Here is a 57,671-nt window from a genome sequence, read left to right on the forward strand (position 1 = left end):
CGGCATCGCGGCCGTCGGGCAGGTACCAGTAGCCGTAATCCTCAAGCAGTCGGCGCCGGGCGCCGGCGATGCACCAGTGGCTGACCTCGTGCAGGACACTTGCGAAGAAGCCCCGGGCGAAGATCACCCGATGGTAGGAGCAGTCGGCATCCGCGGGCAGGTAGAGCGGCTCGTCCCCGCCGCGTACCAGACGCGTCTGATAGCTGGAGTAAAAGAGGCCATCGAACAGGGCGATGACGTCCTCGAGGCGATGGGTCACAGCATCTCCGGGTGGCGAAACATCGGGGCGCAGTATAAGGGCCTCGCGGCCAAGCGAAAACCATCCCCGATTGCTAGACTACGGCTCCCCGCTCGGCCGCCCCAGGAAGGGTGAGGCTCGCCGTATTCGAAAGGAGTGTTCGTTGTTGTCGTCTTCCCCGACCCCGCTATCCCGCTGGTATACGCAGACCCGCCTGCTGATGGGCCTGGCCTTGCCGATCTGTGGTGCCCAGCTCGCCCAGGCCGGCATGAGCACCGTCGATGTGATCATGACCGGCCGGCTCAGTGCCACCGACCTGGCCGCGGTCTCGGTGGGCTCGAGCCTGTGGCTGCCGCTGATGCTGTTCATGGCCGGCACCCTTATGGGGCTGACACCGATCGTCGCTCAGCTGCTCGGCGCCGAACGCACCGAAACGGTTCGCTCCCGAGTCCATCAGGCGCTGTGGGTCGCTCTCGCGATGGGACTGATCGCCGCCGTGTTGCTGCATCAGGCGGTGATGCCGATCTTCACCTGGATGAGCGTGCCCCCAGCCGTCGCCGAGCGCTCGGCAGCCTACCTCGCCGCCGTGGCCTTCGGGCTACCCGGTTCGGCGCTATTCATGGCGCTGCGGGCCTTCTCCGATGGCATGAACCACACCCGCCCCGCCCTCTGGATCAGCCTCCTGGGGCTCGCCGTGAACATTCCCTTCAACTACCTGCTGATCCATGGCGGCCCCGGCCTCGTCGAACTGTTCGGCGAGCACCTACCGGCGACACTCAAGGCCCTGCCAGCGCTGGGCGCGCTGGGCTGCGGCATCGCCACGGCGATCTCGATGTGGGCGATGGCTCTGGCCATGCTGCTCTACACCCGCCAGAGCCGTGCCTATGGGTCGGTCGCGCTATGGCAGTCACTGGCACGGCCACACCTCGCGCAGATCCGTGAACTGCTGTTCGTCGGCGTGCCGATCGGGGTGTCGATCTTCGTCGAGGTGACCCTCTTCACCCTGATCGCGCTGTTCATCGCCAGTCTCGGCGAGGTCGTCGTCTCGGCTCACCAGGTGGCCCTCAACGTCACCTCGCTGCTGTTCATGCTGCCCTTGTCGCTGGGCATGGCCCTGACGGTGCGGGTCGGCAACACCCTGGGGGCCGGCCACCTGGCCACCGCCCGATTCGTTGCCTGGCACGGCATCGCCCTGAGCCTTGTGATCGCCCTGTTCAATGACCTGATCCTGTGGCTCGCCGCGGAACCCGTGCTGGCCCTGTACACTCACAACACCGAGGTGCAGCGCGTCGCCCTGTCACTGATCGGGCTGGCGATGATCTATCAGGTGTCTGATTCCCTGCAGGTGAACATGGCCGGCGCCCTGCGCGGCTACAAGGACACCCGCATCATCATGATCATCACCCTGGTCGCCTACTGGCTCGTTGGGCTCGGCGGTGGTCATGTGCTGGGCATCGGTGCCCTGCCAGGCCTGCCAGGGCCACTCGGCGTCCATGGCTACTGGATTGGCCTGGTCGCGGGCCTGACGGTCGCGGCGGCGCTGCTGGGCATGCGGCTCCAGACCATCAGCAAGGCGGTGAGCAATGGAGAACGTAAGATTCAGGCCGGCTGACCATCGTCGGGTCGGACCAGGGGCATGGCAAAGGGTGGGGGAAGTGCTTCGGCTAGGCCTGATCGTCGGGGTAGCCCTGTCGCTTGCCGGCTGCGAACGAGGCGCCGAGGCCGAGGCGCTGCTGCAGGGCTATCAGCAGCGACTCGCCGCCGCACTCGATGTCACCCCCCCTTCTCCGACCTCCCCCGCCAATATTGCCGCCTTTCCCGATGAGGATGCCCGGCTCTTCGACATCCCCGAGACCCGCGAGGGCATACTCGATATCTATGCGCTGCGCGAGTGCCAGATCGCCGCGCTGGTCGCCAATCGCAATAACCAGCTCGGGCGAGTGGCGGCTCCCAGCCAGCGCTGGCTCTATGAACTCAGGCTCTGGCGTCGCCTGCATGCCTGCCACCAGTCAGAGGTGGCCGAGCGGCTCGACGAGGACGATCGCCAACGCCTGGAGCGCCTGACCCGCATCAAGACCGAGCAGATGCCGATGGCCAGCTGGAACGCCCTGTTCGCCTCGGAGGAATGGACCGGCACCTTCTCCCGCGCCAGTGGCCCCCTGGCGCCCGATGCGCTTGGTCGTCCCGAAGAAGCATTGGCAGCGCTTGCGTACCTGCGCACCATGACCGCACACCAGCTCGATCCTGACTGGCAACCGGATTCCGCCACCCTTGAGCACAACCTCAAGGCCCTGCGGGAGGCACCGTTCAGTGCCCAGGTGGTGCGCAGCCTTCAGCTGGTGGACCTGCGACTTCGGGAGACCAATCGGATGATGAGCCGGGCGATGGCCGAGGCTTCCTGCCCGATGACGGACGACGCCCAGGCGATGGAGCTAAGCCGCTACACCGACGACGAACTCCGTCCCTATCTCAAGAATCTCACTCGCGTGGCCGACGCTTGGCTTAGCGCCGTTGACGCCTTGCTCGATGCTCAGCGCGTCTCGCGCGAGGCCATCGAAGCCTATCGCCGAGACTGGCTGTCACTGGACCACCCGCGGGCTCCCTGGCAGCGCTTTCTGGACGCTCGTCACACCCACCGCCAGCACTGGGCTCAGCTGATGCGGCACTGCAACAACGACGAGGAGACATGAGGAAGACTTAACTTCCACGCACCGTCTGTGCTAATAGTGAAGCGAGGCCAGTCAAATGCCGTGATGACGCGCTTAAGGAGGGTTGCGATGGGAATTCCGATGTCCCGCCCCGCTCAGGTCATCGACCTAGATGCCATGCGAAAGCGGCAACGCGCCAAGAAACGGCTAGTCCGGTTAGCCCCTGAACTGGATGGGCTGGAAATGCTCTACCACTTGGCCTCCGACCCGGAGACCCTGTACAGCATGCCCTTGCTCGCCTGGGGCATGCGCGAGGACGGGCAAGTCGTCGGCCTGGTACCCTGGATGGAGGCCCTGACACCGTGTCATCACCTGGATGACCCGGAATATGGTCACTTCATAGGCTACCGGGACCCGGAGACCGAAGAGGTCTTCCAAGGCGCTCCTGACCACAAGGTCTTCGAACTGGAACATGCGGCCGCCTATTTCGATTACGAGGAAACCTCGGAGCCCACCCTGATTCAGCAATTGCCGGATACTCAGGGCACCCATGCCCTGTGCATGGACGGTGAGGATGAGCCCTGGCAGCTCAAGCAGGTCTTCGGTTGGCGTCTCTACAGCAATGGCGACATCGAAGCGCTGCTGGTCGATGAGCACCGCGTGGAATCGACTCCGGTAGTTCCCGGGGATGCCTGCCTGTATGCCGGGCATAGCCGCCATCAGGTGGTGTACTTCTTCCAACGGGTGATCGCCAATCGTATCAAGCAAGAGGATCCGGCGACTCTGGAGGCCCTGGCCCTGATGGTCAATCATTGACCACCAGGGCCAGGGGACGCGTCGCGGTCAGCCGAGACGAATCAGGTACAGATAGGTCTCTTCGTCCTCGCGCTGATGCACAAGCTCGTGACCGAGGAAACTGCAGAACTTCGGGATGTCACGGGTCGTCGCCGGATCGGTGGCGATTACCTTGAGAATCTCGCCCCGCGTCATGTCACGCACCTTGTTGTGCATCAACATGATCGGCTCGGGACAGTAAAGGCCACTCGTGTCCAACTCGGCATCGTGGTCTGGCAGGTCGTCAGGGTAATCGGCCATCGGCTTCTCGATCGGTTTGCTAGTGAAAGACTACGTTCTAGGAGATGGTTGTGGGAGATGGAGCAGCACCATGATTAAAGTACTCATCAGGCGACGCATCATGCCCGGGCTCGAGCAAGAATACGACCAGGCGGCGCGGAGCGCCATGCGAGCCTCGATCAACGCCAGCGGATTCATTGCCGGTGAAAGTCTGTGCGAGCGCAACCACGCGGATCGACGCCTGCTCATTACCCAGTGGCGCGATCTTGCCGCCTGGAAGGCCTGGTATCAGGGGCCGGAACGCGAGCGCGTCATGCAACATGTCATGCCTCTCCTCGTCGAGGACGAGGAAATCAACCTCTACGAACACTGCTGACAGCCGCCACGCCTGAGCGCCCTTCGGCCTGGTGGACAGGGTGACGGAAGCCTGGCTCCATTGCCCCGACTAGTGCTTCAGGCGCACATGGACCGTGACTTCTTCCCGATCATGATACAGGTGGTGGCAGCGAATCTCGGCCGCGACGCCGGCGTGCTTGAGCTTCTCGTCCAGTCGCGACAGACACCGCGACACCTCCGCCCAGCGCTGCTTCATCGGCAGTTTGAGATTGAAGACCGCCTCGCGACACCAGCGCTTGACCAGCCAGCGCTCGACCATTTCCACCACACGGATCGGCTTGTCGACGATGTCGCAGACCAGCCAGTCGAGGCGATTGGGCGGCTCCCAGGTAAAACCATCCTCTCTCAGATGATCGACCTGGCCCGTCGCCATCAGGCCCTTGTCCATGGGGCCGTTATCGATGGCATAGACGTACATCCCCTGGTGCACCAGCTGCCAGGTCCAGCCACCCGGTGCGGCCCCGAGATCGGCGGCCTGCATGCCCTCCCCCAGGCGCTCCTGCCACTCGTCTCGCGGCACGAAAACATGCCAGGCCTCCTCGAGCTTGAGGGTCGAGCGGCTGGGTGCATCCTTGGGCGAGCGCAAGCGCAGGATACCCCCCAGCCGCTCGCTGCGATTCCCTGGGAAACTCATGCCCAGCTGCACGCAATCCCCTGCGGTCCAGTACAGATGCAGACGCCGGCCGCCGGCCTTTCGCCGCAAGGCCCCACGCTTCTTCAGGATGGATTCTAGAGGACGCGAGAGCGCCTTGATCAAGGCGCTCAAGGCCTTGCCATCATTGGTGTCCGGGGTCTCCTGCCACAGGCTCTCGAAGCTCCAGCCGCTGGCCACCACCTGCTCGATGATGGGCGTCAGGCGATCATCCCGGGACAGGCCATCAAGAGGCGGCAGAGCCACCAGGCTCTGGCGGGCAAACACCAGGGAGGCCAGCGGCAGATCTCGGTGCAGGGCATTGACCGGCTCGCCACCAGTAAGTATGAAACGCACGAACCCGGCGTTGGGGGTTGCCTGAGGGTAACCCGACCACCCTAGGTGAGCGGCCTTGTCGGCAACTTCGGCGCTGAGATCGTTCTCGAAGCCCGGACGGCAATAGAGCAGCAACTGCTGGGGAATCATGTGACCTCCTGTGAAGGGGCGCTAGTCTAGCCGTCGACTGATGCGCTCACAAGCCGATCACATCACTCTAACAACAACCCATGCCTTGGCTACCCGGCGTTGAGGCCGCCCCTATCCCTTGCCGCGCAGCAGCGACTTGCTGCGCTCGAGGGCCTCGATGTCCTGCAACTGCACGTTGAGGGCATTGGTCGAGATCATCACTTCCCACAGCGAGAAGACCAGCGACACCGACAGACTGATCAGGCTGATGCCGAACAACACCATGCCGAACAGCTCGAGGGACATGAAGAGCGCAAACATCGACAGCGTACACAGCAGGAAGCTGAACACGCCGGCCATCTGCATGCGCTTGGTCAGGGTGATGCGCTTGCGCAGCAACAAGATCTGGCGCGCGGTCATATCATGGTGCGAATCTCGTTCCTGCTCTGCCAGCTTGCGAATCAGCTGAGCCAGGCTCAGGAAGCGGTTGGTATAGGCGAGCAGCAGCAGGGAAATCGCCGGAAACAACAAGGCAGGCGTCGTCAGCGTCACGGTACTCTCCAGATAGGGCCAGACAGGGGCTTGAGCCAAATAGGCGTGAGCCATAGGCAGGCCAAGAATAATTCGACTTTAGTCTTATTATACCCAAAATCGACGCCACTTTTCTGCCGACATGAAAAAACCCCGGCCTCTGGGAGACCGGGGTTTTCTCTGAATAAGTGCCTGACGATGACCTACTCTCGCATGGAGAAGCTCCACACTACCATCGGCGCTAAGCGGTTTCACTTCCGAGTTCGGCATGGGATCGGGTGGTTCACGCTCGCTATGGTCGTCAGGCGAAACGGGTTGATGAGTCGCCGTGGCGGCTCATCGCAATATGAAATCATGCTGACGAGATGCGTCTCGCGTATCCGTCAATTGTGCGCGTCATGCGCAGACCCCTTGGGGTTATATGGTCAAGCCTCACGGGCCATTAGTACACGTTAGCTCAACGCCTTGCAGCGCTTCCACACCGTGCCTATCAACCAGCTCGTCTTGCTGGGCCCTTCAGGAGGCTTACGCCTCGGGGAAGTCTCATCTTGAAGGGGGCTTCCCGCTTAGATGCTTTCAGCGGTTATCCCGTCCGCACTTAGCTACCCGGCAATGCCACTGGCGTGACAACCGGAACACCAGAGGTGCGTCCACTCCGGTCCTCTCGTACTAGGAGCAGCACTTCTCAAACTTCCAACGCCCACGGCAGATAGGGACCGAACTGTCTCACGACGTTCTAAACCCAGCTCGCGTACCACTTTAAATGGCGAACAGCCATACCCTTGGGACCGACTTCAGCCCCAGGATGTGATGAGCCGACATCGAGGTGCCAAACACCGCCGTCGATGTGAACTCTTGGGCGGTATCAGCCTGTTATCCCCGGAGTACCTTTTATCCGTTGAGCGATGGCCCTTCCATACAGAACCACCGGATCACTAGAACCTACTTTCGTACCTGCTCGACGTGTCTGTCTCGCAGTTAAGCACCCTTATGCTCTTGCACTCACTGCACGATTTCCAACCGTGCTGAGGGTACCTTCGTGCTCCTCCGTTACTCTTTGGGAGGAGACCGCCCCAGTCAAACTACCCACCACACACTGTCCTCGATCCGGATAACGGACCGGAGTTAGAACGCCAATGATGCCAGGCTGGTATTTCAAGGTTGGCTCCACTGCAGCTAGCGCCACAGTTTCCAAGCCTCCCAGCTATCCTACACAAGCAACATCAGCGTCCAGTGTGAAGCTATAGTAAAGGTTCACGGGGTCTTTCCGTCTAGCCGCGGGTACACAGCATCTTCACTGCGATTTCAATTTCACTGAGTCTCGGGTGGAGACAGCGTGGCCATCATTACGCCATTCGTGCAGGTCGGAACTTACCCGACAAGGAATTTCGCTACCTTAGGACCGTTATAGTTACGGCCGCCGTTTACCGGGGCTTCGATCAGGAGCTTCGCCGAAGCTAACACCATCAATTAACCTTCCGGCACCGGGCAGGCGTCACACCCTATACGTCCGCTTACGCGTTGGCAGAGTGCTGTGTTTTTAATAAACAGTTGCAGCCACCTGGTATCTTCGACCGCTTCACGCTTAGGGAGCAAGTCCCATCACGTTAATGCGGCGTGCCTTCTCCCGAAGTTACGGCACCATTTTGCCTAGTTCCTTCACCCGAGTTCTCTCAAGCGCCTTGGTATTCTCTACCTGACCACCTGTGTCGGTTTGGGGTACGGTTCCACAGTATCTGAAGCTTAGAGGCTTTTCCTGGAAGCGTGGCATCGATGACTTCCAGACCGTAGTCTGTTCGTCTCGTCTCTCGGCCTTAGGGTACCGGATTTACCTGATCCCCCAGCCTACTGACTTTCACCAGGACAACCAACGCCTGGCTCACCTAGCCTTCTTCGTCCCCCCATCGCAATACTGTGAAGTACGGGAATATTGACCCGTTTCCCATCGACTACGCCTTTCGGCCTCGCCTTAGGGGCCGACTCACTCTGCTCCGATTAGCGTCGAACAGAAACCCTTGGTCTTCCGGCGGGGGAGTTTTTCACTCCCCTTGTCGTTACTCATGTCAGCATTCGCACTCGTGATACCTCCAGCATGCTTCTCAACACACCTTCATTGGCTTACACGACGCTCCTCTACCGCTCGCCATTCGGCGAACCCGTAGCTTCGGTACCTGGTTTAGCCCCGTTACATCTTCCGCGCAGGCCGACTCGACTAGTGAGCTATTACGCTTTCTTTAAAGGATGGCTGCTTCTAAGCCAACCTCCTAGCTGTCTGAGCCTTCCCACATCGTTTCCCACTTAACCAGGATTTGGGGACCTTAGCTGACGGTCTGGGTTGTTTCCCTTTTCACAACGGACGTTAGCACCCGCTGTGTGTCTCCCACGCTGCACTCACCGGTATTCGGAGTTTGCCTCGGGTTGGTAAGTCGGGATGACCCCCTAGCCGAAACAGTGCTCTACCCCCGGCGGTGATACGTGAGGCGCTACCTAAATAGCTTTCGAGGAGAACCAGCTATCTCCGGGCTTGATTAGCCTTTCACTCCGATCCACAGGTCATCTCAGCATTTTTCAACATACTTGAGTTCGGTCCTCCAATTGATGTTACTCAATCTTCAACCTGCCCATGGATAGATCGCCCGGTTTCGGGTCTATTTCCAGCGACTGGTCGCCCAGTTAAGACTCGGTTTCCCTACGCCTCCCCTATACGGTTAAGCTCGCCACTGAAAATAAGTCGCTGACCCATTATACAAAAGGTACGCGGTCACAGAACGAGTCTGCTCCCACTGCTTGTACGCATACGGTTTCAGGATCTATTTCACTCCCCTCTCCGGGGTTCTTTTCGCCTTTCCCTCACGGTACTGGTTCACTATCGGTCAGTCAGGAGTATTTAGCCTTGGAGGATGGTCCCCCCGTCTTCAGTCAAGGTTTCTCGTGCCCCGACCTACTCGATTTCACACCAATCAGATTTCGACTACGGGGCTATCACCCTGTATCGCGTGGTTTCCCAACCACTTCGTCTATCAGTCATGGTGCTTAAGGGCTGGTCCCCGTTCGCTCGCCGCTACTAGGGGAATCTCGGTTGATTTCTTTTCCTCAGGGTACTTAGATGTTTCAGTTCCCCTGGTTCGCCTCCCAACACCTATGTATTCAGTGTGGGATACCCAAGTTACCTTGGGTGGGTTTCCCCATTCAGAAATGTCCGGGTCGCAGGTTGTTTGCCACCTCGCCGAACCTTATCGCAGGCTTCCACGTCTTTCATCGCCTCTGACTGCCTAGGCATCCACCGTATGCGCTTCATCGCTTGACCATATAACCCGAAAGGGTCTGATCCGCGATGACGTCACGACAATTGCCGGATACGCTTGAGACGTATCTCGTGCTTCTTCCTCTCGGAAGAAACGTTTGTCAGCATGATTCATATTGTTAAAGAGCGACTGTCGAACCGACAGTCACAAACCCGACATCATCATTTGTGATGATAGGTTTGTGACTGTGGACTCACAGGTGACTGTGTTGGGATGGTGGAGCCTAGCGGGATCGAACCGCTGACCTCCTGCGTGCAAGGCAGGCGCTCTCCCAGCTGAGCTAAGGCCCCTCTGACAAGTAAACATTGGTGGGTCTGGGCAGACTCGAACTGCCGACCTCACCCTTATCAGGGGTGCGCTCTAACCAACTGAGCTACAGACCCGGCTTACTAACCACTGGGTCCGCGACCCAAACAGTCTTATGCTCTGGCCGATCAGATAATTCATTGTGGACACTTGCCGAGAAGAGGCGAGTCGTCGATTAAGGAGGTGATCCAGCCGCAGGTTCCCCTACGGCTACCTTGTTACGACTTCACCCCAGTCATGAACCACACCGTGGTGATCGCTCCCCCGAAGGTTAAGCTAACCACTTCTGGTGCAGTCCACTCCCATGGTGTGACGGGCGGTGTGTACAAGGCCCGGGAACGTATTCACCGTGACATTCTGATTCACGATTACTAGCGATTCCGACTTCACGGAGTCGAGTTGCAGACTCCGATCCGGACTGAGGCAGGCTTTATGGGATTAGCTCCACGTCGCCGTCTTGCGACCCTTTGTACCTGCCATTGTAGCACGTGTGTAGCCCTACTCGTAAGGGCCATGATGACTTGACGTCATCCCCACCTTCCTCCGGTTTGTCACCGGCAGTCTCCTTAGAGTTCCCGACATTACTCGCTGGCAAATAAGGATAGGGGTTGCGCTCGTTACGGGACTTAACCCAACATTTCACAACACGAGCTGACGACAGCCATGCAGCACCTGTCTGTGCGTTCCCGAAGGCACCAATCCATCTCTGGAAAGTTCGCACGATGTCAAGAGTAGGTAAGGTTCTTCGCGTTGCATCGAATTAAACCACATGCTCCACCGCTTGTGCGGGCCCCCGTCAATTCATTTGAGTTTTAACCTTGCGGCCGTACTCCCCAGGCGGTCGACTTATTGCGTTAACTGCGCCACTAAGAACTCGAGGCTCCCAACGGCTAGTCGACATCGTTTACGGCGTGGACTACCAGGGTATCTAATCCTGTTTGCTACCCACGCTTTCGCACCTCAGTGTCAGTGTCAGTCCAGAAGGCCGCCTTCGCCACTGGTATTCCTCCCGATCTCTACGCATTTCACCGCTACACCGGGAATTCTACCTTCCTCTCCTGCACTCTAGCCTGACAGTTCCGGATGCAGTTCCCAGGTTGAGCCCGGGGCTTTCACAACCGGCTTATCAAGCCACCTACGCGCGCTTTACGCCCAGTAATTCCGATTAACGCTTGCACCCTCCGTATTACCGCGGCTGCTGGCACGGAGTTAGCCGGTGCTTCTTCTGCGAGTGATGTCCTTCCTGACAGGTATTAACCGTCAGGCCTTCTTCCTCGCTGAAAGTGCTTTACAACCCGAAGGCCTTCTTCACACACGCGGCATGGCTGGATCAGGCTTTCGCCCATTGTCCAATATTCCCCACTGCTGCCTCCCGTAGGAGTCTGGGCCGTGTCTCAGTCCCAGTGTGGCTGATCATCCTCTCAGACCAGCTACGGATCGCGGTCTTGGTGAGCCATTACCTCACCAACTAACTAATCCGACATAGGCTCATCCGATAGCGCAAGGTCCGAAGATCCCCTGCTTTCCCCCTTGGGGCGTATGCGGTATTAGCTTGAGTTTCCCCAAGTTATCCCCCACTACCGGGCAGATTCCTATGCATTACTCACCCGTCCGCCGCTCGACGCCTCCTAGCAAGCTAGGATCGTTTCCGCTCGACTTGCATGTGTTAGGCCTGCCGCCAGCGTTCAATCTGAGCCATGATCAAACTCTTCAGTTTAAAATCATACGGTCTTACCTTTCCGAAGAAAGAAGCAGACCAAACTTGGCTCAAGGTTCAAACGTCTCAAAAAGTCAGCCGAATTGGCTTCCTTTGACGAGTCGCTTGCCTTGAAGTATCGGTGACTGATCACCCCTTCATCGACAAGCGCCCACATGAATTATCTGATCGATTGTTAAAGAGCAGCTCCGAGCTCTTGAAGAGTGGAGCATCCCGCATCTGCCTGGCCGTTCGGCCGGCGCCCTGCGAGGAAGGCGTATTCTACTGAATCGGCAGTGAATGTCAACCCTTGCTTTTGTTGCTCACTCTAGATGACCGAGCGAACCAGCGGCGAGTTGAGCGCCGATTGAGTGGAGGAGCATTCTACCGTTTCCGGCGTTTTTGTCAATCCCGATATCGCCGAGCGATTCAAAAAACTTAAACAAAAACAAGTGCTTCCAACACCCTTTACCGCATCCGACGTTTGCTCGTCGGCGGCAGCGGATGCGTACTTTACGGATTATCGCGGACACACGCAAGGGCTTTTCTACGACTATCTTCAAAAACTGTCTGACTGCCGTAAAGCCTCTCCAATCCATAAAGGTAGTTCAAGGCAAGCGGCCCCTCTATATGGATTATCTGGGCAACTAAGGAAGGACCATCCTGCTACCCGATAACCAGACACTGGCGAACCCCACTCATACTAAAGGTGGCCTTCTATCTCCCTAGTAAACATTGCGCACATCAAGGTGCACGTCACTCCCCGCCGCTATATGCCTATATATGCCTTACCTCTTCCCCCATATAGAGCACAGAGGACAGGCGGGCTCAGATCACCAAGAGGTCGACGAAGCGATGGACCGGGGTAGCCTCGAGGCGCGCCTGATCCTCGCACAGACTCATGATGTCGTCGCAGCGACGTGGCGCAAAGCGGGTCGCCAGGTTGGCCCTGAACTTCTCCTCGAGCAGCGGGATGCCCTCTTCGCGGCGTCGGCGGTGGCCGATGGGGTATTCGACGGCGACCTGCTCGGTCTTGCTGCCATCCTTGAAGAACACCTGAATGGCATTGGCGATGGAGCGCTTGTCGGCCTCGAGATACTCGCGGGTATAGCGCTCGTCCTCCTGGATCTCCATCTTGTCGCGCAGCTGGTCGATGATCGGATGGTCCCGATGAAAGGTGTCTTCATAGTGCTCCGCGGTCAGGCTCCCGAAGGCCAGCGGCACGGCCGTCATGTACTGCAGGCAGTGATCTCGGTCGGCCGGATTGGCGAGGGCGCCCACCTTGGAGATGATGCGAATCGCCGACTCATGGGTGGTGATCACGATCTTGTCGACCTCATCGAGGCGATTCTTGACCTGCGGGTGAAGCGACATGGCGGCCTCGCAGGCGGTCTGCGCGTGAAACTCCGCCGGGAAGGCGATCTTGAACAGCACGTTCTCCATCACATAGGTGCCGTAGTCCTGACCGAAGCCGAACTGGCGCTGGGCCTCCGGCTTGATCTGCTGATCCTTGTTGGTCTTCGCGAACAGCACGTCATAGAAGCCCCACTGCGGGGCGCTGAGCACCCCGGGAATACCCATTTCACCTCGCATGGCGATATCGGCCAGACGCACGGCCCGCGAGGTGGCATCACCCGCGGCCCAGGACTTGCGCGAACCTGCATTAGGCGCATGGCGGTAGGTGCGCAGGCTCTGGCCGTCAACGAAGGCATGGGAAAGCGCAGCCAGCAGCTGCTCGCGATCGGCGCCCATCAGTTTGGCGACCAGCGCGGTGGAAGCCACCTTGACCAGCACGACATGATCGAGCCCCACCCGGTTGAAGGAGTTCTCCAGCGCGATCACGCCCTGTATCTCGTGGGCCATGATCATGGCCTCGAGCACCGAGCGCATGGTCAACGGCGAGCGACCATCGGCGACCCGCTGCTGTGACAGATGATCGGCGATGGCGAGAATGCCACCCAGATTGTCAGACGGATGCCCCCACTCGGCGGCCAGCCAGGTGTCGTTGTAGTCGAGCCAACGGATGATGCAGCCGATATCCCAGGCTGCCTTGACCGGGTCGAGCCGGAAAGAGGTGCCAGGCACCCGAGCACCATGGGGCACCATCGTGCCCTCGACCAGCGGCCCCAGGTGCTTGGTGCACTCCGGAAAGCGCAGCGCCAAGAGGCCACAACCCAGGGTATCCATCAGGCAATGGCGCGCAGTCTCCAGGGCCTCGACGCTGTCGATGCGGTAGTCCAGGACATAGTCGGCGATCCGTTGCAGCTCGGCATCATAGTCCGGGCGGACATTGGCTTGTGCGGTGACGTCCATGGCAGTTTCTCCTCTCCGGTGGCTTGGCTCCCCTCATTCCCGACCTCTTCACTATAGGAAGAGGCGTGCCCCCGGGCCCGTTGACTCGAGGCGCGACAACGCCAGACGGCCGATCAGAAGCTGTCGCCGGGCACTCTTACCCATCCTTCCATCAGCACACGGGCACTGCGGCTCATCACCGCCTGCTCGATCACCCAGCGCCCCTCCACCAGACTGGCCTCGGCGCCGACCCGCAGGGTCCCCGACGGGTGGCCGAAGGTCACCGCATTGCGCTTGCCGCCGCCGGCGGCCAGGTTGACCAGGGTGCCCTCGATCGCAGCCGCCGAAGCGATGGCCACCGCCGCGGTCCCCATCATGGCGTGATGCAGTTTGCCCATGGAGAGCGCACGCACCCTCAGGTCGATCTCGTCGGCCTCGACCGGTTTGCCGCTGGACGCCGTGTAGCTCGCCGGCGGTGCCACGAAGGCCACCTTGGGCGTGTGCTGTCGATCGGCCGCCTCACCAAGCGCCTTGATCAGCCCCATGCGCAAGGCCCCGTGGGCGCGGATGCTCTCGAACTTCTCAAGCGCCTCGGGATCGCCATTGATCGCTTCCTGCAGTTCGCTGCCGGAGTAGCCGAGATCGGCGGCATTGATGAACACGGTGGGAATGCCCGCATTGATCATCGTCGCCCGGAGGCGCCCCCCTTTCACGACATCTGCCGGCACCTCCAGGTCATCGACCAGGTTCCCGGTCGGAAAGATAGCGCCCTCGCCGTCCGCGGGATCCTTGAAGGCCACGGGCACCTCGGCAGCCGGGAAGGTCACGCCGTCGAGCTCGAAGTCACCGGTCTCCTGCACCTGGCCGTCGGTGATCGGCACCCGGGAGACGATGGTCTTGCCTATGTTGACCTGCCAGATACGCACCTCGACCACTCCGTTCTCGGGGATACGCGCGGGGTCGATGAGGCCGTTGCTGAGGGCGAAGGGGCCCACGGCGGCAGATAGGTTGCCGCAGTTGCCGCTCCAGTCGACGAACGCCTTGTCGATCGAAACCTGGCCGAACAGGTAATCGACGTCATGATCGGGGCTGTCGCTCTTCTCAAGGATCACCGTCTTGCTGGTGCTGGAGGTCGCCCCGCCCATGCCGTCGATCTGCTTGCCGTAGGGATCGGGGCTGCCGATCACCCGCAACAGCAAGCGGTCACGGGCCTCACCCGGCTGGCGTGCCGCCTCGGGCAGGTCCTGAAGACGAAAGAAGACACCCTTGCTGGTCCCGCCACGCATGTAGGTAGCGGGGATCCTGACCTGTGGAACATGAGTCTGGGGGACATCTGCCATGGAGATCACATCCTTGCATAGAGAAAGATCGACCCGGGGCCCTGAGGCGCCGGGTCGATGGGAGGTTCACCAGGTTCCGCTCGTCACCCGGTTCAACTGGCCGCCCCGACCTCGGACTCGAGGAAATCCTGAGCGAAGCGCTGCAGCACACCACCGGCGGAGTAGATGGAGACCTCCTCGGCGGTATCCAGGCGACAGGTCACCGGCACCCGGTCGACTTCGCCGGTCTGGCGGTGAATCACCAGCTCAAGCGTGGCACGCGGCGCCGGCGTGCCTTCGACGTCGTAGGTCTCGGTGCCATCGAGCTGCAGGGTATGGCGGGTGGTGCCCTCGCCAAACTGCAGGGGCATCACGCCCATGCCGATCAGGTTGGTCCGGTGGATGCGCTCGAAGCCCTCGGCGACGATTGCCTCCACCCCCGCGAGTGCCACGCCCTTGGCCGCCCAGTCACGGGACGAGCCCTGGCCGTAGTCGGCACCGGCCACGATGATCAGCGGCTGCTTGCGCGCCATGTAGGTCTCGATGGCCTCCCACATGCGGGTGACCTTGCCTTCCGGCTCGATGCGCGCCAGCGAGCCCTGCTTCACCTTGCCGGCCTCGTCCCGCACCATCTCGTTGTAAAGCTTGGGATTGGCGAAGGTGGCACGCTGCGCGGTCAGGTGATCGCCGCGGTGGGTCGCGTAGGAATTGAAGTCCTCCTCCGGCAGGCCCATCTTCGCCAGGTACTCCCCTGCCGCGCTGTCCGCCATGATGGCATTGGACGGCGACAGGTGATCGGTAGTGATGTTGTCCGGCAACACCGCCAGTGGGCGCATCCCCTTGAGGGTGCGTTCCTTGGCCATATTGCCTTCCCAGTAGGGCGGGCGGCGGATATAGGTGCTCTGGGGGCGCCACTCGTAGAGCGGGTTGACCAGCGAGTGCGCCCCCTTGTCCACATCGAACATCGGGATATAGGTCTGGCGGAACTGCTCCGGCTTGACGCTCTGCTTGACGATGGCGTCGATCTCCTCGTCCGCGGGCCAGATGTCCTTCAGCGTGATGGGCTTGCCGTCCTGGTCATGGCCCAGCGCATCCTTCTCGATATCGAAGCGGATGGTCCCCGCGATGGCGTAGGCCACCACCAGCGGCGGAGAGGCCAGGAAGGCCTGCTTGGCATAGGGGTGGATGCGACCGTCGAAGTTGCGATTGCCTGACAGCACCGCCGTGGCATAGAGGTCACTCTCGACGATCTCCTGCTGGATCTTCGGGTCCAGGGCGCCGGACATGCCATTGCAGGTGGTGCAGGCGAAGGCCACCACGCCGAAGCCGAGGTCCTCGAGCTCGGGCAGCAGCTCGGCCTCCTCCAGGTACATCTTCACCGTCTTGGAGCCCGGCGCCAGGGAGGACTTGACCCAGGGCTTGCGGGTCAGCCCCAGCCGGTTGGCGTTGCGGGCGATCAGGCCCGCGGCCACCATATTGCGCGGGTTCGAGGTATTGGTGCAGCTGGTGATGGCGGCGATGATCACCGCGCCATCGGGCATCTTGCCCGCCTTCTCATCCGCCTGCGCCTTGTCGCTGTCCTTATATGAGGGTATGGCGATGCCGCGCTTGGCGAGCTCCGAGGTGGGCAGATGGGCATGGGGGTTGGACGGGCCCGCCAGGGTGCGAGCGACCGAGGAGAGATCGAAGGTCAGCACCCGCTCGTACTCGGCGCCCTTGAGGCTGTCGGCCCACAACCCCGTTTGCTTAGCGTAGGTCTCGACCAGGGCCACCTGATCATCGTCGCGGCCGGTAAGCTTGAGGTAATCGATGGTCTGGTCGTCGATGTAGAACATCGCCGCCGTGGCCCCGTATTCCGGGGTCATGTTGGAGATGGTGGCGCGGTCGCCCACCGTCAACGCCTCGGCCCCCTCGCCGAAGAACTCGAGATAGGCGCCGACCACGCGCTCCTGGCGCAGGAACTCGGTCAGCGCCAGCACCATGTCCGTGCTGGTGATGCCCGGCTGGAGCCTGCCGGTCAGCTTCACGCCGACGATGTCCGGCAGACGCATCATGGAGGCACGACCCAGCATCACGCTCTCGGCCTCGAGGCCGCCCACGCCCACCGAGATCACGCCCAGGGCGTCGACCATCGGAGTGTGGCTGTCGGTACCCACACAGGTATCCGGGAAGGCCACACCATCTCGCTTCTGTACCACCGGCGACATCTTCTCCAGGTTGATCTGGTGCATGATGCCATTGCCGGGCGGGATCACATCGACGTTCTCGAAGGCCGTCTTGGTCCAGTCGATGAAGTGGAAGCGGTCATCGTTGCGACGGTCCTCGATGGCACGGTTCTGCGCGAAGGCATCCTTCTCGAAACCGGCATGCTCGACGGCCAGCGAGTGATCGACGATCAGCTGGGTCGGCACCACCGGGTTGACCTTGGCCGGGTCACCCCCCTTCTCGGCGATGGCATCGCGCAGCCCCGCGAGGTCCACGAGGGCCGTCTGACCGAGGATGTCGTGACACACCACGCGGGCCGGGTACCAGGGGAAGTCCAGGTCGCGCCGGCGCTCGATCAGCTGCTTGAGGGCATCGGTCAGCAGGGACGGTTCGCAGCGTCGCACCAGCTGCTCGGCGAGCACGCGAGAGGTGTAGGGAAGCGTGTCGTAGGCACCGGGCTTGATGTCCTCGACGGCCGCACGGGTATCGAAGTACTCAAGCGACGTGCCGGGCAAGGGGTGGCGGTATTCGGTGTTCATGGCGTCGGGCATCTCTTTTCAGGTGAGATCAGGGCAGGCGCGATCAAGGCAGGTGATATCAGGGCGCGTGGGGTGGAAAGAGCGTGGCGACTCAGCTGCCGCCGCCACGCTCATCCGCCAGGGTCGGCATCAATCGCGCTGCTCGACCGGCACCCACGCCTGCGGCTCCGGGCCACTGTAATCGGCACTGGGGCGGATGATGCGATTGTTCTCGCGCTGCTCGAAGACATGGGCGCACCAGCCGGTGACCCGCGAGCAGACGAAGATCGGGGTGAACAGCTTGGTCGGGATGCCCATGAAGTGATAGGCGCTGGCATGGAAGAAGTCGGCGTTGCAGAACAGCTTCTTCTCGCGCCACATCACCGCTTCTACCCGTTCGGAGACCGGATACAGCACGCTGTCGCCGACGTCCTCGGCGAGCTTCTTGGCCCACTGCTTGATGAGGGCGTTGCGCGGATCAGACTCACGATAGATGGCATGACCAAAGCCCATGATCCTCTCCTTGCGCTCGAGCATGCCCATGATCTCCCGCTCGGCCTCTTCCGGGCTCTGCCAATCCTCGATCATCGCCATCGCCGCCTCGTTGGCGCCACCATGCAGCGGGCCTCTCAGGGTGCCGATGGCACCGGTCACGCAGGAGTGCATGTCCGAGAGGGTCGAGGCGCAGACCCGGGCACTGAAGGTCGAGGCATTGAACTCGTGCTCAGCGTAGAGAATCAGCGAGACGTTCATGACCCGGGCGTGCAGCTCGGAGGCCGGCGCATCCCGCAACAGGTGCAGGAAGTGCCCGCCCACCGAGGCGTCGTCCGTGACGGTGTCGATACGCACCCCATCATGCGTGAAGCGATACCAGTAACAAATGATCGACGGCAGTGCCGCCAGCAGCCGATCCGCCACGTCCTGCTGCTGATCGAAGCTCTGCTCGGTTTCCAGGTTGCCGAGCATCGAGGCCCCCGTGCGCATCACGTCCATCGGGTGGGCATCGGCAGGAATCTGCTCGAGCACGGCCTTCAGCGCATCAGGCAGGTCGCGCAGGCCCTTGAGCTTGGTGATGTAGGCATCGAGCTCCGCCTGGTTAGGCAGCTTGCCCTTGAGCAGCAGGTAAGCCACCTCCTCGAAGCGCGCATGCTCGGCCAGGTCGTGGATATCGTAGCCGCGATAGGTCAGCCCGGAGCCGCTCTTGCCCACGGTGCACAGGGCGGTGCTGCCCGCGCTCTGGCCGCGCAGGCCGGCGGCTGCCTTGGGTTGTTCTGCCATGACGTGTCTCCTACTGGCGTGTGATCGATCTTGTCGTTGTTGTCGTGACGCTTGTTTACTGACGGCCGCCGCCGTGGTGGCGCCCGGTCGCTGACTCAGGCCTGCCCCTTGTCGGCGAAGAGTGCGTCGAGCTTCTGCTCGAAGCTGTGATAATCGAGGAAGTCGTAGAGCTCATCGCGGGTCTGCATGATGTCGACCACGTCTCGCTGATGCCCCGTCTCGGCGATGCTCTGATAGACCTTGAGCGCGGCGGCATTCATGGCACGGAAGGCCGACAGCGGATACAGCACCATGCGACAGCCGACCTCGCCGAGCTCCTGCTGACTGAACAGCGGCGTGGCGCCAAACTCGGTGATGTTGGCAAGAATCGGCGCCTTCACCCGGTCGCAGAAGGCCCGATAGTCATCGAGGCTATGCACAGCCTCGGCGAAGATGGCATCGGCGCCGGCCTCGATGCAGGCGTTGGCCCGGTCGATGGCTGCCTCGAGCCCTTCCTTCTGGAAGGCATCGGTGCGAGCGATCAGGTAGAAGTCCGGATCGAGGCGCGCATCGGCGGCGGCCTTGATGCGATCGACCATTTCCTCCTTGGAGACGATGGCCTTGTTGGGACGGTGGCCGCAGCGCTTCTGGGCTACCTGATCCTCGAGATGCACGGCCGCCACACCGGCACGCTGCATCTCCTTGACCGTACGCTCGATGTTGAAGGCCCCGCCCCAGCCGGTGTCGATGTCCACCAGCAACGGCAGATCGCTGGCGGCGGTGATGCGCCGAGCGTCCTCGACCACGTCGTTCATGGTGGTCATGCCAAGGTCCGGCAGGCCGAAGGAGGCATTGGCCACCCCGCCACCGGAAAGGTAGATCGCCTGATGACCGACTCTCTGTGCCATCAGCGCGGTATAGGCATTGATGGTGCCCAGGATCGGCAACGGACGCTGCGACTCGAGGGCGGCACGAAAGCGGGCACCGGGAGTTAGGGTGGTCATGGTGATCTCCTGTCTGGGAAGCGCCCCGGAGCGATGTCCGTCACGGGGTCGGTGAGGATTCCTGATCGAGAATGGCGGCATAGCGCTCGGCGACATTGGCTCTCGATGCGCTAACATGGCGACGCATCAGGAGCTCGGAGAGCTCGGCATCGCCGGCCTCGATGGCATCGACAATACGATGGTGCTCGACGAAGGCCCGCTGCGGCCGGGTGCCACTGGCGCTGAACTGGGTGCGATAGAGCCGCACCAGGTAATAAAGGTCATCACAGAGAATCGTCATCAGCATGCGATTGTGGCTGCCTTGGACGATCCGGTAATGAAAGTCGAGATCCCCTTCCCGCTGGAAGTAGGCTTCGCCACGCCGGAGATCGGCCTGGCGCTCATGCACGGCCAGCACCTCACGCAGGCCCGCGATCTCCTCGGCGGTCATGTGCTCGGCGGCGAGCCTGGCGGCCATGCTCTCCAGCGCCTCGCGCACATCGAACAGCTCGATCAGCTCCTTCATCGACAGCTTGACCACCCGGGCGCCGACATGTGGCACCCGCTCGATCAGGCGATGCGTCTCGAGCCGACGCATGGCTTCACGCAGCGGGCCACGGGAAATGCCATAGGCCTTGGAGAGGCCGGGTTCGGTGATCTTGCTGCCCGGCGCCAGGTCACCGCGCACGATGTCGCTCTGCAGCTGGTTGAAGACTCGCTCTGCCAGGGTGCGCACTTCCGGGGTCGAGAGATCGGGTGAGGACGTTGTCATGGGGATTGTCGACAATTAAATGATAAAATGAACTTTAGCTAGCCACCGTGATGCGGTCAATATGCAGATGACCCGCATGGGCTACACCTTTTGGTGTAAGGCTAAAGGCGAGCTCTCGCTCTGTTGTCGACAATATTACCAGAGATGGCGGAGCGAAGCTGAGTCTTTCCCGATTCGGCGGCAACACTGATGACACGAAAGGGACAAATGGCGTCGCGGCCCCTAGAATGTGGCGCTCGTTGAGGAAAAGCACACCCCATGAGTTCACGACTGGAAATCACGCCACTGCCCTATCGGCCGGACCCGCTCGGCTACTTTGGCCCGTTACGCGAGCGTCGCGGTGCCGTGCTGCTCGATAGCGGACGCCCGCAAGGTCCTGGGGGACGCTATGACATCATCAGCGCCGAGCCACTGGCCCTGATGAGTGTCAGCCCCTCCGGCCAGGTCGACTGCGATATCGACCCGCCGCTGCCTGAAGAGCCGATCGCCGCGCAGAAGGCCCTGCTTTCACGGCTCGCCGTGGAGGCACCGGAGAGCGACCTGCCCTTCCTCGGCGGCCTGATCGGCTATTGGAGCTACGACTTCGGCCGGTGCCTGGAGCCGATTGCCGGCCAGGCCGCGGACCTCGTCGACCTGCCCTGGAGCCGGGTCGGTCTCTATGACTGGGCGATCATCCAGGATCATGCGCTCGGCGAGAGCTTCCTGGTGGCCGATCGGAAGCGCCGCGCCCAGGTGGAAGGCTGGCTGGCGGCCGACGCCCCGATCAGTGCGCCCTTCGCCATCATCTCCCCCTTCGCAGGCGAGCAGGACCGGGCGGGCTATGGCGAGCGCTTTCGCGCCGTACAGCGCTATATTCATGCCGGCGACTGCTACCAGATCAATCTGACCCAGCGCTTCAGCGCCCCCTACCGGGGCGACCTGTGGCAGGCCTACCTGCACCTGCGCGAGGCGACCCCCACGCCCTTCGCCGGCTACATGGCCTGGGATGACAAGGCAGTGCTGTCGCTGTCACCGGAGCGGTTCCTGCAGTGTCATGCAGGCCACGTCGAGGCCCGTCCGATCAAGGGCACGCGCCCGCGAGGCGATACCCCCGAGCAGGATGTGGCCCTGGCCAAGGAGCTCAAGGCCAGCGCCAAGGATCGCGCCGAGAACGTGATGATCGTCGATCTGCTGCGCAACGACCTGAGCCGGGCCTGCGCTCCTGGGAGCGTGCGGGTGCCCCAGCTGTGCGGACTGGAAAGCTACGCCAACGTGCACCATCTGGTCAGCGTGGTCGAGGGACGCCTGGCCGATGATCAGACGCCGCTGGACATCCTGGCGGCGGCCTTCCCGGGTGGCTCGATCACCGGCGCGCCGAAGATTCGCGCCATGCAGATCATCGACGAGCTGGAGCCCAGCCGGCGCAGCGTTTACTGCGGAAGCCTGGGCTATATCGACCAGCGTGGGCACATGGACACTTCGATCGCCATCCGGACCGCAGTGGCCAGTGACGGGCAGCTGCACCTATGGGGCGGTGGCGGCCTGGTCGCCGACTCGGAGGAGGATGCCGAATACGTCGAGACCCTGGACAAGATCCGGCACCTGCTGACGGCGCTGAGCGACGCCGAGCCGCAGTGAGGAAGGCGGGGCCACAGACATGCCGGACACACACGTCAGCCCGATGCGCCATATAGCACCAGGCATTCTAACGACACCCTGACGTGCAATCATTTCGCTATATAAGAACCGAACCAATAGGTATTGGGGCCGGGGACAGGCGATTTGCTAGGGTATCGCCATTATCGGAACGCTCTCAGGTTCCTCATCATTTCAGGAGGCCCCATGGACTTTGACATCGACGCCATCAATCGCGACCTCGGCCACGACCCGGAGGCCATGACCCGCTGGGCGCTGGGCCTCGGTCAGCATGCCATCTGCACCACCAACTTCCGCCCCTTCGAGGCGGTGATCCTGCATATGGTCACCCGGGTCAAGCCGGACATCCCGGTCGTCTGGATGGACTCGGGCTACAACACCGAGGCCACCTACCGCTTCGCCGACGAGGTCATCAAGCGGCTTGACCTGAATCTGGTCAGCTACCTGCCCAAGCGCACCCGTGCCCACCGGGAAGCCCTGGAAGGCGCCATGCCGACCATCGATGACCCGCGCCATGCCGCCTTCACCGAGGAGGTCAAGCTCGAGCCCTTCACTCGCGCCCTGCGCGAAATGGCCCCGCAGGTCTGGCTGACCGCCCTGCGTGCCGAGGACACTCCCGAACGCGCCAAGATGCAGCCGGTGTCGATCAACGACGATGGCCTGATCAAGGTCGCCCCGGTATTGCACTGGAGCGCCAAGGACATGTACGAGTATCTGGTCAAGCACGACCTGCCCAACAACTTCGACTACTTCGACCCCACCAAGGTGGAAGACAAGCGCGAGTGCGGTCTGCACCTTCAGCACTGATCATCGAGTGGCTCGCCAGTCATCGTGTCAGTAGCGACTTTGGTCGTTGAAGACGAGAAGGCCCCGGCAACGCGAGTTGCCGGGGCCTTCTCTTGTCTGGTGTGCGCGGCTGCCTTGCCTTGTGCCGCTGTGCCGCACTGCCTGGCCACAGGCCGTCTTCATGACACCCGACGGGCGCCTGAGCGGCCTTTAGGGCGCGCTCAGCGCACCGGCAGCTCGATATCGGCAAACAGTTCCTGCTCGTGGCGCGGGCCGGCGGCCAGCGCCGCCTCGACCAGGTCGCGGTCGAGATGCGGCGCGAAGCCCTGCACGAAGTCGAACATGAAGCCGCGCATGAAGGTGCCGCGGCGAATGCCGATCTTGGTGGTGGAGCTCTCGAAGAGATGGCTGGCATCCAGCGCCACCAGATCATCGTCGGTCTCGGGGTCCACTGCCATGTGCGCAACGATACCCACACCCAGGCCGAGCCGCACGTAGGTCTTGATGACATCGGCATCCGCGGCCGTCAGCACCACATTGGGCGTGAGGTCCTGATTGCGGAAGGCATCATCGAGTTGCGAGCGGCCGGTGAAACCGAACACATAGGTGACCAGCGGATACTCGGCCAGCCCCTCCAGGGTCAGCTTGCCGGCCTCGGCCAGCGGATGGCCCTTGGGCACCAGCACGCAGCGGTTCCATCGGTAGCAGGGCAACAGCACCAGGTCATTGAAGAGCTCCAGCGACTCGGTACAGATAGCGAAATCGGCCTGCCCCTCACTGACCATCTCGGCAATCTGCTTGGGCGTGCCCTGCTGCATGTGCAGCGCCACCTCGGGGTACTTGCGGGTGAAGTCGCCGATCACCGGCGGCAACGCATAGCGAGCCTGAGTGTGGGTGGTGGCGATAGACAGGCTGCCGCGGCGCTCGTTGCTGTGCTCCTGGGCGACCTGCTTGATGTTGTCGGTGGTACGCAGCACCTGCCCCGCCAGATCGATGATCGCCTGGCCGGCGGGCGTTACCCGGGTCAGGTGCTTGCCGCTGCGGGCAAAGATCTCGACGCCGAGCTCGTCTTCCAACAGCCGAATCTGCTTGGAGATGCCCGGCTGCGACGTAAAGAGGCTCTGCGCCGTAGCCGAGACATTCAGATTATGGCGCGTGACCTCCCAGATATAACGCAGTTGCTGCAGCTTCATCCCCGAAACACTCCTTATGCCCGTGCATTGACCCGGCCGTCGACTCACGGTTTTAATACCGCAATGCAATAACATGATGTAGCATGATTACTTTATGCTATAAGCATAGCATATAACAATGCCCTGTGAGCGCGCAGCCTCGATGTCGAGACCATGGCCTCCGGCTATTGATCTGATTGGGGAACCGGCATTTGCCAGCGGCCTCGGCGGCCGCTAACATCAGCCGACTATGCTGAAACAGCACGCGTTCAACGCGTAATGCAACGGGAGAATTCCATGGCCAACAACGTCGATGTCACCACCGCCAACTTTGAGCAGGAAGTCCTCAAGGCGGACATGCCTGTTCTGCTGAAGTTCTGGGCCCCCTGGTGCGGCCCCTGCAAGATGATGGCGCCGGTGGTGGACGAAGTCGCCGATGAGCGTGCCGACAATGTCAAGGTCGTGAGCGTGAACGTAGATGACGCACCGGACATTGCCGCCGAGCACGGCGTTCGCGGCGTACCGACCGTGATGCTCTTCAAGTCTGGCGCCAAGGTGGCCTCGCTGGTCGGCGCCCAGTCCAAGTCACAGCTCGCGCAGTTCATCGATCAGAACGCCTGATCGCGGGCCTCGCCCCCATCACGTTCGCTCCGACGCCCCGGCCTTGCCGGGGCGTCGGCGTTTCAGGGCCCTGTGTGTCAGGGCTCTGAAGACGGCCCCACGTGATTGGTCTGCGTCACCGGGCGCTCATGGGCCGGCCCCAGCAGGCGGGCCATCCAGCGCGTCTGAGGATGACTGTCGAGGGCAATCTTGAGGGTCATCGTCAACAGCACCGACAGCAACAGCCCCCCCGTCCCCAGGATCCAGCCCCATACCACCAGCGATAGGAACGCCACGAAGGTCGAGAGGCCCAACGCGCGCCCCATCACCCGCGGCTCGACCAGGTTGCCCAACACGAAGTTGATGCCCAGGTAACTCCCCGCCAGCAGCGTCGCCGGGAAGACCCCACCCTGGGGTGAGACCAGCAGCAGCAGCACCGGGGGAATCGCCGCCAGCACCGAGCCGATATTGGGAATGTAGTTGAGCCCGAAGGCCAGCGTCGCCCACAGCAATGGGAAATCAACGCCCAATATCTTGCAGGCCAGCCACACCAGCACCCCGGTCACCAGGCTGATCAGGGTCTTCACCGCCAGGTAACGCTTGAGCGTCTGGCTGAACTCATTGAAGCGCTGAAGGCTCGGCGCCGGATTCAGCAGCGCCTGGGAGACCTTGTCGCGGAAATGGAGCGTCTCGAACAGCAAGAAAATCACCAGCAGCCCCACGATCAGGCTCTGCATCACGACGTTGCCGACTTCACCCAGCAGCGCCGGAATCAGCTGGGTGGCCTGAGTTGGGTCCAGCCATTCGGAGAAACGCTCCGGGCGGATCGACACCCCGATGCCCGCCAGCCAGTTGAGGATGCTCAGGTAATGCTCATAGAGTTGCGACTCAAGGCCTGGCAGTTCTTCGGCAAAGGTATTGACGCTATTGACCAGCAACAAGCCCAGCAGACTCAGCAGCAACCCGATCACCATCAGTGTCAGCCACACCGACAGCCGCAGCGACACGCCATGGCGATGCAACCAGTGCACCGGCGAGGTACAGATCACGGCGATGAACAGCGACAGTAGCAGCGGCACCAGCAGACTGGCCCCGAGCTTCATGCCGCCGATGATGACCACCAGCGCGGCCAGCGCCAGGGTCAGGTTAAGCGGCATGGTGTTCGCCGCCTCGTCGAGATCCTCGTCGTTCATGAGCCCTTCCCGGGAATCGCTTATGCTGGATGATGAATGAAGTTTACCGACTCGCCGCCCCCTTTACACAATCGACGGGCGAGATGTCAGCCACACTGCACGGAGGTTTCATGCTTTCCTTTCCTGCCCCACCTGCTCTGATGGGCCGTCGCCTAATCGGCCGTCTCACCCCTCCATGCCACGGCTCGCGCGCCCGCTCCCTTCTTGGCCTGCTGCTGGCCACCTGGCTGACGACAGGCGCCACGGCCCAGGCTCAGCCGCCGGCTGTCCAGGATCAAACGCCGGGACGACTCGAGGTGGCGGCGCACCACACCCTGGAGGTGGCGCCGGACATGGCCACCCTCAACGCCCGCCTGTGGGAGCGCACTCCAGCGCGGGCGATCGATTCGGCCCGGGAGGCGAGCCCCGAGGCCCTGAGCCAGGCGCGCAGCCGGCTCGAGGCCCGCATGGGCAAGCTGATTCGCACCCTCGAGGCGGACGGCCTGCCCCGGGACGCCATCCAGGCCGGCTCACTATCGGTGCAGCCGAGCTATATCCAAGGCCCTGTCGACACCGAGGGCCAGCCCGAGCGGCGGGTGCGGACTCAGCTGACCCGGCCGGTCACCCTGACCCTTGATGACCTGGAGGCCCTTCCCGGCCTGCTCGATGCCCTGACCACCGCCGGCGTCGATGCCCTGGATGGCGTCAGCTACGATCTCAAGGATCGCAGCGCCGCAAGCGACAAGGCCCTTGAGCTCGCCATCGACCGGGCCAAGGCCAAGGCCACCCTGATGGCCGAGCGCCTGGGCATCACCCTGGGCCGCGTGCTGCAGGTGCAGGAAACGCAGATGCCGAGGTTCCAGCCGCAGATGATGATGCGCGCCGCCGATGCGGCCCCAAAGGAGTCGGCCTCCGAGTATCGCCCTGGCCAGATCGAGATCGAGGCCGAGGTGGCCATTCACTGGGCCATTGCCGACGAGTGACGCGATGATCAAGCACCGGGTCAAGTACAGCGCTTGACGCCAAATGCACAAGGCCCCGACGGCGCTGCCGTCGGGGCCTTGCTATTCCCTGTCACGTCACGCGATCGGTCGCGTCTGACGATGGGGGGAGGCAATCACTGATACGCCTGCATGCCGACAAGGCCTCGGCGCGCTCAGGCGTTGATCACCTCGCGGCCACCCATGTAGGGACGCAGCGCCTCGGGCACCACGATCGAACCGTCAGCCTGCTGGTTATTCTCGAGCACCGCCAGCAGGCAGCGGCCCACGGCGAGCCCCGAGCCGTTGAGGGTGTGCAAGAGCTGCGGCTTCTTGTGATCCGGATGGCGGAAGCGCGCCTGCATGCGCCGCGCCTGGAAGTCCTCGCAGTTGGAGATCGAGGAGATCTCCCGGTAGGTATCCTGGCTCGGCAGCCACACTTCCAGGTCGTAGGTCTTGGTCGCCCCGAAGCCCATGTCCCCGGTGCACAGGGTAACGACACGATACGGCAGCTCCAGCGCCTGCAGCAGCGCCTCGGCGTGGCCCCGCATCTCCTCGAGGGCATCGTAGCTCTTGTCCGGCTCGACCATCTGCACCATCTCGACCTTGTCGAACTGGTGCTGGCGGATCATGCCGCGAGTGTCACGCCCGTGGGAGCCGGCCTCGCTACGAAAGCACGGGGTATGTGCGGTCAGGCGCACCGGCAAGGCCTTGTACTCGAGAATCTCATCCCGGGCGAAGTTGGTCAGCGGCACCTCGGCGGTGGGGATCAGGTAGTAGTCCTGATCCCCCTCGAGGCGAAACAGGTCGTCGCCGAACTTAGGCAACTGACCGGTGCCGGTCAGGGAGTCGGCATTGACCATGTAGGGCACATAGCACTCTTCGTAGCCATGCGCCTCTGTCTGGGTGTCGAGCATGAACTGAGCAAGCGCCCGGTGCAGCTTGGCGATCGGGCCACGCATCACCGCGAAGCGCGAACCGGTCAGCTTGGACGCCATGTCGAAGTCCAGGTAGCCAAGCTTGGCACCGAGATCGACGTGATCCTTGACCTCGAAGTCGAACTGACGCGGCGTGCCCCAGCGGTGCAGCTCGACGTTATCGTCTTCGCTTGCGCCTTGCGGCACGCTGTCGTGAGGCAGGTTGGGCAGGGCCGAGATCAGGGCGTCCCATTCCTCCTGCAGCCCCGTCAGCGCCTTCTTGGCCGCATCCAGGCGATCGCCGAGATCACTCACCTCGGCCAGGAGCGGCTCGATGTCCTGTCCCTCGGCCTTGGCCTTGCCGATCGCCTTGGAGCGTGTATTGCGCTCGCTCTGCAACTGTTCGGTCTGAGTCTGCAGCTCGCGGCGCTTAGACTCCAGCGACTCGAGTTGAGCGGTATCGAGAGTGAAGCCACGCTTGGCCAGTCGTTGGGCAACCTGATCGAGGTCACCACGCAGAAGTTTTGGATCGAGCATGGAATCCTGTCCGTCACAGTCAATAAATGGGCAATGTCGCCAGTAGGCGCTCATTGTAGGGAAAAGCCACTCCTTTCACCACGCCGGGGCCGGGGTGCACCGCCCGGCGTGCTCCGGTAAAGTGGGCGCTATTCCTTTCTTCCTGCCCACGCCAGGACATCGATGGCGATGACCGCCGGCCAGGGCAGCGACCCACGGTCTGATAGCGACTCATGATTGCACAACTGGACACCCTCGCCCGGCTCGACGCCGACTACCTGCGCTTCCTCGAGGCCCTGCGGGCCGAAGGGTTCGACGGCGAGATCGCGCCTGACTATGCCAACCGCACCGTGCTGGCCACCGACAATTCCATCTATCAGCGCCTGCCCCAGGCGGTGCTGTATCCCCGCCACGGCGAGGATCTCGAGCGTATCGCCCGGCTCGCTGGGCAGGACGCCCACCACCGGGTGGTGCTCGCCCCCCGCGGCGGCGGTACCGGCACCAATGGCCAGTCGCTGACCGACGGCCTGGTCGTGGATGTCTCCAAGCACATGAACGCCATCCTCGATATCGACGTCGAGAATCGCCGGGTCCGCGTTCAGGCCGGGGTGGTCAAGGACCAGCTCAATGCCGCCTTGAAGCCCCATGGGCTCTTCTTCGCCCCGGAGCTGTCGACCTCCAACCGCGCGACGATCGGCGGCATGATCTCGACCGATGCCAGCGGCCAGGGCAGCTGCGAATATGGCAAGACCCGCGATCACGTGCTCGAGCTCGACAGCGTGCTGCTGGGCGGTGAACGCCTCACCAGTCGTCCGCTGGATGCCGACGACCTGGACAGCGAATGCGCCCGTCAGGATCGCATCGGCGAGGCTCACCGCACGGCCCGCGATATCATCGACACCCAGGCCGGACTGATCGAGGCCAAGTTCCCCAAGCTCAACCGCTGCCTGACCGGCTATGACCTGGCACACCTCTACACCGACGATCGGGAGTTCGATCTCAACAGCGTGCTGTGCGGCTCGGAGGGCTCGCTTGGACTGCTCAACGAGGCGGTGCTCAACGTCCTGCCGATTCCCAGACACTCCACCCTGGTCAATGTGCGCTATGCAAGCTTCATGGATGCCCTCCGCGATGCCAAGGCGCTGATGGCGAGTGCCGCCGCCCCCACTTCCATCGAGACGGTGGACGACAAGGTCCTCAATCTCGCCATGCAGGACTTCGTCTGGGACAGCGTGGAAGAGTTCTTCCCGGCCTCTCCCGATGCGCCATCGGGAGGCGATGCCGACGGCGACACCGCCGTGGCCGCGCAGGCCGCCACCATCCGCGGCATCAACCTGATCGAATTCAACGCCGATGACCCGGCGACGCTGGAGGCCCGCATCGCCGACTTCACCCGCCACCTGGAAGCGGATGCCAGCGTCGAGCGGTTGGGCTACACCCTGGCCAAGGGCCGTGACCAGATCCAGCGAGTCTATGCCATGCGCAAGCGTGCGGTGGGCCTGCTCGGCAATGCCGAGGGCGAGAAGCGCCCGATTCCCTTCGTCGAGGACACCGCGGTGCCACCGGAGCACCTGGCCGACTACATCGCCGAGTTCCGCGCCGCCCTGGATGCACGCGGCCTCGCCTACGGCATGTTTGGCCACGTCGATGCCGGCGTGCTGCACGTACGCCCGGCCATCGACATGAAGGACCCGGCCCAGGAAGCGCTGATCCGCGAAATCTCGGATGAGGTCGCCGAGCTGACTCACAAGTATCACGGCCTCTTGTGGGGCGAGCACGGCAAGGGCGTGCGTTCGGAGTACGCCCCCAGGTTCTTCGGCGAGCTATACCCGAGCCTGCAGCGGCTGAAGGCGGCCTTCGATCCGCACAATCAGCTCAACCCGGGCAAGATCGCCACCCCGCTCTCTTCCTCCATCCCGCCCGGACCCGCGGGAAGCGCGCCCGACGACGCGGAATCCTCTACCCCACCCGGAACCGCGGAGAGCGCAACCGACGTCGCGGAGTCCTCGACCCCATCCGCAGCCGCTTCCTCAGACGGCCAAGAGGTCACGTCTGACGCCGCCAGCGGCGCGAACGAGACCACCGAACAGACCGTCAAGTGGGTCGACCCGGGCCTGCTGACCATCGATGGCGTGCCGACCCGGGGTCAGCAGGATCGCCAGATCGATGAGCGGGTCTGGCAGACCCACGGCTCAGCGGTCTACTGCAACGGCAATGGCGCCTGCTACAACTACGACCCCAACGACGCCATGTGCCCCTCCTGGAAGGCGACCCGCGAACGGGTCCACTCGCCCAAGGGGCGCGCCAGCCTGATGCGGGAGTGGCTGCGCCTGCAGGGCCAGGCCGGCACCGACGTGATCGAGGAGTCGAGCAGGACGAAGGCCGAGGGCGCCTGGGGCTTTCTGCGAAGCTTCCCCGCCCGCGCCCGCAACACCTGGGCCAAGCGCCGCGGCCAGGAAGACTTTTCCCACGAGGTCTACGACGCCATGGCCGGCTGTCTGGCCTGCAAGTCCTGTGCGGGTCAGTGCCCGATCAAGGTCAACGTGCCGGAATTCCGCTCCCAGTTCCTCGAGGTCTACCACAGCCGCTACCTGCGCGCCCCCCGGGACTATGTGATCGGCGGCCTGGAGTTTCTGGTGCCCTATCTCGCCCCGGTGGCCCCGCTCTACAACGCGACCCTCGACAACCGCCTGGTGGATCGCCTGCTGTCCGGCCCCATCGGCATGGTCGACAGCCCCCGGCTCTCGCGGGCGAGCCTCAAGAAGCAGCTCAAGGCCTGGGGCGTTGCCGAGGCCACTCCGACATCGCTTGGCCTGCTCACCGAGACCCAGAAGGCCAACAGCGTGATCCTGGTGCAGGATGCCTTCACCAGCTACTTCGAATCGAAGCTGGTCATGGACGTGGTCGAGCTGCTCTCTCGCCTGGATGTGAAAGTCTTCGTCGCGCCCTTCTCGCCCAACGGCAAGCCGCTCAACGTCCAGGGTTTCCTCGGCGCCTTCGCGCGTACCGCCGACCGTCAGGCACGGCGGCTGCGCACGCTGGCCAGCTTCGGCGTGCCGCTGGTGGGCATCGACCCGGCCATGACCCTCACCTACCGCCAGGAGTATGTGAAGGCACTGGGCCCAGACGCCGTGCCCGAAGTGCTGATGCTTCAGGAGTGGCTGGTGTCGCTGGGCAAGCGGCTGACGCCTCGCGGGCTCAGCCTGCCCGACCCGGGCTTCAAGCTGCTCGCCCACTGTACCGAGAAGACCAACGCCCCGGGCTCCCCCAAGGCCTGGCAGCAGGTCTTCGGCGCCTTCGGCCTGGAGCTCGAGGTGCTCTCGAGCGGCTGCTGTGGCATGTCCGGCACCTACGGCCACGAGGCGCGCAACCTCGCCACCTCGAAGACCATCTATGCCCAGTCCTGGCAGCCCAAGGTGGAGGATCCCGCCAATACAGGCCGCCTGCTGGCCACCGGCTATTCCTGCCGCAGCCAGGCCAAGCGGCTCTCCGACACCGCACTGGCACACCCCCTGCAGGGCCTGCTGGAGACGCTGCGCCGCGCCTGACCCGGCGGCCTGCCCGGCCGAGACGGCCGGGCAGGCTTCGGCGTCATGCCTCCGGCCGCCATCGACCGGGGGCTGCTGGCCTGACTCTTCTAGCCTGACTCTGCTCCCGACCCTTCTGATCAAGCCCCGCCGGCCTGCCAACACGAGCCACTCACCCTCATTTCCCCGTCACGACATAACGACACGCGAGCCGCGCACGGCCGCGGCAAAGCGCGTGTCGACAGCGCCGATATCATCCGGAACACACGGATACCGAATTGGGTTTGCATGTGGCCTACGGCGAAGATAGGCTTCGCGGCTTTCTGACACTCACCGGAGCATCTCATGGAGCATGCAGCCCTCCACCTGGCGGGAATCGGCCTGCTGGCCCTGATCTGTCAATGGGTCGCCTGGCAGCTGCAGTTACCGGCCATTCTCACGCTGCTGATCGCCGGTATCGCCGCGGGCCCCGTCACCGGCGTACTCGCCCCGGATGCCCTGCTCGGCGACCTGCTGTTCCCGCTGGTCTCGCTGGCCGTGGCGGTGATCCTCTTCGAGGGGGCGCTGACCCTGAGCTTTCGTGAACTGGGGGGCCATGGCCGCACGGTGCGCCGGCTGGTGACCTGGGGTGTGCTGGTGACCGGGCTGATCGGTACCGGGGCCGCCTACCTGCTGCTCGATCTGTCCTGGCAGATGGCCAGCGTGCTCGGCGCGCTGCTGGTGGTCACCGGCCCCACCGTGGTGCTGCCGCTGCTGCAGACCCTGCGCGCCAAGGAGAACCTGACCCAGATCTTGCGCTGGGAGGGCATTCTGATCGACCCGGTGGGGGCCATCGGCGCGGTACTGGTCTACGAGTTCGTGGCGCTGGGCGGCTCGGTGGATGCCGGCAACGCCGCCGCCCATACCCTGCTGCTGTTCGGCAAGACGGCGCTGATCGGCTTCGGGCTGGGCATCGCCGGCGGCTACCTGTGGGGCCTGGTGCTGCGGCATCACTGGCTGCCGCGCAAGCTGCACAGCTTCGGCACCCTGATGATGATGCTGACCCTGTACTCGATCTCCAACACCCTCTTCCACGAGTCGGGACTGCTGACCGTCACCGTGATGGGCGTGTGGCTGGCCAACATGCGCGGCGTGCCGACGCAGCCGATCATCGAGTTCAAGGAGACCCTGTCGGTCCTGCTGATCTCGGGGCTCTTCATCCTGCTGGCCGCCCGCCTGACCGTCGACCAGCTGTCGCTGCTGACCTGGCCGGCCTGGGCCTTCCTGGCGGTGCTGGTGGCAGTGGCGCGGCCGCTCACGGTCTGGCTGTGCACCCTGGGCAGCGGGCTCGACTGGCGCGAGAAGACCCTGCTGGCCTTCATCTCCCCCCGCGGCATCGTCGCCGCAGCCGTCGCCTCGCTATTCTCGCTGCGCCTGGAAAGCCTGAACATGCCCGGCGCCGAGCTGCTGGTACCGGTGACCTTCCTGGTGATCATCAGCACCGTGGTGATGCAGAGTCTGCTGGCCCGCCCGCTGGCCGGCGCCCTGAGCCTGAGCCGCCCCACGCCGCGGGGCTTCCTGATCATCGGCGCCAACCCGGTGGCCCGGGCGATCGCCGGCGCCCTGCAGGACAACGGTTTCAAGGTGCTGCTGACCGACAACAGCTGGGATGCCGTCCAGGAAGCACGTGCGGCGGGGCTACCGGTGTACTATGGCGACCCGCTTTCCGAGCATGCGGCCCAGCACCTGGAGCTGACCGGTATCGGCCACCTGCTGCCGCTGTCGCCCTATCGGGAACTCAACAACCTGGCGGCCCTGCACTTCGAGCCCCAGGTCGGCGAAGGCAAGGTCTACCGTCTGGCGGTCAAGGCCGGCAAGAAGCCACAACCTCGCCATGATCAGGCCCTGGGGCACCTGCCGGTGGCCTTTGGTGACGATGTGACCTTCGCCCGCCTCTCGAGCCTGATCGCCCGCGGCGCCACCCTCGAGTGCATGCCGATCACCCCCACTATGAAGATCGAGGACTACCGCGCCAGGCACCGGGATCGCCTGCTGCCGCTGTTTGCCTTCACACCCGGCGGGCGGATCCGCATCGCCACCGCCCAGGAGAGTTTCGTCCCGCGCAGTGGGGAGATCATGATCGGGCTTCCCTATGCCGAGACCGGCAGCGAGGCCATGGAGGCTCAGCGCACCGAGCGCCGGCGCCCCACCGCCTGACGCGCCGGCTTACAGCACTTGCTATCCCCGCTAAACGCCGAGGGGCTGCCATCTGGCAGCCCCTCGGCGTTGCAGTGAGACGCGTCGTAGTGAGACTACTCGCCGTCAGGCGTTGGCGGGTGCCACCTCGGCATCCTCCAGGCTGCTCTCGGCATCGGCCACCAGCGCAAATTCCTCATCCGCGGTCTTCGCCACCAGCGTATTCTTGCTGTAAAGGAAGTAGTAGGCCGCCCCGATCGCGAACAGCACCAGGGTGTAGTTGAAGGCCCGCGGATCGAAGGCATAGACGCCGGACAGGGCCACCAGCGACAGCACCAGGGCCACGGCCGAGGTGAAGATGCCACCGGGGGTCTTGTAGGGACGCGGCAGCTCCGGACGCTTCAGGCGTAGCAGGATATGGCTCAGCGCCATCAGCGCATAGGACAGCGTCGCGCCTACCACGGCCATGCCCAGGATCAGATCCCCCTCGCCGCTCAGCGACACCAGGAAGCCGAACACACCCGGCACCACCAGCGCCCAGGTTGGCGCCTTGCGGCGACTGGTCAGCGACAGCATCTTGGGCAGGTAGCCGGCCCGGGACAGGGCAAACACCAGACGGCTGTAGCCGTAGATGATCGAGAAGAAGGACGCGATCAGGCCGGCAAGACCCAGCACATTGACCAGCGTGGCCAGGGTCGCATAGTCCGCGGCCTTGAGGGCATCCACCAGCGGCACGCCGCTTTGGCCGATCGCCCCGGCACCGGCGGCGCCGGCCAGCAGCACCACGACCAGCAGCGCCGTCACCACCAGGAAGAGCATCGCGCCGATGATCCCCTTGGGCACATCGCGGGCGGGGTTCTTGGCTTCCTCGGCGGCCAGCGGCACGCCTTCCACGGCCAAGAACAGCCACATGCCGAAGGGAAGCGCGGCCCACACCCCGGCCCAGCCGAAGGGCATGAAGGCATTGGCGCCGGCGGCATCGGTCGGCGCGATATCGAACAGCCGACTGGCATCGAAGACACCGATCAGGGCAAGCGCGGTGGCGATGATGGCGAACACGGCCAGGCCACTGATCACCATCATCACCTTCAGCGCCTCACCGACGCCGGCCAGGTGAATGCCGATGAAGACAGCATAGAAGAGCGCGTACACCACGGGGCCGTTGATGCCCAAGAGCTCCTCCACCGCAGCACCGATGAAGATGACGATCGCCGCGGGCGCCAGCGCATACTCGATCAGCACGGCCAGTCCCGTCAGGTAGCCCCCCGCCGGCCCCATGGCCTGGCGGGCGAAGCTGTAGCCGCCCCCGGCGGCGGGAATCGCCGCCGACATCTCGGCGAGCGACAGCACCAGGGCGAAGTACATCAGCCCCATCAGGGCCGCGGCAATCACGAAGCCGCCCCAGCCGGCCTCGGCGATGCCGAAGTTCCAGCCGGCAAAATCGCCGGAGATCACGTAGGAAACGCCGAGACCGGCCAGCAGGATCCAGCCCGCCGTGCCTTTCTTCAGCTGTCGTTTGGCCAGGTAATCCTGGTCGAGGGTCGGGTCGTTCATGGGAATACCTCTCATCGTTGTTATTGGAGATGACACGGGTGACGCAGGAGACGCCTGACAGCACTGCCAGGTGCCCATCTGATGAAGCCGTCAGGAGATCAGGAAATTACGAATGCCTCCCGAGGACTCGATGACATCATCCTGCGTTCGATCCTTGAGCTTGACGCCGGACAGTCCCTTGGCCCGGGATTCACGCAACAGGTACAGAAGCCGCCGGCTCGCCTCGGCGAAAGCGAGCCCCGCCGGCCGCACGTTGGAGATGCAGTTGCGGTAGGCATCGGTGAGCCCGACCGCTGGCCCCCAGGTCATGTAGAGGCCCAGGCTATCCGGCGAGCTGAGCCCCGGGCGTTCACCGATCAACACCAGCACCACCCGCGCATTGAGCAGCTCGCCGACTTCATCGCCGATCGCCACCCGGCCCTGCTCGACCACCGAGAGCGGTGCCAGCGACCAGGGCTGGTCGTCGTCGGCAAGCGCCTGGGTCAGCGCCTCAAGAAAGGGGACGGCGTTGTGCTGCACGGCAAGCGACGACAGACCGTCGACCACCGTGATGGCCAGATCGAAGGCGGGCTGCGGGGCATGGCCTGCCTGACTCAGCCGCTGCCGGGACGCCTCATCGAGGCGACGGCCCCAGTCCGGGCGCTGCAGATAGGTCAAGCGGTCGGGCACCAGGCTGTGCAGGCGCTGGATCGGCAGACTCGCCTCGAGCCCCTCCAGGGCCTCGAGGTCCCGACACAGGGTCTCGACATCCAGGGGCAGGTGCACGGCATCCTGAGCACGGGCATGGGCCAGTTGAAACTCCAGCGAGCACGCGGTGGGCAGGCTGATGCCGGCGCGGCCGAGGCCGATGCGGGCATCGGTGAACTGGCGAAGATGATGCCAGGGGTTGTCGGTCACGCCGTGCGCGTGGGATATCGCGCCGTGATCGAGGGCTTTCGTGGTCATTGATCGGCTCCGGCGGCAGGCAGGTTGGCAAGCGACCGAGCAAAGGAATCTGGCAAGGCGGCGCTGGGGCGGTGCTTGGCCACGTCATCGAAGATCGCCATCTCGCTAAGCCAGCGCTCGAACTCCGGGGCCGGCGACAGATCCAGCGCCCGGCGCGCATAGAGGGCGTCGTGGAAGGACGTGGTCTGGTAGTTGAGCATGATGTCGTCGGAGCCGGGGATGCCCATGATGAAGGTGCAGCCCGCCACCCCCAGCAGGGTGAGCAGGTTATCCATGTCGTTCTGGTCGGCATCGGCGTGATTGGTGTAGCAGATATCGCAGCCCATCGGCACGCCGAGCAGCTTGGCGCAGAAGTGATCCTCGAGCCCCGCCCGGATGATCTGCTTGCCGTCGAACAGGTACTCGGGGCCGATGAAGCCGACCACGGTGTTGACCAGCAGCGGCTCGAAGTGGCGCGCCACCGCATAGGCACGTACCTCACAGGTCTGCTGATCGAGGCCATGGTGGGCGTTGGCCGACAGGGCGCTGCCCTGGCCGGTCTCGAAGTACATGACGTTGTCACCTACGGTGCCGCGCTTGAGGCTCCTGGCCGCGTCCTGGGCCTCGGCGAGCACGCCGAGATCGAAGCCGAAACTCTCGTTGGTGGCCTGGGTGCCGCCGATCGACTGGAACACCAGGTCCACCGGGGCGCCCTGCTCGATGGCCTCCAGGGTGTTGGTGACGTGGGTCAGCACACAAGACTGGGTGGGAATCTGATACTTCTGAATCACCTCATCCATCAGGTTCATCAGCTTGATGCTCTGGGCGACGTTATCGGTGGCCGGATTGATGCCGATCACCGCATCTCCGTTGCCGTAGAGCAGGCCATCGAGGATGCTGGCGGCGATGCCGGTCACATCATCGGTCGGGTGGTTGGGCTGCAAGCGGGTCGAGAGCCGCCCTGGCAGGCCGATGGTATTGCGAAAGGCCGAGGTCACCCGGCACTTGCGGGCGACCAGAATCAGATCCTGATTGCGCATCAGCTTGCTCACCGCCGCGGCCATCTCGGGCGTGATGCCGGCCTGGACGCGCGTCAGCACCTCCGGGGTGGCCAGGTCGCTCAGCAGCCAGTTGCGAAAGTCGCCGACGGTGAGGTGGCTGATGGGGGCAAACGCCTTGGCATCGTGGGTGTCGATGATCAGCCGCGTGATCTCATCCTCGGCATAGGGGATGAGATGATCCTCGAGGAAGGTGCGCAGCGGCAGCTCCGCCAGCGCCATCTGCGCCACCACCCGCTCCTCCGCGGAGTTGGCGATGACGCCCGCCAGCCGATCGCCGGAGCGCGCTGGGGTGGCCTTGGCCATCAGCTCGGCCAGGCTCTTGAAGCGATAGCATTGGCTACCCAGCGTGTAATGGTAAGCCTTGGCCATGATCGTCTCCCTGGATGCATCTATTCGTCGGCGGCCGGGACCGCAGACGGAACGAAACTTGCTTGCATAAAGGGTATCGAGCACGCCGATGATGGCGTTATCGTTTTCCGGCAAAACTAAATAAACCAACACCAACAAGCAGTTAGCTCATGGAAAGGCAGAACATGCTCCATGGGAGGGAGTGAACGACCATGTCGCTGGCACATCATGCAGCAGAGAATGCACCAAGGAAGTGCATATGGGAGGCATGGGACGCCAACGAACACGCTCATAACCTGACCGACTGGTCTCAGGAGTACGATCAATTCGGTAAGGGCGCCTTCTACGGGCGCATCGATGAGGTCCACCTCGACGAGATGCAGGTCTTCAAGGAGTACACCAGCAGGGCGCTCGGCCAGCAGTGCAACGTCTGGCCGGATTCGCTGTGGATCGGCATTCCCGTCGCGAGCCAAGGCTGCCGCATCAACGGGCATCCAGTGGGCGCGCAGGAGGTGATGTGCCAGCCAGGCGGCCATGACTTCGAGCTGGTGACCCCGGATGCCTTCGGCATCTACGGGCTGGTGGTCAGCCGACAATGGCTGACCCGGGCCGCCGGCGGCACCGCGAGTCCGCTACTGCAGGCAAACCCCGACCAGCTAATGCGCCTGCAGTTGCCCGACCATACCCGGAGGGCCACCGGCTTTCTCATCGAACGCCTGCTAGGCACGCGGCGTGAGCAGCTGTCGGTCAAGGTCCATCAGGACATCTTGAGCCTGGCGCTCCTGGAGATCCTGCGAGAGGAAACACCGAATACCGAGATGCCACCAAGCTATCGCCACCGCAAGCAAGTGGTGGATCGCATCAAGGCGCACCTGGAAATCTGCGAGGCACCGCCGGTGGCCGTAAGCGAGCTCTGCGAGATCGCCCACGTCAGCCAGCGCACCCTGCAATACAGCTTCACTAGCATCCTCGGTATCAGCCCCATCCAGTTCCTGCGCGCCACAAGGCTCAACCGGGTACGACGACGCCTGTGCTCCCCGGACAGCGAGACCACGGTGAGCCAGGTAGCCGCCGACTGGGGCTTCTATCACCTGGGACAGTTCGCCCAGGACTATCGCCAGCTGTTCGGGGAGTCGCCCTCGGCGACCCTCTCCCGCCATGCGGCCTGATCGACACCCTGCCTAGGTCTTCTCCCAGCTCCAAACGCACTGGGCCCCCGGCGATTGCTCGCCGGGGGCCCAGTCGTCGCATCGGACACCTACTGGCTGAACATCAGGTCCACCCTGACCATCAGTCAGTAGGCCTGGGAGCCACCTAACCGATCAGTAGAACATCGCCTCCAACGCCGCGCCGGGATCCTCCATGCGCATGAAGGCCTCGCCGACCAGGAAGCCATGCACGCCGCGCTCGCGCATCCGCGCCACGTCCTCGCGGCCATGGATACCGGACTCGGTGATCACCATCACGCCGTCGGGAATGCGCTCGAGCAGCTCGAAGGTGGTCTCCAGGCGGGTCTCGAAGGTATGCAGGTCGCGGTTGTTGATGCCGACTAGGGTAAGATCCAACGCCAGCGCCCGCTCAAGCTCATGGACATCATGCACTTCCACCAGCACATCCATGCCCAGCGCCACGGCCTGGTCATGCAGCGCCTTGAGGCGCGCATCATCCAGGGCGGCGACGATCAGCAGAATGCAGTCGGCACCGATGGCGCGAGCCTCGACGACCTGATAGCCGTGGGTGATGAAGTCCTTGCGGATCACCGGCAGCCCACAGGCGTCCTGCGCCTCGATCAGGTAATCCTCATGGCCCTGGAAGAAGTCGGCATCGGTGAGCACCGACAGGCAGGCCGCCCCGCCGCGCTCGTAGGCACGAGCGATTTCGGCGGGACGAAAGTCCTCGCGCATCACGCCCTTCGAGGGCGAGGCCTTCTTGACCTCGGCGATCACCGCCGGGTCACCGGCCGCAATGCGGGCCTCCAGGGCGGCAACGAAGCCACGCGGCGGCGCCTGGCGGGCGGCGAGTTCATGAAGCTCGTCTTCGCTGACAGCCTGGCGGCGCTCGGCAACCTCATCGTCCTTGCGGGCCAGAATGCGCGCCAGGATGGTCGGCAGGCGGTCTTGAGACTGAGCGCCTTGAGAATGAATATCTTGAGTTGGAGTCATGTCAGACGTTCCTAGGTTCCAAAGGCCGTATACGAGGGCCGCATCCAGAGGCTGCGGTCAGGCCGCAAAGACCCGGGTGAAATCGGCAAGCTCCTTGAGCTTCTCCGCCGGCAGCTTCGAGGCCTGGGCATCCTGGGCCATCAGTACGCCTTCCTTGAGGGTGTCAGCCACCCCGGAGGCGTACAGGGCCGCCCCGGCGTTAAGGGCGACGATATCCGCCGCCGGCCCCTCGCCCACCAGCGACTGCTTGACCAGGGCCAGGCTCTCGTCGGCGGTAGACACCTTGAGGGCACTCAGCGACTGGCGCTGGACGCCGAAGTCCTCGGGGACGATGGTGTACTGGGTGATCTCGCCGTCCTTGAGCTCGGCCACATGGGTCGGCGCCGCCAGGGAAATCTCGTCGAGACCGTCCTCGGCGTGAACCACCAGCACGTGCTCGCTGCCCAGGCGCTTGAGCACCTCGGCCATCAACGGCAACAGCTTGGCGGAATAGACGCCGAGCAACTGGTTGGGGGCGCTGGCCGGGTTGGTCAGCGGACCAAGGATATTGAACAGGGTGCGCACGCCCATCTCGCGGCGCGGCCCCACCGCATAACGCATGGCGGTGTGGTGATTGGGGGCGAACATGAAGCCGACCCCGACCTGATCGATGCAACGCGACACCTGATCGGCCGTCAGATCGAGATTGATCCCGGCGACGCTGAACAGATCGGCACTGCCCGACGACGAGGACACGCCACGGTTGCCGTGCTTGGCGACATGCGCCCCCGCCGCGGCAACCACGAAGCTCGCCGCCGTCGAGACATTAAACAGGTTGGCGCCGTCGCCGCCGGTGCCGACGATATCGACGACGTTCTCGCCATGGACCTCCACCGGGATCATCAGCTCGCGCATCACCTGGGCGGCGGCGCTGATTTCCTCGGCGGTCTCGCCCTTCATGGCCAGTCCCACCAGGAAGCCGCCGATCTGGGCGTCGGTGGCCTCGCCGGTCATGATGGTGTGCATCACGCCATGGGTCTGTTCATAGCTCAGGCTCTGGCCGCGCATCACGGCGTCGATCGCCTCTCGCATCTGCATCTTGTCTCTCCTTGCGATCCATGTCCTGGGGTGGCGATCAACGCTCAACCACGTTGCAGAAAGGTGGCCAGCAGCTCGTGACCCTGCCGGGTGAGGATCGATTCGGGGTGGAACTGCACCCCCTCGATATCCAGTGTCTTGTGCCTAAGGCCCATGATCAGCCCCGGGGTGACGTCGTCGTCATCGACCCAGGCGGTGACCTCGAGGCAGTCCGGCACGCTATCCTCGGCCACCACCAGCGAATGATAGCGGGTCACTTCGAGAGGATTCTCGAGGCCGGTGAACACGCCGGTATTCAGGTGACGCACCTTGGAGGTCTTGCCGTGCATCACCTGGGGGGCGCGCACCACCTGGCCGCCGAACACCTGACCGATGGCCTGGTGGCCCAGGCAGATGCCGAGGATCGGCACGCGCCCGGCAAAATGGCGAATCACCTCAAGCGAAATGCCGGCTTCGGTGGGCGTGCAGGGCCCCGGCGAGATCACGATATGGCCCGGTGCCATGGCCTCGATCTCTTCGATCGTAATGGCATCGTTGCGGTGGGTCTCGACCTCGGCTCCGAGCTCGGCGAGGTACTGCACCACGTTGTAAGTAAAGCTGTCGTAATTGTCCAACATGAGAACGGACATGGCTTTATGATCCTGTTTCTACTCGTCGTCGGTGTGGCGACCGGTCGTCGCGCTCAGCAGGCTTGACCGGAATCCGCCACGTGCTCATATCCGCCGTGCAGGGAATCAGCAGACACAAAAATGCCGCCCTGACGGCGGCATTATCTCCAGACGCCCAAGTGCCGCCCCTGCGTCAGGAGCGCCACCACCGCGGGGCTGGATGTGCATGATCTGGTGTCTTCATGCCGTCAATAGTGCTGGGCAGGCCTCACACCTGTCAAGGAGGATCGCCGCGGGGGCCGCCTATCGCTCATCGCCCCGCGGTACGCCCTGCCGAACGAGGCCGGGAATCTCGTTGCCCGGTCGCGCCGCGCTCAACCAGAAGCCCTGGCCGAGCTGACAGCCGATGTCGGCAAGCTGGTTCTTCTGCTGCTCTGTCTCGATCCCCTCGGCCACGGTGGCCAACGAGAGGTTGCGCGCCAGGTCCGTGATCGCACGGACGATGCTTCCTCCGGCGCCCTCCTCTTCCAGGCGGTCGACAAACATCTTGTCGATCTTGAGGGTATCCAGCGGCATCAGTTGCAGCCGGGCCAGCGAGGAATAGCCCTGGCCGAAGTCATCCAGCGACAGGCGAAACCCCTCTTCACTCAGCCAGTGCATCGCCTCGGCCACCTGCTCGGGGGAGCGCATCAGGGTATCTTCGGTCAACTCCAGCGACCACCAGCCCGGCTGCGTCTCTTCTGACGTGATGATCTCATGGATGCGTGCCGCCGCCCGCTTGCCCTGCAACTGACTCACGGACAGGTTGACCCCCATCCAGACCTCGACCCCCTCGCGGCGCCAGGCGGCCAGCTGCCGAGCCGCGGTCTTCAGCACCCAGTCTCCCAGGTCGCCGATCAACCCTAGCTCCTCGGCCAAGGGGATGAAGGTCCCGGGGGATATCATGCTGCCGTCGGCCTTTTTCCACCGGATCAAGGCCTCGACCCCCACAATGCTGCCGCTGGCGATGTCCCAGATCGGCTGATAGTGCAGAATGAACTGGTCGGCGGCCAGGGCGTGATAGAGCTCCGCCTCCAGGGTCAAGCGTTGCTGTCGACCACTGCCGAGGTCTTGGGAATAGAACACCAGTGGCGCCCCGGAGTCCTTGGCCTGGTACATGGCCATATCGGCCTGCTCGATCACGAGCTCCACATCGTCACCAGAGTAGGGAAACAGACTGACACCTATGCTCGCGCCGAGATGATGCTGGTAGCCTTCGATGTCGAACGGCTTGTGCAGGGCCCGGTGCACCCTGCCGGCGAGGGCTTCGGCGCCGCGGGTCAGACGCTTGACGCCATCGTCCTCGTTCGGTGCTGGCTGACCGGGTTCCTCGAGCATGACGACAATGAATTCATCGCCGCCCTGCCGGCCCACCAGGTCGCCTTGTCGAAGCGTGTCCTGGATGCGCCTGGCCACCCGCTTGAGCACCTCATCGCCGGCCGCATGGCCCAGCGCATCATTGATCAGCTTGAAGTCATTGAGATCGATGAACAGCACGGCAGCACTGCGCCCCTTGCCGTCACCGGCCGCGACCCGCTTGAGGCATTGCAGCAGGGAGCGCCGGTTGGGCAAGGCGGTGAGGGAATCCTTGTAGGCGAGGCGCCAAATTTCCCGGTCCTTGAGCTCACGCTCACGCCACATCCGCACCTTGTCCACCCCCAGCGCGAGATTGTCGGCCAGGCGCTCCAGCAGGCCATTCTCCTCGTCGTCGAAGTCACCCCGATGCCGGGAATACACGGCCAGGACAGTATGGGGTCCATAGTGGGTGCGCAGGGGCAGCAGGATCACACTGTTCAACCCCCAGGCCTCCATCTGTGGCCACCAGGGCGCCATGCGGGTATCCGCCATCAGGTCGGAAACGACCTGGGGACGACCCGTCGAGAGAGCCTTACCGATGGCGGCGCCATCCCATGGGCTATCGCCCAAGCGCACCTCGAGACCATCCGTATAGCCCGCCGCGGCCCCCGACACCGCGGCGATGGCAATGCTTGCGAGGGACGCGGTCCCCTCGTCGAGTCGTCCCACCCAGGCCAGGTCATACCCCTCGGACTGGGTGATCATCCGGCACACGGCGCTTATCAGTCCGTCCTCGTCTGATTCCCGCAGCATCACCTCATTGCAGGCGTTCAGGGTCTTCAAGGCACGGCTCACCCCATCAAACGCCTGGCGAGTCACGTCGTGCGCTCGCGACTGCTGCTGCGACAACTCCCTGAGACGCAACAGGTTGCGGACTCGGGCCCGGATCTCGGGCGCAGTGGTCGGCAGGCGCAGCACGTCTTCCACGGCCTGCCCGAGCTCTTGCTCGAGGGCATCGGACGAGACGCGCTGCCCCGGTACCAGCATCAGCACCGGCAAGATCACCGGATGCGCCTGTGCGCGCAGGCGGCTGACCAGCGCCCGCTGACGCTGCAGCAGCGTGGGGTCGAGGATCAGCAGGTCGGCCGCGCCGCTGAAGCTTGCGCCCTGCTCGAGCCCGACGGGAGAGAGGCTCTCGTCGGCACCGAGGGTCTGGACCAGCAGATCACGATCCGCGCTGGCCTGCAGGGCAATCTCGACGCGCATGGGCCGGCGGCCTGCCATGCTGCTGGCCGTCACGAGCCGGCCACTGGGGACGCCTCGCGGGAGGCCAGCTCGGGAGCTCCGCGCAGGATGCCTCGCAAGCCGGTCAAGGGCTCACCGATCTTCAGCCCCTCGGAGGTGATATCGAACTCACGCAGCGTCTTCTCGAAGTCGCCCGTGCGCTTCTTCAGCATGCCGATGGTCTTGCGCATTTCGCCATCGAATTCGATGTAGCGCAGGATCAGGACGGCATCGGCCAGGTAGCTGATGCCGAGCTCGGTCACACGAATCTCCGCGCCGGCAATCGAGCCGACCTCGTTGACGAGCAGCACGGTGACGCCCATGTTGGCCAGGTACCGGCACAGGGCATGGGCATGCGTCACCACATCCTCGCCCCGCACCGACTGCCGATAGCCCGAGAGGCTATCGATCATCACCATCGTGGCGCCCCGCTCCTCGACCTCCCGGCGGACCCGCCAGGCGAATTCATCCGGTGAGTAGCGCAGTGGCTCGACTTCCTCCACCCCGAGCGAATCGTCCTGGATCATCTGATCCAGCGGGATGCCGACCTGTTTACAGCGATGACTGATCGTCGCCAGGCTTTCCTCGAAACTGAAGATGACCGACCGTTCCCCACGGCTCGCCGCCTCCCGCATGAACTGCACCCCCAGCGAGGTCTTGCCCACCCCCGTGGGGCCCGAGATGATCGTCACCGTCCCCTTGCCGAGGCCGCCACCGGAGAGGGCATCCAGCTCGGCGACCCCTGAAGGAATCGACTCGGCCACGAAGGGCTGACCGTGTTCGCTCGGCACGAGGCGCTGGAAGACGCTCATGCCGCGACCATCCAAGCGAAAGGTATGCCGGCCTTCGGCAAAGCCGGAGCCACGAAACTTGACCACGGAGAGAGTCCGCCCGGCCTGCGTGCGGTCGAGCTGCAGGATCCCATCGCCCAGATACTGCAGGTCCTCGTCGGCCTGAGACCCCTGCTCCGAGGTGAACAGCAGGGTCGACCCGGCCGTCGTCAGGTATTCGAGCAGCGCCATCACCTGCCTGCGGAATTGGAAGGTGTCGGGCACCAGGTGTCGAAACTGGCTGAGCGCATCGATGAAGACCCGCGCCGGCGGCCCCTCGGGAAAGGCCGCCTCAATACGCGAGCGGATGTCGGGCGGCTCCGCCTCCCAGGGTTCGAGCAGGGTATAGGTCGAGGACTCGCTCGTTTGTGCCGTCGGCGAGAGATCCAGGGTGACTACCCCCTCGAGCGTCATGCCGATGCTTCGCGCATCGCTGCGGATATTGCGATCCGCCTCGCCGAGACTGACCAGCAGGGCCTGCTCTCCCGGCGGCTTGGCGGAAAGAAAGTGAAGACCAAGCGTCGTCTTGCCCGTCCCCGGGCCTCCGGACACCAGGTAGGAGCGTCCGGGCAGGAAGCCTCCATGAAGGATCCTCTCCAGCCCGGGAATATCGGTCGTGATGCGTGACGGCTGTGCGTCTGTCATGACTCCCCCTAACGTGATCTCTATTGCCTCAACAAGCGCTAATGAGTCAGCGATACCCTCCATCGCTCGGGCCAGCCCGCTCACTGGGGCGGCGAGCCGGCGATGTCGGGCAGGCAGTCAATCCGTGGCCAGCGACTGCGATCACCATCCTCAAGCTATCAAGAAAAAGCTTACCTAATATTAAATAAAACTCATATTTTACGATTGTCGCCGAGCCGGCGCAGACGCCATCCAGGTAGGGAGCATCGAGGCGGGCCGAAGGTCACGCGGCGAGCCTCGCCCGAAGATCCGGCAATGGCCATCGGCGAGGCTCGGTTGCGTGCCTACTCCAGGTTATCCAGGCCGCGCTCGGCCATGGCCACGGCGCGGAACAGGGCACGCCCCTTGTTGAGGGTCTCCTGCCACTCGAGCTCGGGCACCGAATCGGCGACCACCCCGGCACCCGCCTGAACGTGCAGCTGGCCGTCCTTGATGACGGCGGTACGGATGGCGATGGCGGTATCCATGTTGCCATGCCAGGAGAGGTAGCCCACGGCGCCGGAATAGATGCCGCGCTTGACCGGCTCGAGTTCGTCGATGATCTCCATGGCGCGGATCTTCGGCGCCCCTGACAGGGTCCCCGCCGGGAAGGTGGCACGCAGCACGTCCATCGCCGACAGCCCCGGTTTCAGCTGCCCGGTGACATTGGAGACGATATGCATGACGTGGGAATAACGCTCCACCGCCATCTGGTCGGTGACCCTGACCGTGCCGGTCTGGCTGATCCGGCCCACGTCGTTGCGGCCCAGGTCGATCAGCATCAGGTGCTCGGCGATCTCCTTGGGGTCGGCCATCAGATCGGCTTCCAGCGCCTGATCCTCGGCCTCGGTGGCGCCGCGCACCCGCGTACCGGCGATCGGACGCACGGTGACCTCGCCATCCTCCAGACGCGTCAGGATCTCCGGCGAGGAGCCCACCACATGATGATCCTCGAGGTTGAAGAAGAACATGTAGGGCGAGGGATTGAGGCTGCGCAGCGCCCGGTACAGATCGAGCGGAGGCGCCTGATAGGGAATCGACATGCGCTGTGAGGGCACGCACTGCATGACGTCGCCGGCCAGCACGTACTCCTTGATCTTCTCTACCGCGGCCTTGAAACCGTCTTCGGTGAAGCCGGAGCTGAAATGGCCTTCCTCGACGGCGCGTCTCCCCGTGCCGGGGCTCTGGGTGGCGATGGTGGCGCTGCGCAGTTGAATCTCGAGGCGCTCGAGGCGCTCGCGCGCCATGGCATAGGCGCCCTCGATGGCCGGGTCGACGTGGGTCCACAGGGTCAGGCGACCGGACAGGTTGTCGAACACCACCAGGTCATCGCAGACCATCAGCAGGATGTCCGGCACGCCCAGAGGATCGGGCTTGTCGACGCCGGCGAGGCGAGGCTCGGCGTAGCGTACGGTGTCGTAGCCGAAGTAGCCGACCAGGCCACCGTCGAAGCGTGGCTGATCATCGAGACGCGGCACCTTGAAGCGCTGCTGGAATTGTTCGATCCATGCCAGCGGATCCTCGACCCGGCTGGCGCCCAGCACCTCGTCATCCTTGAGATGACGCACCTCATAGCCGCGCACCTCGATACGCTCGCGGCTGGGCAGCCCGATGATCGAGTAGCGGCCCCACTTCTCGCCGCCCTGCACCGACTCGAGCAGGAAGGTCCAGGGCGCGTTGGCCAGCTTCAGGTAAGTCGACAGCGGAGTGTCGAGATCGGCGAGGACCTCGCGGGTCACCGGAATGCGGTTGTAGCCGGCATCGGCCAGCTCATTGAAGCGTTCGGGAGTCATCATGCCCGGCATCTTCCTTCAAGAATGAATCACTTAAGCGGGGAGTCTTACACAGGGGCGAGCCTAGCGCACTAAACAGAAGGGTACAGCGGCGTACCCGCCTCGCCTGGTCGGCATCACCATCGCCAACGCTTGACGTCACGCATCAGGCCCGCAGGGCCCTGGTGAAGTGCATCTTGAGAGGAGTGACGGGTGTCCAGCGTCATGGGGAATCCGTTATAACAAAATATTATTGCTTAGGCGTTTTTTATAGCCCCGCTTTAAAAAAGAACCCTAAACGAGTTCAGAAAGCGATTCAACTACCGCATCGGGGCCACTGTCGGTCACCGATTCGCCGTGATTGTACCCATAAGGCACGGCCAGGGTGCGAAAGCCGGCGCGCTTGCCGGCCTCGATGTCGTGGCGTGAATCACCGACCATCAGGCAGGCCTCCGGCGACAGCCCGAAATGCGCCGCCGCATGCAGCAAGGGCGCCGGATGGGGTTTCTTCTCGTCGAGTGAATCGCCGCCCAGGCAAAGGGCGAAGGCGTCATTGAGCGCAAAGTGCTCAAGGATCGGGGCGATGAAGGCCTGCGGCTTGTTGGTGATCAGGACCAGCGACAACCCATGGGCGATGAGCCCCTCAAGCGCCTCGCGCACCCCGGGATAAAGCCGGGTGCGCTCAACCGGTGAGGCGTGGTAATGCGCGAGAAAGCGTGCATGGCAGGCCTCGAGCACACCTTGATCCGCCGGGCGCTCAAGCGCCGCCTCAAGGGCCCGCTCGACCAGGCGCCAGGACCCGTTACCGACCCAGTCCCGCACCCGCGCCTCGCCGACCGGGGCGACCCCCTGATCCTCGAGGGCGGCATCCACCGCCACCGCCAGATCCGGGACCGAGTCGATCAGGGTGCCATCTAGGTCAAAAGCCACCAGGCGGATGTCGCGAACCAGGTCATGCATAAAAAATTCCTTCCTTCTCAGAGTTTTTAGCGGTGTCTACAGGCCAACATCCATTTTATGCATGTAATATTACGAAAAAACATGGCCAAAACTCGCCCTTCCCCATAGGCAGAGGCCCGACAGAGGCATATCCTAGGCATCAGCCGTCGCCGCTACCAGGTGGAGAGCCCTCGGGGGATCGACGTTCGCGCCTCATCGCGTCCAGCAGTCCCCATGAGACGCCCTGCCTGACCCAGGCGATTCTTGCGTCTCTCAACCTTTCCACTCATCAACGGAGTGTCCCATGTCTCTACCACGCATCGTGGTGGTCGGCGGTGGCGCCGGCGGGCTCGAGCTGGTGACTCGGCTAGGCCGCAAGCTGGGCAAACGCCAGCGCGCCGAGATCGTGCTCGTCGACCGCAACCCCACCCACATCTGGAAGCCGCTGCTTCACGAGGTCGCCACCGGCGTGCTCGATTCCGGCCTCGACGAGGTCTCCTACCAGGGCCATTCCAAGGCCCACGGCTATCGCTTCCAGCGCGGCACCCTGAGCAACCTGGATCGCGATGCCAAGAAGCTGACCCTGGCGCCGATTATCGATGACGACGGCGAGACGGTGGTCCTGCCCTCCCGTGAGCTGGACTACGACTACCTGGTGTTGTCGCTGGGTAGCGTCTCCAACGATTTCGGCACGCCGGGCGTCGCCGAACATGCCCACTTCCTCGATAGCCCGCACCAGGCGGAGGCCTTCCGCCACGACATGCTCAACACCTTCCTGCGCTACAGCGACCCGGAGCGCCGCGTCCACCCCAAGCTGGCGGTCGGCATCGTCGGCGCCGGTGCCACGGGGGTGGAGCTGGCCGCCGAGCTGTACGGTGCCTCGAAGATGCTCAACAGCTATGGCTTCACGGAGCTCAAGAGCACACAGCTCGAGGTCCACCTGATCGAGGCGGCCCCGCGGATCCTGCCGGCCCTGCCCGAGCGCATCAGCCAGGCGGTGCACAAGGAGCTCGAAAACCTGGGCGTGAACGTGCACGTGGATACCAAGGTGACCTGTGCCGATGAAGAAGGCTTCATGACCGCCGAAGGCACCCGCATCGAGACCGATCTCAATGTCTGGGCGGCCGGCATCAAGGCTCCCGCCTTTCTCTCCGAGCTGGGGCTCTCCACACAGCGCAACCACCAGCTCAAGGTCGAGCGCACCCTGCAGAGCATCGATGACCCGCACATCTTCGCCTTCGGCGACTGCGCCAGCTGCCCTCAGGATGACGGCAAGACGGTACCTCCGCGGGCTCAGGCAGCCCACCAGCAGGCCGGCACCCTCTTCCGCAACCTGGTCGCCACCCTCGACGGCAAGCCGCTCAAGGACTTCACCTTCCAGGATCGCGGCTCGCTGATCTCGCTGGCGCACTTCGATGCCGTGGGCTCGCTGATGCGCGGCGCCTCCGCGCGTTCGCTGTTCATCGAGGGCCGCCTGGCCAAGGTCTTCTATGCCTCGCTCTATCGCATGCACCAGCTCGCCATCCACGGCACGGTGAAGACCGGCATGACGGTGGTCGTCGATGGCCTCAACCGCTTCCTCAAGCCGAAGATGAAGCTGCACTAAGTCCGACTCGATCGGCCGCTGCGCGGCGCTGCAACTAAAAGGCCGCCGAGGACACTCGGCGGCCTTTTAGTTGTGTGGCGCTGCCGAGCGCCACAGGTGAAGAATCGTGGATCAACGCCCGTGGATCAGGGCCTGGATACCCCAGCCTTCTGATCATCGTGGTGATAGACATGCACGTCGCGCTGCGGGAAGGGAATGCTGATGCCTTCGGCATCGAAGCGCCGCTTGATCTCCTCGGTCATTCCCCAGTACACGTCCCAGTAATCGCTGGCCTTTACCCAGGGCCGCACGATCCAGTTCACACTGGAATCCATCATCGCGCTCATGCGGATATTGGGCGCCGGCGTCTCGAGCACCCGGCCATCATTGGCGACTACCTCTTCGAGCACCCGGCGCACGGTATCGATATCGACCTCATAACCGACACTCGCCACCAGGTCGACCCGACGGGTATCGTGCGCGGAGTAGTTGGTAATGGCACCGTTCATCATCTGACCGTTGGGCACGATGATCTTGCGGTTGTCACCGGTCTTGAGCTCGGTGGTGAAGATCTGCACGTCATCGACGGTGCCGGCCACGCCACCGGCCTCGACGTAGTCGCCGATCTTGTAGGGGCGAAAGATGATCACCAGCACCCCGGCGGCGAAGTTGGCAAGCGAGCCCTGCAGCGCCAGGCCGACGGCCAGGCCGGCGGCACCGAGCACCGCGATCAGCGAGGTGGTCTGGATGCCGACCTGGTTGATGGCGGCCAGCACCACCACAATCAGCAACAGGGTCCGCACGATGTTGCCGAGGAACTTGACCAGCAGCGGCTCGACCTTCGCCCGCTCCATTGCCCTGAGACTCAGCCGGTGCACCAGCGATATCACCCAGCGGCCGATCACAAAGATGGCGATGGCGGCCACCAGGTCGACGGCGAAGCCGGCGCCGGCGGTCTTCAGGTAGGTCATCAGGGCATCCATTTCCATAGCACGTCCTCGAAGGCTCAAGCGGTGTGCTCACCGCAGGGTTGGTCAAATAGACGGTCAAACAGCAGGTCAGACATAGGAGCCGTCATCGATACCCGGCGGCGGTGCGGTGCGGGGCGCTGCGATGACTCTCCCTTATATAGAGCATCATGGAGGGGATAGCACCTGCTGATGCACTTGACCTGGCGCTTCATTACGACGCGCCTCGAGCCAGGCACGCTTGCCCGCCGCCGACAGCCGTTTCACCCGCGCCTCGAGCCGCAGAGCCTCCCCCCGCTCGCCCACGGCCTCGTGGTGCATGAGGGTCAGCGGCCCCTTGCCCCGTAGGGCCTTGGCGCCGCGAACGCCGCCGCGGTGCTCCTCGAGACGCCGCGACACATCGGTGGTGATACCGGTGTAGAGATGACCAGCGGCGGTCTCGAGCATATAGAGATGCCAGCAGGGCGAGACTGTCATGCGACTCAGACCTTCGCCAGCTCGTCGCGGAAGGCCTGCATCACGCTCTCATAACGGTTCGGGTCGTCGGGGTTGCGGGCCTTGAACACCGCCGAGCCGGCGACGAAGGTGTCGGCCCCGGCACGGGCGATCTCGGCGATGTTGTCGACCTTCACCCCGCCGTCGATCTCCAAGCGGATGTTGCGGCCGCTGGCATCGATGCGTCGGCGCACCTCGCGCAGCTTGTCGAGGGTGCCGGGGATGAACGACTGGCCGCCGAAGCCCGGGTTGACGCTCATCAAGAGGATCATGTCGACCTTGTCCATCACGTAATCGAGATAGGACAGCGGCGTGGCCGGGTTGAACACCAGGCCGGCCTGGCAGCCACCATCGCGGATCATCGCAAGCGAGCGATCGATATGGTCGGAGGCTTCCGGGTGGAAGGTGATATAGCTGGCACCGGCATCGATGAAGTCGCCGATCAGTCGATCCACCGGGCGCACCATCAGGTGGGCATCGATGGGGGCGGTGACGCCGTGCTTGCGCAACGCCTCGCAGACCATCGGGCCGATGGTCAGGTTGGGCACATAGTGATTGTCCATGACGTCGAAATGCACGATGTCGGCGCCGGAGGCCAGCACATCATCGACTTCTTCCCCGAGGCGGGCGAAGTCGGCAGAAAGAATCGAGGGTGCGATCTTGAAGTCTGGCGTTGCATCGCTCATGGGCAGGGCTGGCTCCTTGGAAAGGATGAATGGCGAGATAACAGGCCGCCATTCTAGCAGCAAGGCCGGGCGCCGGCGCCCCCGGCAGACCAGGATGGCCGGAGCCAGATGACTGCCGCTCACCTGTCGGGCATTTCCTTGCGGCCCCTGCGCATAGCGACAATAGTGGGTAGCGAGAAGAGTGAAGAGCCCCCCATCACCAAGGAGACGGTCATGCCCCCATTCCCCCTTCGACGCTCGCTGGCCCTTGGCCTGCTGGCCGGCACCCTGTCATTCGCCCCCGGCGCCTTCGCCCAGCAGGCGATCCTCGAGGGCGAACGCTTCCACCCGGAAGTCGGCACCCAGGGCATGGTCGCCACCAGCCACTTCCTCGCCTCCCAGGTGTCACATGACGTACTGGCCGACGGGGGCAATGCGGTGGATGCCGCGGTCAGTGCCGGCTTCGCCCTGGCGGTCACCCAACCCCGTTCGGGCAACATCGGCGGCGGGGGCTTCATGCTGATCTCGGATGAAGCGAGCGGCGAGGTCATCGCCATCGACTACCGCGAGATGGCGCCGGCCGCCGCCACCGAGACCATGTTCCAGGACGCGGACGGCAACCCGGTGACCGAGCGCTCCCGCTTCACCCACCTGGCGGCCGGGGTACCGGGCACCGTCGCCGGCCTGGCCATGGCTCTCGAACAATACGGCACCATGAGCCTGGCCGAAGCCTTGGCCCCAGCCATCGATCTGGCCGAGAACGGTTTCCCGCTGCCTCAGCGCTTCGTCGACGGCATCCGAGATGCCCGCATGAACTTCGAACCCTGGGAGGCCTCCAGAGCGAAGTTCTTCAAGGAAGATGGCAGCCCCTATCGGGTCGGTGACACCTTCCGTCAGCCGGATCTCGCCGCCACCCTCAAGCGCATCGCCGCCGAGGGAGCCCGGGAGTTCTACGAAGGCGAGACGGCCGAGATGATCGTTGCCGAGATGCAGGCCCATGACGGCCTGATCACCATGGAGGACCTGGCCGCCTACCAGCCGATCATTCGCGAGCCGAGCCACGGCACCTATCGCGGCCATGACATCTACGCCATGAGCCCACCCTCTTCCGGCGGCGCCCACATCGTGCAGATGCTCAACATTCTCGAGGACTATGATATCGGCGCCATGGGCTTCAATTCCGCGGCCACCATCCATGTGATGGCCGAGGCCATGAAGCGCGCCTACGCCGATCGCTCCGAATATCTGGGCGACACCGACTTCGTCGAGGTACCCCTTGCGGGCATTACCTCCAAGGCCTACGCCAGTGAGCTTCGCGAAGGCATCGACATGGACGAGGCCACCCCCAGCGCCACCCTGGCACCGGGCAACCCGCTGCCCTACGAGTCCAACGAGACCACTCACTTCTCGATCACCGACGGCAATGGCCTGGCGGTCTCCAACACCTACACCATCAACTTCAGCTACGGCTCGGGGATCGTGGTCGATGGCGCCGGCTTCCTGCTCAACAACGAGATGGATGATTTCTCGGCCAAGCCCGGCGTGCCCAACGCCTATGGCCTGATCGGCGGCGAGGCTAACAAGGTCGAGCCCGGCAAGCGCATGCTCTCTTCGATGACGCCGACCATCGTCAAGAAGGACGGCAAGAACTTCCTGATCACCGGCAGCCCCGGCGGCTCGCGAATCATTACCACCACCCTGCAGGTGCTGATGAACGTCATCGATCACCACATGAACATCCAGTCGGCGGTCAGCGCGCCACGCATCCACCACCAATGGCTGCCCGACGAGATTCGCATCGAGGACGGCATCAGCCCGGATACGATCGCGCTGCTCGAGGCCAAGGGCCATACCCTCCGCCAGCAGTCCGCCATGGGCGCGGCCCAGTCGATACTGATCGAGGATGACGCGTACTACGGGGGTGCCGACCCACGGCGCTCGACGTCCTCGGCCATGGGCCTCTAAGATACTGAGAGCCCCTGCCCTGTGACCCACGGCCCGGCACTGCCGGGCCTTTTCATTTTTCCTGCTGCGTTCACGTTCCCATGCCCATCCTGATTCTCGCCATCGCCGAGCTGCTCGGTACCGCCCTGTGGTTCACTCCCAATGCCGTGCTCCCGGAGCTGATGGTGCTCTGGTCACTGGCGCCGGCCGATCTGGGCTGGCTGACCGGTGCCGTTCAGGGCGGCTTCCTGCTCGGCACCCTGATCATCGGCCTGGCGGGGCTGGCCGACCGGCTCGATGCCAGCCGACTGTTCGCCGTCTGCTGCCTGTTGGGCGCGCTCTCCAACGCCCTGCTGCCCTGGGCCGGCGGCCTTTACGGGGCGGTGGGGCTACGCGTGATCACCGGCCTGTGTCTGGCCGGCATCTATCCGGTGGGCATGAAGCTGATGGTGGGCTGGACGCCGGGACGCAGCGGCGTTGGCCTGGCCTGGCTGGTGGGCATGCTGGTGCTCGGCACCGCCCTGCCCCACGGCCTGCGCGCCCTGGGGGCGCTGGAGGGCGTCTCGCTCTCCTGGCGGGGCGGCGTCTGGAGCGCCTCGCTGTTGGCCATGCTGGGCGGGGCCATGGTCTGGCGACTGGGTGAGGCCCCGCGCCAGGATCGCACCACCCCAGGCGCAATCCCGACACGGGGGACCCGCCTGGCGGGCCTGGCGGCCTTCCGGATCGCCGATTTCCGCCATGCGGCCGGCGGCTACTTCGGGCACATGTGGGAGCTCTACACCCTGTGGGCCCTGCTACCGCTGATGCTCGCGGCAAGTTGGCCCGGGCTAAGTACCGCCGAACTGGCCTTCGGGGCCTTCGCGCTGATCGCCATCGGCGGGCCCTGCTGCTGGATCGGCGGAGCCTTCAGCGCGCGCCTGGGCAGCCGTCAGGTAGCAAGATTCGCCCTCGCGGGCTCCGGCCTGTGCTGTGCGCTCTACCCCCTCCTCGACGGGCTGCCGGCGGCGGGCCTGGTGGCCTTCCTCGCCCTGTGGAGCGCTCTGGCGGTGGTCGATTCTCCGCAGTTCTCGTCGCTCTCCGCCAAGGCCTGCCCGGCGAGCATCGTCGGCAGCGCCCTGACGCTGCAGAACGCCATCGGCTTCGCGATCTCCATGCTGTCGCTGCTGATCCTGATTCCGCTGTGGCAGGCCATCGGCCCCTGGCTCGCCTGGCTGCTGCTGCCGGGCCCCCTGCTCGGCCTGTGGTGCCTGCAGGGCTATGCTCGGCGTCCGGCCACCGCTCTGTCGCCTCCACAAGGGCCTGACCCTGGCGCCCGACGATGATCAGTCCCAGGGGGCAAGAGTCGACAGCCAAGACCGCCATGCGGGGCTAGTAGCCCGGCCCCTGACCATGCCCCGCCCGCGGACCACGGCGCACCAGCGACCAGACACTCTCCCGCCAGCCGTTGGGCTCGGGCTCGCCATCCTCGAGATGCGCCACCTCGAAGTTGGGCCCGAACAGTGCGCGCACCTCATCGGCAGGCACGCTGTAAGGCGGTCCGGCCTCGTCGCCGGGGGTACGGGTCAGGCTGATCAGCAGCCCCCGAGCACCGGGCGGCATCAACTGCGCCAGGTGAAAGGCGTAGCGCTGGCGGGTCGCCTCCGGCAGCGCGATCAGGGCCGCCCGATCATAGAAGGCGCCCAGATCCGCGGCCTGCTGGGTGTGGAAGTGGAAGAAATCGCCACACCACAGTTCGATGCTACCCTGGCGCCAGATCTCGAAGTCGCCCTGGCGATAGCGGGAGGACTCCCCCCCCTCGGCGATGAACTGCTCGATGGCAAGCGAGGCCAGCTCGATCCCCAGCACCGGATGCCCCGCGGCGGCGAGCCAGCGCATGTCCAGGCTCTTGCCGCATAGCGGCACCAGCACCTTGGCTCCCTCCTCGACGCCCAAGCGCGGCCAGTGCCGCACCAGTGCCGGGTGCTCGACCTGGCGGTGAAAGCCGATCCGCCCCTCACGCCAGCGCGAGATCCATTCATTGCTCATGTGCGCTCCTGTCACATCAGACCCGATCACTCGGCCCCGGTCGCTTCGCTACCCGACGCCTCAGAACCAGCGGTCGTTCTTCTTGCGACGCCTGGGCAGGTGAGGAACGATCAGCCCGACCAGCAGGCCACCGCCGGCCACGCCGCCGCCATACATGAAGTAGCGCAGCAGCAGATCTTCTTCCTGGGTGTCCAGCCGTGCCTGCAGGCCACGCAGCCGCTCCTGAGACTCACTGTACTGATCCTGCAGCACCTCGTTGCGGCTCTCGAGATCGACGATGCGCGCCTCGCGCTGCTCGAGCGCGTCGGTCGTGGAGGCCAACCGCCCCTTCCACTGCTCGCTGATGCCCTCGAGTTCGTCGCTCAGGGTCTCGACGCGTTCCTGGAGAACCGGTAACTGGGCGGTGGCACTTTTCTCCTGCTGAAGGTTGGAGGAGAGGATCCACACCTGATCCCCTCCTGGGCCCTCGACCAGTGAATAGTCCCCGCTGGTCTCGAGTCGCTCGACCGGGTCCCCCGCGGTCAAGGTACCGATGATGCGGTAGCCATCAGTAGGCCCACTTCTCACGAAGGTGGTGAGTTCGTCCGAGACCCAGAGCTCCGGGTCAGTGGTCTCCTGGGCCTTGGCCCCCAGCGTCAGGGTCGCCAGGGAGAGCCCCAGCATCACAGAGTTGAATGTTCGCATAAGTCTGCCGTCTATCAGGGCGATGGAGGCTCGTGGCCGCCTGCCCACACGAGGTTGCTCAGGCCACCGGACGTCCTGTGACGGTGGCACCGCGATGAGACCTTGTCCCATCCACACTTTCTGTGGATAAGTCTTGGGAAAACCGCCGACGATCGCGTGGCAGTCGGCGCAAGGCCTGGAATTGCCACGGATTGTTCAATTTTTAACCTGTGCGTCATGCAAGGATGCGCCGCACGATTTCCTTGACGGCGGCCAGAATAGCACAGCCCCGGGGCGCTGGCCGCGCCGCCGCCGGATACGTATAATCCAGGCATCTACTGAGCGGGCCGCCCGGCCTCGGGCCCTGCCCGCCTTCATTCCCAATTTCGGTGACGGACGCGCCGAGGCTCTCACGGTCTCGGCCCATTGTTATGACGAAGAAACTCTTCATCAAGACCCACGGCTGCCAGATGAACGAGTACGATTCCTCCCGTATGGCGGATCTGCTCGGTGAGTCCCATCAGCTCGAAATGACCGACGACGAGCGCGATGCCGACGTCATCCTGCTCAATACCTGCTCGATCCGAGAGAAGGCGCAGGAGAAGGTGTTCCATCAGCTCGGTCGCTGGAAGAAGCTCAAGGAAAAGAACCCG

General features: G+C 63.8%; 43 protein-coding genes, 2 tRNA genes and 3 rRNA genes (2 of these 48 running past the window's edge). 15 read left to right on the forward strand and 33 right to left on the reverse strand.

Annotated elements, in window-relative coordinates; genetic code table 11:
• Positions 1 to 259, reverse strand: the 5' end (the start) of a protein-coding gene (locus tag IEJ03_RS09695; protein WP_192034668.1) for an elongation factor P hydroxylase. Its footprint begins 308 nt before the window's first position; 259 of the gene's 567 nt are visible here — the first part of the coding sequence; its start codon is at positions 257 to 259; its stop codon lies beyond the left edge, outside the window.
• A 199-nt stretch (positions 260 to 458) separates the two neighbouring features.
• Between IEJ03_RS09695 and IEJ03_RS09700 the strand changes: the two genes are divergently transcribed.
• From IEJ03_RS09700 to IEJ03_RS09710, 3 genes are all read left to right on the forward strand, one after another.
• Complete coding sequence (locus IEJ03_RS09700; RefSeq protein WP_192037270.1) at positions 459 to 1,850, forward strand: MATE family efflux transporter; 1,392 nt, start codon at positions 459 to 461, stop codon at positions 1,848 to 1,850.
• A gap of 43 nt (positions 1,851 to 1,893) precedes the next feature.
• Positions 1,894 to 2,928: a DUF3080 family protein gene (locus IEJ03_RS09705; RefSeq protein WP_192034669.1), complete on the forward strand. Its 1,035-nt coding sequence runs from the start codon at positions 1,894 to 1,896 to the stop codon at positions 2,926 to 2,928.
• Between the two features lie 87 nt (positions 2,929 to 3,015).
• Entirely contained in the window at positions 3,016 to 3,702 is a 687-nt protein-coding gene (locus tag IEJ03_RS09710) for a hypothetical protein (protein WP_192034670.1), read from the forward strand.
• 27 nt (positions 3,703 to 3,729) lie between these two features.
• Here the strand turns inward: IEJ03_RS09710 and tusA are convergent, their stop codons facing one another.
• Positions 3,730 to 3,981: a sulfurtransferase TusA gene (tusA, locus tag IEJ03_RS09715; RefSeq protein WP_192034671.1), complete on the reverse strand. Its 252-nt coding sequence runs from the start codon at positions 3,979 to 3,981 to the stop codon at positions 3,730 to 3,732.
• A 70-nt stretch (positions 3,982 to 4,051) separates the two neighbouring features.
• On the opposite strand from tusA, the gene IEJ03_RS09720 reads away from it, so the two are divergent.
• The gene (locus tag IEJ03_RS09720) at positions 4,052 to 4,336 is read left to right on the forward strand and encodes an antibiotic biosynthesis monooxygenase family protein (RefSeq protein WP_192034672.1); all 285 of its coding nucleotides are present in this window, start codon (positions 4,052 to 4,054) and stop codon (positions 4,334 to 4,336) included.
• A gap of 69 nt (positions 4,337 to 4,405) precedes the next feature.
• On the opposite strand, the gene rlmM is transcribed toward IEJ03_RS09720, so the two are convergent.
• The 13 genes from rlmM to IEJ03_RS09785 all read right to left on the reverse strand — a co-directional run bounded on the left by rlmM (position 4,406) and on the right by IEJ03_RS09785 (position 20,636).
• Positions 4,406 to 5,473, reverse strand: coding sequence for a 23S rRNA (cytidine(2498)-2'-O)-methyltransferase RlmM (rlmM, locus tag IEJ03_RS09725; protein WP_192034673.1), 1,068 nt, complete (start codon positions 5,471 to 5,473; stop codon positions 4,406 to 4,408).
• A 111-nt stretch (positions 5,474 to 5,584) separates the two neighbouring features.
• Positions 5,585 to 6,004: a DUF2721 domain-containing protein gene (locus tag IEJ03_RS09730; protein ID WP_192034674.1), complete on the reverse strand. Its 420-nt coding sequence runs from the start codon at positions 6,002 to 6,004 to the stop codon at positions 5,585 to 5,587.
• A 169-nt stretch (positions 6,005 to 6,173) separates the two neighbouring features.
• Positions 6,174 to 6,289 (reverse strand): 5S ribosomal RNA (gene rrf, locus IEJ03_RS09735).
• Positions 6,290 to 6,404: 115 nt separating this feature from the next.
• Positions 6,405 to 9,290 (reverse strand): 23S ribosomal RNA (locus IEJ03_RS09740).
• A 212-nt stretch (positions 9,291 to 9,502) separates the two neighbouring features.
• Positions 9,503 to 9,578: transfer RNA gene (locus IEJ03_RS09745), tRNA-Ala, on the reverse strand.
• A gap of 16 nt (positions 9,579 to 9,594) precedes the next feature.
• Positions 9,595 to 9,671, reverse strand: a tRNA-Ile gene (locus tag IEJ03_RS09750).
• A 99-nt stretch (positions 9,672 to 9,770) separates the two neighbouring features.
• A 16S ribosomal RNA gene (locus IEJ03_RS09755) occupies positions 9,771 to 11,311 on the reverse strand.
• The 16S, 23S and 5S rRNA genes sit together here with 2 tRNA genes alongside, the layout of an rRNA operon.
• Before the next feature lie 807 nt (positions 11,312 to 12,118).
• Positions 12,119 to 13,603 carry a 2-methylcitrate dehydratase gene (gene prpD, locus IEJ03_RS09760; protein ID WP_192034675.1) on the reverse strand — a complete coding sequence of 495 codons (1,485 nt, stop codon included), beginning with the start codon at positions 13,601 to 13,603 and terminating at the stop codon, positions 12,119 to 12,121.
• Positions 13,604 to 13,716: 113 nt separating this feature from the next.
• Entirely contained in the window at positions 13,717 to 14,922 is a 1,206-nt protein-coding gene (prpF, locus tag IEJ03_RS09765) for a 2-methylaconitate cis-trans isomerase PrpF (protein ID WP_192034676.1), read from the reverse strand.
• Positions 14,923 to 15,014: 92 nt separating this feature from the next.
• Complete coding sequence (acnD, locus tag IEJ03_RS09770) at positions 15,015 to 17,645, reverse strand: Fe/S-dependent 2-methylisocitrate dehydratase AcnD (RefSeq protein ID WP_192034677.1); 2,631 nt, start codon at positions 17,643 to 17,645, stop codon at positions 15,015 to 15,017.
• Positions 17,646 to 17,774: 129 nt separating this feature from the next.
• A complete protein-coding gene (gene prpC / locus IEJ03_RS09775; RefSeq protein WP_192034678.1) occupies positions 17,775 to 18,902 on the reverse strand; it encodes a 2-methylcitrate synthase in 1,128 nt (375 codons plus the stop codon).
• Positions 18,903 to 18,997: 95 nt separating this feature from the next.
• Positions 18,998 to 19,885, reverse strand: a complete 888-nt coding sequence (prpB, locus tag IEJ03_RS09780) for a methylisocitrate lyase (RefSeq protein WP_192034679.1) — start codon at positions 19,883 to 19,885, stop codon at positions 18,998 to 19,000.
• 40 nt (positions 19,886 to 19,925) lie between these two features.
• Complete coding sequence (locus IEJ03_RS09785; protein ID WP_192034680.1) at positions 19,926 to 20,636, reverse strand: GntR family transcriptional regulator; 711 nt, start codon at positions 20,634 to 20,636, stop codon at positions 19,926 to 19,928.
• 258 nt (positions 20,637 to 20,894) lie between these two features.
• Here IEJ03_RS09785 and pabB point away from each other — a divergent pair, with 258 nt between their 5' ends.
• Positions 20,895 to 22,253 (forward strand): aminodeoxychorismate synthase component I, encoded by a 1,359-nt coding sequence (pabB, locus tag IEJ03_RS09790; RefSeq protein WP_192034681.1) that lies wholly within the window; start codon positions 20,895 to 20,897, stop codon positions 22,251 to 22,253.
• A 204-nt stretch (positions 22,254 to 22,457) separates the two neighbouring features.
• Entirely contained in the window at positions 22,458 to 23,078 is a 621-nt protein-coding gene (locus IEJ03_RS09795) for a phosphoadenosine phosphosulfate reductase family protein (RefSeq protein ID WP_192034682.1), read from the forward strand.
• Between the two features lie 200 nt (positions 23,079 to 23,278).
• Here the strand turns inward: IEJ03_RS09795 and cysB are convergent, their stop codons facing one another.
• A complete protein-coding gene (gene cysB, locus IEJ03_RS09800; protein WP_192034683.1) occupies positions 23,279 to 24,250 on the reverse strand; it encodes an HTH-type transcriptional regulator CysB in 972 nt (323 codons plus the stop codon).
• Between the two features lie 276 nt (positions 24,251 to 24,526).
• Between cysB and trxA the strand changes: the two genes are divergently transcribed.
• A complete protein-coding gene (gene trxA, locus IEJ03_RS09805) occupies positions 24,527 to 24,850 on the forward strand; it encodes a thioredoxin (RefSeq protein ID WP_192034684.1) in 324 nt (107 codons plus the stop codon).
• A gap of 77 nt (positions 24,851 to 24,927) precedes the next feature.
• On the opposite strand, the gene IEJ03_RS09810 is transcribed toward trxA, so the two are convergent.
• Entirely contained in the window at positions 24,928 to 26,022 is a 1,095-nt protein-coding gene (locus IEJ03_RS09810) for an AI-2E family transporter (RefSeq protein WP_192034685.1), read from the reverse strand.
• A 110-nt stretch (positions 26,023 to 26,132) separates the two neighbouring features.
• Here IEJ03_RS09810 and IEJ03_RS09815 point away from each other — a divergent pair, with 110 nt between their 5' ends.
• Positions 26,133 to 26,984 (forward strand): SIMPL domain-containing protein, encoded by an 852-nt coding sequence (locus IEJ03_RS09815; protein ID WP_242457929.1) that lies wholly within the window; start codon positions 26,133 to 26,135, stop codon positions 26,982 to 26,984.
• Between the two features lie 173 nt (positions 26,985 to 27,157).
• Here IEJ03_RS09815 and serS read toward each other — a convergent pair whose 3' ends face one another.
• Positions 27,158 to 28,435 (reverse strand): serine--tRNA ligase, encoded by a 1,278-nt coding sequence (serS, locus tag IEJ03_RS09820; protein ID WP_192034686.1) that lies wholly within the window; start codon positions 28,433 to 28,435, stop codon positions 27,158 to 27,160.
• Positions 28,436 to 28,647: 212 nt separating this feature from the next.
• Between serS and IEJ03_RS09825 the strand changes: the two genes are divergently transcribed.
• Entirely contained in the window at positions 28,648 to 31,962 is a 3,315-nt protein-coding gene (locus tag IEJ03_RS09825) for an FAD-binding and (Fe-S)-binding domain-containing protein (RefSeq protein WP_192034687.1), read from the forward strand.
• Positions 31,963 to 32,286: 324 nt separating this feature from the next.
• Complete coding sequence (locus IEJ03_RS09830) at positions 32,287 to 34,137, forward strand: sodium:proton antiporter (protein WP_192034688.1); 1,851 nt, start codon at positions 32,287 to 32,289, stop codon at positions 34,135 to 34,137.
• Between the two features lie 105 nt (positions 34,138 to 34,242).
• Here IEJ03_RS09830 and eat read toward each other — a convergent pair whose 3' ends face one another.
• The 3 genes from eat to IEJ03_RS09845 form a co-directional block, all read right to left on the reverse strand.
• Entirely contained in the window at positions 34,243 to 35,670 is a 1,428-nt protein-coding gene (eat, locus tag IEJ03_RS09835) for an ethanolamine permease (protein WP_192034689.1), read from the reverse strand.
• A gap of 90 nt (positions 35,671 to 35,760) precedes the next feature.
• Positions 35,761 to 36,615 (reverse strand): ethanolamine ammonia-lyase subunit EutC, encoded by an 855-nt coding sequence (gene eutC, locus IEJ03_RS09840; protein WP_192034690.1) that lies wholly within the window; start codon positions 36,613 to 36,615, stop codon positions 35,761 to 35,763.
• On the reverse strand, positions 36,612 to 38,024 hold the full coding sequence (locus IEJ03_RS09845; protein ID WP_192034691.1) for an ethanolamine ammonia-lyase subunit EutB: 1,413 nt from the start codon (positions 38,022 to 38,024) through the stop codon (positions 36,612 to 36,614). Before IEJ03_RS09845 ends, eutC begins: the two co-directional genes overlap by 4 nt.
• A gap of 191 nt (positions 38,025 to 38,215) precedes the next feature.
• On the opposite strand from IEJ03_RS09845, the gene IEJ03_RS09850 reads away from it, so the two are divergent.
• Complete coding sequence (locus IEJ03_RS09850; protein WP_192034692.1) at positions 38,216 to 39,172, forward strand: helix-turn-helix domain-containing protein; 957 nt, start codon at positions 38,216 to 38,218, stop codon at positions 39,170 to 39,172.
• 153 nt (positions 39,173 to 39,325) lie between these two features.
• Here IEJ03_RS09850 and trpC read toward each other — a convergent pair whose 3' ends face one another.
• From trpC to IEJ03_RS09885, 7 genes are all read right to left on the reverse strand, one after another.
• A complete protein-coding gene (gene trpC / locus IEJ03_RS09855; RefSeq protein ID WP_192034693.1) occupies positions 39,326 to 40,165 on the reverse strand; it encodes an indole-3-glycerol phosphate synthase TrpC in 840 nt (279 codons plus the stop codon).
• A gap of 57 nt (positions 40,166 to 40,222) precedes the next feature.
• Positions 40,223 to 41,242, reverse strand: a complete 1,020-nt coding sequence (gene trpD, locus IEJ03_RS09860; RefSeq protein ID WP_192034694.1) for an anthranilate phosphoribosyltransferase — start codon at positions 41,240 to 41,242, stop codon at positions 40,223 to 40,225.
• Between the two features lie 44 nt (positions 41,243 to 41,286).
• On the reverse strand, positions 41,287 to 41,871 hold the full coding sequence (locus IEJ03_RS09865) for an aminodeoxychorismate/anthranilate synthase component II (RefSeq protein ID WP_192034695.1): 585 nt from the start codon (positions 41,869 to 41,871) through the stop codon (positions 41,287 to 41,289).
• 282 nt (positions 41,872 to 42,153) lie between these two features.
• Complete coding sequence (locus IEJ03_RS09870) at positions 42,154 to 44,451, reverse strand: EAL domain-containing protein (protein WP_192034696.1); 2,298 nt, start codon at positions 44,449 to 44,451, stop codon at positions 42,154 to 42,156.
• Between the two features lie 29 nt (positions 44,452 to 44,480).
• Positions 44,481 to 45,944, reverse strand: coding sequence for an ATPase domain-containing protein (locus IEJ03_RS09875; protein ID WP_192034697.1), 1,464 nt, complete (start codon positions 45,942 to 45,944; stop codon positions 44,481 to 44,483).
• A gap of 323 nt (positions 45,945 to 46,267) precedes the next feature.
• On the reverse strand, positions 46,268 to 47,755 hold the full coding sequence (trpE, locus tag IEJ03_RS09880; RefSeq protein ID WP_192037272.1) for an anthranilate synthase component I: 1,488 nt from the start codon (positions 47,753 to 47,755) through the stop codon (positions 46,268 to 46,270).
• A 273-nt stretch (positions 47,756 to 48,028) separates the two neighbouring features.
• Positions 48,029 to 48,694, reverse strand: coding sequence for a phosphoglycolate phosphatase (locus IEJ03_RS09885; protein WP_192034698.1), 666 nt, complete (start codon positions 48,692 to 48,694; stop codon positions 48,029 to 48,031).
• 283 nt (positions 48,695 to 48,977) lie between these two features.
• On the opposite strand from IEJ03_RS09885, the gene IEJ03_RS09890 reads away from it, so the two are divergent.
• Positions 48,978 to 50,279 (forward strand): NAD(P)/FAD-dependent oxidoreductase, encoded by a 1,302-nt coding sequence (locus IEJ03_RS09890; protein WP_192034699.1) that lies wholly within the window; start codon positions 48,978 to 48,980, stop codon positions 50,277 to 50,279.
• Positions 50,280 to 50,404: 125 nt separating this feature from the next.
• On the opposite strand, the gene IEJ03_RS09895 is transcribed toward IEJ03_RS09890, so the two are convergent.
• The 3 genes from IEJ03_RS09895 to rpe all read right to left on the reverse strand — a co-directional run bounded on the left by IEJ03_RS09895 (position 50,405) and on the right by rpe (position 52,407).
• Positions 50,405 to 51,247: a mechanosensitive ion channel domain-containing protein gene (locus IEJ03_RS09895; RefSeq protein ID WP_192034700.1), complete on the reverse strand. Its 843-nt coding sequence runs from the start codon at positions 51,245 to 51,247 to the stop codon at positions 50,405 to 50,407.
• Between the two features lie 147 nt (positions 51,248 to 51,394).
• Positions 51,395 to 51,703: a GIY-YIG nuclease family protein gene (locus tag IEJ03_RS09900; protein ID WP_242457930.1), complete on the reverse strand. Its 309-nt coding sequence runs from the start codon at positions 51,701 to 51,703 to the stop codon at positions 51,395 to 51,397.
• 5 nt (positions 51,704 to 51,708) lie between these two features.
• Positions 51,709 to 52,407, reverse strand: coding sequence for a ribulose-phosphate 3-epimerase (rpe, locus tag IEJ03_RS09905; protein WP_192034701.1), 699 nt, complete (start codon positions 52,405 to 52,407; stop codon positions 51,709 to 51,711).
• 213 nt (positions 52,408 to 52,620) lie between these two features.
• Between rpe and ggt the strand changes: the two genes are divergently transcribed.
• Together ggt and IEJ03_RS09915 are read left to right on the forward strand one after the other, a co-directional pair.
• A complete protein-coding gene (gene ggt, locus IEJ03_RS09910) occupies positions 52,621 to 54,351 on the forward strand; it encodes a gamma-glutamyltransferase (protein ID WP_192034702.1) in 1,731 nt (576 codons plus the stop codon).
• An 80-nt stretch (positions 54,352 to 54,431) separates the two neighbouring features.
• On the forward strand, positions 54,432 to 55,652 hold the full coding sequence (locus IEJ03_RS09915; protein ID WP_192034703.1) for an MFS transporter: 1,221 nt from the start codon (positions 54,432 to 54,434) through the stop codon (positions 55,650 to 55,652).
• 46 nt (positions 55,653 to 55,698) lie between these two features.
• Here IEJ03_RS09915 and IEJ03_RS09920 read toward each other — a convergent pair whose 3' ends face one another.
• A complete protein-coding gene (locus IEJ03_RS09920) occupies positions 55,699 to 56,355 on the reverse strand; it encodes a thiopurine S-methyltransferase (RefSeq protein WP_192034704.1) in 657 nt (218 codons plus the stop codon).
• Between the two features lie 60 nt (positions 56,356 to 56,415).
• A complete protein-coding gene (locus tag IEJ03_RS09925; RefSeq protein WP_192034705.1) occupies positions 56,416 to 57,039 on the reverse strand; it encodes a TIGR04211 family SH3 domain-containing protein in 624 nt (207 codons plus the stop codon).
• A 410-nt stretch (positions 57,040 to 57,449) separates the two neighbouring features.
• Between IEJ03_RS09925 and miaB the strand changes: the two genes are divergently transcribed.
• A protein-coding gene (gene miaB, locus IEJ03_RS09930) for a tRNA (N6-isopentenyl adenosine(37)-C2)-methylthiotransferase MiaB (RefSeq protein WP_192034706.1) crosses the window boundary here: on the forward strand, positions 57,450 to 57,671 show its 5' portion. 1,128 nt of this gene lie beyond the right edge of the window; only the first 222 of its 1,350 coding nucleotides appear in the window; its start codon is at positions 57,450 to 57,452; its stop codon lies off the right edge, out of view.

This window comes from Halomonas sp. YLGW01, assembly GCF_014840935.1.
Taxonomy (GTDB): Bacteria; Pseudomonadota; Gammaproteobacteria; order Pseudomonadales; family Halomonadaceae; genus Onishia.

What these genes read in the sequence shown, in the direction of transcription:
- IEJ03_RS09875 (WP_192034697.1), bottom strand. Translation starts at nt 45,944, where the DNA reads ATGACAGACGCACAGCCGTCACGCATCACGACCGATATTCCCGGGCTG.
- eutC (WP_192034690.1), bottom strand. Translation starts at nt 36,615, where the DNA reads ATGACCACGAAAGCCCTCGATCACGGCGCGATATCCCACGCGCACGGC.
- IEJ03_RS09925 (WP_192034705.1), bottom strand. Translation starts at nt 57,039, where the DNA reads ATGCGAACATTCAACTCTGTGATGCTGGGGCTCTCCCTGGCGACCCTG.
- cysB (WP_192034683.1), bottom strand. Translation starts at nt 24,250, where the DNA reads ATGAAGCTGCAGCAACTGCGTTATATCTGGGAGGTCACGCGCCATAAT.
- IEJ03_RS09895 (WP_192034700.1), bottom strand. Translation starts at nt 51,247, where the DNA reads ATGGAAATGGATGCCCTGATGACCTACCTGAAGACCGCCGGCGCCGGC.
- IEJ03_RS09785 (WP_192034680.1), bottom strand. Translation starts at nt 20,636, where the DNA reads ATGACAACGTCCTCACCCGATCTCTCGACCCCGGAAGTGCGCACCCTG.
- IEJ03_RS09815 (WP_242457929.1), top strand. Translation starts at nt 26,133, where the DNA reads ATGCTTTCCTTTCCTGCCCCACCTGCTCTGATGGGCCGTCGCCTAATC.
- trpE (WP_192037272.1), bottom strand. Translation starts at nt 47,755, where the DNA reads ATGACTCCCGAACGCTTCAATGAGCTGGCCGATGCCGGCTACAACCGC.
- IEJ03_RS09890 (WP_192034699.1), top strand. Translation starts at nt 48,978, where the DNA reads ATGTCTCTACCACGCATCGTGGTGGTCGGCGGTGGCGCCGGCGGGCTC.
- IEJ03_RS09700 (WP_192037270.1), top strand. Translation starts at nt 459, where the DNA reads ATGGGCCTGGCCTTGCCGATCTGTGGTGCCCAGCTCGCCCAGGCCGGC.
- IEJ03_RS09850 (WP_192034692.1), top strand. Translation starts at nt 38,216, where the DNA reads ATGTCGCTGGCACATCATGCAGCAGAGAATGCACCAAGGAAGTGCATA.
- IEJ03_RS09830 (WP_192034688.1), top strand. Translation starts at nt 32,287, where the DNA reads ATGGAGCATGCAGCCCTCCACCTGGCGGGAATCGGCCTGCTGGCCCTG.
- IEJ03_RS09720 (WP_192034672.1), top strand. Translation starts at nt 4,052, where the DNA reads ATGATTAAAGTACTCATCAGGCGACGCATCATGCCCGGGCTCGAGCAA.
- IEJ03_RS09885 (WP_192034698.1), bottom strand. Translation starts at nt 48,694, where the DNA reads ATGCATGACCTGGTTCGCGACATCCGCCTGGTGGCTTTTGACCTAGAT.
- trxA (WP_192034684.1), top strand. Translation starts at nt 24,527, where the DNA reads ATGGCCAACAACGTCGATGTCACCACCGCCAACTTTGAGCAGGAAGTC.
- rlmM (WP_192034673.1), bottom strand. Translation starts at nt 5,473, where the DNA reads ATGATTCCCCAGCAGTTGCTGCTCTATTGCCGTCCGGGCTTCGAGAAC.
- IEJ03_RS09825 (WP_192034687.1), top strand. Translation starts at nt 28,648, where the DNA reads ATGATTGCACAACTGGACACCCTCGCCCGGCTCGACGCCGACTACCTG.
- IEJ03_RS09810 (WP_192034685.1), bottom strand. Translation starts at nt 26,022, where the DNA reads ATGAACGACGAGGATCTCGACGAGGCGGCGAACACCATGCCGCTTAAC.
- ggt (WP_192034702.1), top strand. Translation starts at nt 52,621, where the DNA reads ATGCCCCCATTCCCCCTTCGACGCTCGCTGGCCCTTGGCCTGCTGGCC.
- trpC (WP_192034693.1), bottom strand. Translation starts at nt 40,165, where the DNA reads ATGACTCCAACTCAAGATATTCATTCTCAAGGCGCTCAGTCTCAAGAC.
- IEJ03_RS09870 (WP_192034696.1), bottom strand. Translation starts at nt 44,451, where the DNA reads ATGCGCGTCGAGATTGCCCTGCAGGCCAGCGCGGATCGTGATCTGCTG.
- eat (WP_192034689.1), bottom strand. Translation starts at nt 35,670, where the DNA reads ATGAACGACCCGACCCTCGACCAGGATTACCTGGCCAAACGACAGCTG.
- acnD (WP_192034677.1), bottom strand. Translation starts at nt 17,645, where the DNA reads ATGAACACCGAATACCGCCACCCCTTGCCCGGCACGTCGCTTGAGTAC.
- prpD (WP_192034675.1), bottom strand. Translation starts at nt 13,603, where the DNA reads ATGGACGTCACCGCACAAGCCAATGTCCGCCCGGACTATGATGCCGAG.
- IEJ03_RS09920 (WP_192034704.1), bottom strand. Translation starts at nt 56,355, where the DNA reads ATGAGCAATGAATGGATCTCGCGCTGGCGTGAGGGGCGGATCGGCTTT.
- prpB (WP_192034679.1), bottom strand. Translation starts at nt 19,885, where the DNA reads ATGACCACCCTAACTCCCGGTGCCCGCTTTCGTGCCGCCCTCGAGTCG.
- IEJ03_RS09845 (WP_192034691.1), bottom strand. Translation starts at nt 38,024, where the DNA reads ATGGCCAAGGCTTACCATTACACGCTGGGTAGCCAATGCTATCGCTTC.
- IEJ03_RS09795 (WP_192034682.1), top strand. Translation starts at nt 22,458, where the DNA reads ATGGACTTTGACATCGACGCCATCAATCGCGACCTCGGCCACGACCCG.
- pabB (WP_192034681.1), top strand. Translation starts at nt 20,895, where the DNA reads ATGAGTTCACGACTGGAAATCACGCCACTGCCCTATCGGCCGGACCCG.
- prpF (WP_192034676.1), bottom strand. Translation starts at nt 14,922, where the DNA reads ATGGCAGATGTCCCCCAGACTCATGTTCCACAGGTCAGGATCCCCGCT.
- IEJ03_RS09900 (WP_242457930.1), bottom strand. Translation starts at nt 51,703, where the DNA reads ATGACAGTCTCGCCCTGCTGGCATCTCTATATGCTCGAGACCGCCGCT.
- IEJ03_RS09865 (WP_192034695.1), bottom strand. Translation starts at nt 41,871, where the DNA reads ATGTCCGTTCTCATGTTGGACAATTACGACAGCTTTACTTACAACGTG.
- tusA (WP_192034671.1), bottom strand. Translation starts at nt 3,981, where the DNA reads ATGGCCGATTACCCTGACGACCTGCCAGACCACGATGCCGAGTTGGAC.
- IEJ03_RS09915 (WP_192034703.1), top strand. Translation starts at nt 54,432, where the DNA reads ATGCCCATCCTGATTCTCGCCATCGCCGAGCTGCTCGGTACCGCCCTG.
- serS (WP_192034686.1), bottom strand. Translation starts at nt 28,435, where the DNA reads ATGCTCGATCCAAAACTTCTGCGTGGTGACCTCGATCAGGTTGCCCAA.
- prpC (WP_192034678.1), bottom strand. Translation starts at nt 18,902, where the DNA reads ATGGCAGAACAACCCAAGGCAGCCGCCGGCCTGCGCGGCCAGAGCGCG.
- IEJ03_RS09710 (WP_192034670.1), top strand. Translation starts at nt 3,016, where the DNA reads ATGGGAATTCCGATGTCCCGCCCCGCTCAGGTCATCGACCTAGATGCC.
- rpe (WP_192034701.1), bottom strand. Translation starts at nt 52,407, where the DNA reads ATGAGCGATGCAACGCCAGACTTCAAGATCGCACCCTCGATTCTTTCT.
- trpD (WP_192034694.1), bottom strand. Translation starts at nt 41,242, where the DNA reads ATGCAGATGCGAGAGGCGATCGACGCCGTGATGCGCGGCCAGAGCCTG.